Annotated in this window: 48 protein-coding genes and 2 tRNA genes (2 of these 50 running past the window's edge); 31 read left to right on the forward strand and 19 right to left on the reverse strand. The window is 59.1% G+C overall.

Translation table 11 applies throughout. From position 1 onward, the window contains the following. The 8 genes from grpE to PspCFBP13509_RS11125 all read left to right on the forward strand — a co-directional run. A protein-coding gene (gene grpE / locus PspCFBP13509_RS11090; protein WP_027605357.1) for a nucleotide exchange factor GrpE crosses the window boundary here: on the forward strand, positions 1-536 show its 3' portion. The gene continues 25 nt to the left of window position 1, outside the view; 536 of the gene's 561 nt are visible here — the last part of the coding sequence; its start codon lies off the left edge, out of view; its stop codon occupies positions 534-536. Between the two features lie 102 nt (positions 537-638). Beyond that, positions 639-2,552, forward strand: a complete 1,914-nt coding sequence (dnaK, locus tag PspCFBP13509_RS11095) for a molecular chaperone DnaK (RefSeq protein ID WP_053137821.1) — start codon at positions 639-641, stop codon at positions 2,550-2,552. A gap of 318 nt (positions 2,553-2,870) precedes the next feature. Next, positions 2,871-3,995: a molecular chaperone DnaJ gene (dnaJ, locus tag PspCFBP13509_RS11100; RefSeq protein WP_065925314.1), complete on the forward strand. Its 1,125-nt coding sequence runs from the start codon at positions 2,871-2,873 to the stop codon at positions 3,993-3,995. Between the two features lie 10 nt (positions 3,996-4,005). Continuing rightward, positions 4,006-4,812: a 4-hydroxy-tetrahydrodipicolinate reductase gene (dapB, locus tag PspCFBP13509_RS11105; protein WP_027605360.1), complete on the forward strand. Its 807-nt coding sequence runs from the start codon at positions 4,006-4,008 to the stop codon at positions 4,810-4,812. A gap of 259 nt (positions 4,813-5,071) precedes the next feature. Next, positions 5,072-6,208, forward strand: coding sequence for a glutamine-hydrolyzing carbamoyl-phosphate synthase small subunit (gene carA / locus PspCFBP13509_RS11110; protein ID WP_027605361.1), 1,137 nt, complete (start codon positions 5,072-5,074; stop codon positions 6,206-6,208). 104 nt (positions 6,209-6,312) lie between these two features. Then, positions 6,313-9,534, forward strand: coding sequence for a carbamoyl-phosphate synthase large subunit (gene carB / locus PspCFBP13509_RS11115; RefSeq protein ID WP_027605362.1), 3,222 nt, complete (start codon positions 6,313-6,315; stop codon positions 9,532-9,534). Next, a complete protein-coding gene (greA, locus tag PspCFBP13509_RS11120; protein ID WP_053137809.1) occupies positions 9,531-10,007 on the forward strand; it encodes a transcription elongation factor GreA in 477 nt (158 codons plus the stop codon). The genes carB and greA overlap by 4 nt, the downstream gene beginning before the upstream one ends. A gap of 28 nt (positions 10,008-10,035) precedes the next feature. Beyond that, positions 10,036-10,440, forward strand: a complete 405-nt coding sequence (locus PspCFBP13509_RS11125; RefSeq protein ID WP_027605364.1) for a hypothetical protein — start codon at positions 10,036-10,038, stop codon at positions 10,438-10,440. A gap of 9 nt (positions 10,441-10,449) precedes the next feature. Here the strand turns inward: PspCFBP13509_RS11125 and PspCFBP13509_RS11130 are convergent, their stop codons facing one another. Continuing rightward, positions 10,450-10,758, reverse strand: coding sequence for a YhbY family RNA-binding protein (locus tag PspCFBP13509_RS11130; protein WP_017139256.1), 309 nt, complete (start codon positions 10,756-10,758; stop codon positions 10,450-10,452). Between the two features lie 105 nt (positions 10,759-10,863). Here PspCFBP13509_RS11130 and rlmE point away from each other — a divergent pair, with 105 nt between their 5' ends. From rlmE to PspCFBP13509_RS11210, 16 genes are all read left to right on the forward strand, one after another. Then, positions 10,864-11,514 carry a 23S rRNA (uridine(2552)-2'-O)-methyltransferase RlmE gene (rlmE, locus tag PspCFBP13509_RS11135; RefSeq protein WP_015885924.1) on the forward strand — a complete coding sequence of 217 codons (651 nt, stop codon included), beginning with the start codon at positions 10,864-10,866 and terminating at the stop codon, positions 11,512-11,514. A 200-nt stretch (positions 11,515-11,714) separates the two neighbouring features. Beyond that, positions 11,715-13,625: an ATP-dependent zinc metalloprotease FtsH gene (gene ftsH / locus PspCFBP13509_RS11140; protein WP_027605365.1), complete on the forward strand. Its 1,911-nt coding sequence runs from the start codon at positions 11,715-11,717 to the stop codon at positions 13,623-13,625. A gap of 8 nt (positions 13,626-13,633) precedes the next feature. Further along, a complete protein-coding gene (folP, locus tag PspCFBP13509_RS11145) occupies positions 13,634-14,485 on the forward strand; it encodes a dihydropteroate synthase (RefSeq protein WP_137212040.1) in 852 nt (283 codons plus the stop codon). A gap of 16 nt (positions 14,486-14,501) precedes the next feature. Further along, positions 14,502-15,839: a phosphoglucosamine mutase gene (gene glmM / locus PspCFBP13509_RS11150; RefSeq protein ID WP_065925311.1), complete on the forward strand. Its 1,338-nt coding sequence runs from the start codon at positions 14,502-14,504 to the stop codon at positions 15,837-15,839. Between the two features lie 66 nt (positions 15,840-15,905). Then, positions 15,906-16,661 carry a triose-phosphate isomerase gene (gene tpiA / locus PspCFBP13509_RS11155; RefSeq protein WP_015885920.1) on the forward strand — a complete coding sequence of 252 codons (756 nt, stop codon included), beginning with the start codon at positions 15,906-15,908 and terminating at the stop codon, positions 16,659-16,661. 4 nt (positions 16,662-16,665) lie between these two features. Then, positions 16,666-17,049 (forward strand): preprotein translocase subunit SecG, encoded by a 384-nt coding sequence (gene secG / locus PspCFBP13509_RS11160; protein ID WP_010206600.1) that lies wholly within the window; start codon positions 16,666-16,668, stop codon positions 17,047-17,049. Positions 17,050-17,071: 22 nt separating this feature from the next. Next, a tRNA-Leu gene (locus tag PspCFBP13509_RS11165) sits at positions 17,072-17,157 on the forward strand. Between the two features lie 96 nt (positions 17,158-17,253). Then, a tRNA-Met gene (locus tag PspCFBP13509_RS11170) sits at positions 17,254-17,330 on the forward strand. 140 nt (positions 17,331-17,470) lie between these two features. After that, positions 17,471-17,929 (forward strand): ribosome maturation factor RimP, encoded by a 459-nt coding sequence (gene rimP / locus PspCFBP13509_RS11175; RefSeq protein ID WP_003235029.1) that lies wholly within the window; start codon positions 17,471-17,473, stop codon positions 17,927-17,929. Positions 17,930-17,976: 47 nt separating this feature from the next. Beyond that, entirely contained in the window at positions 17,977-19,458 is a 1,482-nt protein-coding gene (gene nusA / locus PspCFBP13509_RS11180) for a transcription termination factor NusA (RefSeq protein ID WP_003212187.1), read from the forward strand. Between the two features lie 27 nt (positions 19,459-19,485). After that, the gene (infB, locus tag PspCFBP13509_RS11185; protein WP_065925310.1) at positions 19,486-22,008 is read left to right on the forward strand and encodes a translation initiation factor IF-2; all 2,523 of its coding nucleotides are present in this window, start codon (positions 19,486-19,488) and stop codon (positions 22,006-22,008) included. 159 nt (positions 22,009-22,167) lie between these two features. After that, positions 22,168-22,563 carry a 30S ribosome-binding factor RbfA gene (gene rbfA / locus PspCFBP13509_RS11190; RefSeq protein WP_029298974.1) on the forward strand — a complete coding sequence of 132 codons (396 nt, stop codon included), beginning with the start codon at positions 22,168-22,170 and terminating at the stop codon, positions 22,561-22,563. Between the two features lie 3 nt (positions 22,564-22,566). Continuing rightward, a complete protein-coding gene (gene truB / locus PspCFBP13509_RS11195) occupies positions 22,567-23,484 on the forward strand; it encodes a tRNA pseudouridine(55) synthase TruB (protein ID WP_003176136.1) in 918 nt (305 codons plus the stop codon). A gap of 115 nt (positions 23,485-23,599) precedes the next feature. Then, complete coding sequence (gene rpsO, locus PspCFBP13509_RS11200; RefSeq protein WP_003176135.1) at positions 23,600-23,869, forward strand: 30S ribosomal protein S15; 270 nt, start codon at positions 23,600-23,602, stop codon at positions 23,867-23,869. Between the two features lie 195 nt (positions 23,870-24,064). Beyond that, positions 24,065-26,170 (forward strand): polyribonucleotide nucleotidyltransferase, encoded by a 2,106-nt coding sequence (gene pnp / locus PspCFBP13509_RS11205; RefSeq protein WP_027605371.1) that lies wholly within the window; start codon positions 24,065-24,067, stop codon positions 26,168-26,170. A gap of 294 nt (positions 26,171-26,464) precedes the next feature. Further along, positions 26,465-27,085, forward strand: a complete 621-nt coding sequence (locus PspCFBP13509_RS11210; RefSeq protein WP_027605372.1) for a BON domain-containing protein — start codon at positions 26,465-26,467, stop codon at positions 27,083-27,085. A gap of 180 nt (positions 27,086-27,265) precedes the next feature. Here the strand turns inward: PspCFBP13509_RS11210 and PspCFBP13509_RS11215 are convergent, their stop codons facing one another. From PspCFBP13509_RS11215 to dksA, 14 genes are all read right to left on the reverse strand, one after another. Further along, positions 27,266-30,199 (reverse strand): DUF748 domain-containing protein, encoded by a 2,934-nt coding sequence (locus PspCFBP13509_RS11215; protein WP_137212041.1) that lies wholly within the window; start codon positions 30,197-30,199, stop codon positions 27,266-27,268. A gap of 87 nt (positions 30,200-30,286) precedes the next feature. Further along, positions 30,287-31,303, reverse strand: a complete 1,017-nt coding sequence (locus tag PspCFBP13509_RS11220; protein WP_137212042.1) for a class I SAM-dependent rRNA methyltransferase — start codon at positions 31,301-31,303, stop codon at positions 30,287-30,289. Positions 31,304-31,370: 67 nt separating this feature from the next. Beyond that, positions 31,371-32,240, reverse strand: coding sequence for an oxygenase MpaB family protein (locus tag PspCFBP13509_RS11225; protein ID WP_065925307.1), 870 nt, complete (start codon positions 32,238-32,240; stop codon positions 31,371-31,373). 15 nt (positions 32,241-32,255) lie between these two features. After that, a complete protein-coding gene (gene acs, locus PspCFBP13509_RS11230) occupies positions 32,256-34,193 on the reverse strand; it encodes an acetate--CoA ligase (RefSeq protein WP_137212043.1) in 1,938 nt (645 codons plus the stop codon). A gap of 105 nt (positions 34,194-34,298) precedes the next feature. After that, the gene (pgi, locus tag PspCFBP13509_RS11235) at positions 34,299-35,963 is read right to left on the reverse strand and encodes a glucose-6-phosphate isomerase (RefSeq protein WP_027605377.1); all 1,665 of its coding nucleotides are present in this window, start codon (positions 35,961-35,963) and stop codon (positions 34,299-34,301) included. Between the two features lie 223 nt (positions 35,964-36,186). Beyond that, positions 36,187-37,038 (reverse strand): pantoate--beta-alanine ligase, encoded by an 852-nt coding sequence (gene panC / locus PspCFBP13509_RS11240; protein WP_074847624.1) that lies wholly within the window; start codon positions 37,036-37,038, stop codon positions 36,187-36,189. Then, the gene (gene panB, locus PspCFBP13509_RS11245; RefSeq protein WP_065925304.1) at positions 37,035-37,835 is read right to left on the reverse strand and encodes a 3-methyl-2-oxobutanoate hydroxymethyltransferase; all 801 of its coding nucleotides are present in this window, start codon (positions 37,833-37,835) and stop codon (positions 37,035-37,037) included. Before panB ends, panC begins: the two co-directional genes overlap by 4 nt. A gap of 214 nt (positions 37,836-38,049) precedes the next feature. Further along, positions 38,050-38,547: a 2-amino-4-hydroxy-6-hydroxymethyldihydropteridine diphosphokinase gene (folK, locus tag PspCFBP13509_RS11250; protein ID WP_137212044.1), complete on the reverse strand. Its 498-nt coding sequence runs from the start codon at positions 38,545-38,547 to the stop codon at positions 38,050-38,052. Between the two features lie 2 nt (positions 38,548-38,549). After that, the gene (locus tag PspCFBP13509_RS11255) at positions 38,550-39,953 is read right to left on the reverse strand and encodes a polynucleotide adenylyltransferase PcnB (protein WP_027605381.1); all 1,404 of its coding nucleotides are present in this window, start codon (positions 39,951-39,953) and stop codon (positions 38,550-38,552) included. Positions 39,954-40,649: 696 nt separating this feature from the next. Beyond that, positions 40,650-42,089: a sigma-54-dependent transcriptional regulator gene (locus PspCFBP13509_RS11260; protein ID WP_137212045.1), complete on the reverse strand. Its 1,440-nt coding sequence runs from the start codon at positions 42,087-42,089 to the stop codon at positions 40,650-40,652. 22 nt (positions 42,090-42,111) lie between these two features. Then, positions 42,112-45,066: a sensor histidine kinase gene (locus PspCFBP13509_RS11265; RefSeq protein ID WP_027605383.1), complete on the reverse strand. Its 2,955-nt coding sequence runs from the start codon at positions 45,064-45,066 to the stop codon at positions 42,112-42,114. Continuing rightward, positions 45,050-45,226: a hypothetical protein gene (locus tag PspCFBP13509_RS11270; RefSeq protein WP_003176118.1), complete on the reverse strand. Its 177-nt coding sequence runs from the start codon at positions 45,224-45,226 to the stop codon at positions 45,050-45,052. Before PspCFBP13509_RS11270 ends, PspCFBP13509_RS11265 begins: the two co-directional genes overlap by 17 nt. 176 nt (positions 45,227-45,402) lie before the next feature. Next, positions 45,403-46,290 (reverse strand): tRNA glutamyl-Q(34) synthetase GluQRS, encoded by an 888-nt coding sequence (gene gluQRS / locus PspCFBP13509_RS11275; RefSeq protein ID WP_137212046.1) that lies wholly within the window; start codon positions 46,288-46,290, stop codon positions 45,403-45,405. Positions 46,291-46,373: 83 nt separating this feature from the next. Next, on the reverse strand, positions 46,374-46,808 hold the full coding sequence (dksA, locus tag PspCFBP13509_RS11280; protein ID WP_005791430.1) for an RNA polymerase-binding protein DksA: 435 nt from the start codon (positions 46,806-46,808) through the stop codon (positions 46,374-46,376). Positions 46,809-47,128: 320 nt separating this feature from the next. Between dksA and PspCFBP13509_RS11285 the strand changes: the two genes are divergently transcribed. Beyond that, positions 47,129-48,301 (forward strand): pyridoxal phosphate-dependent aminotransferase, encoded by a 1,173-nt coding sequence (locus tag PspCFBP13509_RS11285; protein ID WP_137212047.1) that lies wholly within the window; start codon positions 47,129-47,131, stop codon positions 48,299-48,301. Further along, positions 48,301-49,011: a DNA/RNA nuclease SfsA gene (sfsA, locus tag PspCFBP13509_RS11290; RefSeq protein WP_065925299.1), complete on the forward strand. Its 711-nt coding sequence runs from the start codon at positions 48,301-48,303 to the stop codon at positions 49,009-49,011. Before PspCFBP13509_RS11285 ends, sfsA begins: the two co-directional genes overlap by 1 nt. Here the strand turns inward: sfsA and PspCFBP13509_RS11295 are convergent. Beyond that, entirely contained in the window at positions 49,008-49,325 is a 318-nt protein-coding gene (locus tag PspCFBP13509_RS11295) for a Rieske (2Fe-2S) protein (RefSeq protein ID WP_137212048.1), read from the reverse strand. The two genes, sfsA and PspCFBP13509_RS11295, sit on opposite strands and share 4 nt — an antisense overlap. Before the next feature lie 156 nt (positions 49,326-49,481). Between PspCFBP13509_RS11295 and PspCFBP13509_RS11300 the strand changes: the two genes are divergently transcribed. From PspCFBP13509_RS11300 to PspCFBP13509_RS11310, 3 genes are read left to right on the forward strand one after another with little or no spacing between them, the layout of a single operon-like run. Then, positions 49,482-50,360 (forward strand): heme/hemin ABC transporter substrate-binding protein, encoded by an 879-nt coding sequence (locus PspCFBP13509_RS11300; RefSeq protein ID WP_137212049.1) that lies wholly within the window; start codon positions 49,482-49,484, stop codon positions 50,358-50,360. 50 nt (positions 50,361-50,410) lie between these two features. Continuing rightward, complete coding sequence (locus PspCFBP13509_RS11305) at positions 50,411-51,394, forward strand: FecCD family ABC transporter permease (RefSeq protein ID WP_178084544.1); 984 nt, start codon at positions 50,411-50,413, stop codon at positions 51,392-51,394. Beyond that, the gene (locus tag PspCFBP13509_RS11310; RefSeq protein ID WP_065925295.1) at positions 51,394-52,161 is read left to right on the forward strand and encodes a heme ABC transporter ATP-binding protein; all 768 of its coding nucleotides are present in this window, start codon (positions 51,394-51,396) and stop codon (positions 52,159-52,161) included. The genes PspCFBP13509_RS11305 and PspCFBP13509_RS11310 overlap by 1 nt, the downstream gene beginning before the upstream one ends. A gap of 244 nt (positions 52,162-52,405) precedes the next feature. Here PspCFBP13509_RS11310 and PspCFBP13509_RS11315 read toward each other — a convergent pair whose 3' ends face one another. The 3 genes from PspCFBP13509_RS11315 to PspCFBP13509_RS11325 form a co-directional block, all read right to left on the reverse strand. Continuing rightward, a complete protein-coding gene (locus PspCFBP13509_RS11315) occupies positions 52,406-52,678 on the reverse strand; it encodes a TfoX/Sxy family protein (RefSeq protein ID WP_027605391.1) in 273 nt (90 codons plus the stop codon). A 202-nt stretch (positions 52,679-52,880) separates the two neighbouring features. After that, positions 52,881-53,225 (reverse strand): pentapeptide repeat-containing protein, encoded by a 345-nt coding sequence (locus PspCFBP13509_RS11320; protein ID WP_065925294.1) that lies wholly within the window; start codon positions 53,223-53,225, stop codon positions 52,881-52,883. A 92-nt stretch (positions 53,226-53,317) separates the two neighbouring features. Further along, the gene (locus PspCFBP13509_RS11325) at positions 53,318-54,874 is read right to left on the reverse strand and encodes a bifunctional aminoglycoside phosphotransferase/ATP-binding protein (RefSeq protein WP_065925293.1); all 1,557 of its coding nucleotides are present in this window, start codon (positions 54,872-54,874) and stop codon (positions 53,318-53,320) included. 118 nt (positions 54,875-54,992) lie between these two features. On the opposite strand from PspCFBP13509_RS11325, the gene mrcB reads away from it, so the two are divergent. Beyond that, positions 54,993-57,317 (forward strand): penicillin-binding protein 1B, encoded by a 2,325-nt coding sequence (mrcB, locus tag PspCFBP13509_RS11330; protein ID WP_065938262.1) that lies wholly within the window; start codon positions 54,993-54,995, stop codon positions 57,315-57,317. 16 nt (positions 57,318-57,333) lie between these two features. Next, a protein-coding gene (locus PspCFBP13509_RS11335; RefSeq protein ID WP_137212051.1) for a tetratricopeptide repeat protein crosses the window boundary here: on the forward strand, positions 57,334-57,671 show its start. Its footprint extends 397 nt past the window's final position; only the first 338 of its 735 coding nucleotides appear in the window; it begins with the start codon at positions 57,334-57,336; its stop codon lies off the right edge, out of view.

Here is a 57,671-nt window from a genome sequence, read left to right on the forward strand (position 1 = left end):
CGCAAACTCCGGACGCCAATTCGGCTGTCGGTGATGAACTGGCAACTCGTGTGCAAGTGCTCGAAGAGCAGTTGGCCGCTGCGCAGGATCAGTCTTTGCGTGTTGCCGCCGATCTGCAGAACGTCCGCCGCCGTGCCGAGCAGGACGTAGAAAAAGCTCACAAGTTCGGGCTGGAGAAGTTCGCGGGCGACCTGCTGCCAATTATTGACAGCCTGGAGCGTGGCCTAGAGTTGTCCAACCCGGATGACGAAAACATCCGCCCGATGCGCGAAGGGATCGAACTGACCCTGAAAATGTTTCAGGACACCCTGAAGCGTTATCAGCTGGAAGCCATTGATCCGCAAGGCGGCGAACCGTTCAGCGCTGAGCTTCACCAGGCCATGGCCATGCAAGAAAGCCACGACCTCGAACCCAACAGTGTGTTGAAAGTGTTCCAGAAGGGCTATCAGCTCAACGGTCGCCTGTTGCGCCCTGCAATGGTGGTAGTGAGCAAGGCTCCTGCACCCGTTGCACCTTCTATTGATGAGCAGGCTTGAAATCCGCCGCAAGGCCCCCATTTATAAGTCAAGCGTTTAAGTGCTACCGCAGTTAGCCACCACTGCTGCGGCAACCAAATTCAAGTTTCGGGAGAGTAAATCATGGGCAAAATTATCGGTATTGACCTGGGGACCACCAACTCCTGCGTCTCCGTGTTGGAAAACGGCGTTGCAAAAGTAATCGAAAACGCCGAAGGCGCGCGTACCACGCCGTCGATCATCGCTTACGCCAACGATGGTGAAATCCTGGTTGGCCAGTCGGCCAAGCGCCAGGCTGTGACCAACCCGCATAACACCCTGTACGCGGTGAAGCGCCTGATCGGTCGTAAGTTCGACGAAGAAGTCGTACAGAAAGACATCAAAATGGTCCCTTACAAGATCGCCAAGGCTGACAACGGTGACGCCTGGGTTGAAGTAAATGGCCAGAAAATGTCGCCACCGCAAATCTCGGCTGAAATCTTGAAGAAGATGAAGAAGACTGCCGAAGATTACCTGGGTGAGACAGTGACTGAGGCGGTGATCACCGTTCCAGCCTATTTCAACGACAGCCAGCGCCAGGCGACCAAAGACGCCGGCCGCATCGCGGGCCTGGATGTAAAACGTATCATCAACGAACCGACCGCAGCTGCTCTGGCTTACGGTATGGACAAGGCCAAGGGCGATCATACCGTGATCGTTTATGACCTGGGTGGCGGTACGTTCGACGTTTCCGTGATCGAGATCGCTGAAGTAGACGGCGAGCACCAGTTCGAAGTGTTGGCCACCAACGGCGACACCTTCCTGGGTGGTGAGGACTTTGACATTCGTCTGATCGACTACCTCGTTGACGAATTCAAGAAAGAAAGCGGCATGAACCTCAAGGGTGACCCTCTGGCGATGCAGCGCCTGAAAGAAGCTGCTGAGAAAGCCAAGATCGAGCTGTCTTCCGCTCAGTCGACCGACGTTAACCTGCCGTACATCACTGCAGACGCCACCGGTCCTAAGCACTTGAACGTGAAGATCTCTCGCGCCAAGCTGGAAGCGCTGGTCGAAGACCTGGTTCAACGCACCATCGAGCCATGCCGCATTGCGCTGAAAGACTCCGGTATTGATGTTGGTGCGATCAACGACGTGATCCTGGTAGGCGGTCAGACCCGTATGCCACTGGTTCAGAAGTTGGTTACCGAGTTCTTCGGCAAAGAAGCACGTAAAGATGTGAACCCGGACGAAGCGGTTGCCATGGGTGCTGCCATCCAGGGCGCGGTATTGGCCGGTGACGTGAAAGACGTGTTGCTGCTGGACGTTAGCCCGCTGACCCTGGGTATCGAAACCATGGGTGGCGTGATGACTGCGCTGATCGAGAAAAACACCACGATTCCTACCAAGAAATCCCAGGTGTTCTCGACGGCTGATGATAACCAGGGTGCTGTGACCATTCACGTGCTGCAAGGTGAGCGTAAGCAGGCTGCTCAGAACAAGTCCCTGGGCAAGTTCGACCTGGCTGAGATTCCACCAGCACCACGTGGCGTGCCACAAATCGAAGTGACCTTCGATATCGACGCCAACGGCATTCTGCACGTAGGTGCGAAAGACAAGGCTACCGGCAAAGAGCAGAAGATCACCATCAAGGCCAACTCCGGTCTTTCTGATGAAGAAATTCAACAGATGATCCGTGATGCTGAAACCAATGCTGAAGCTGACAAGAAGTTCGAAGAGCTGGCAGGTGCCCGCAACCAGGGCGACGCACTGGTTCACTCGACACGCAAAATGATCGCTGATGCTGGCGAGAAAGTGACCGCTGAAGAGAAGGCTGCGATCGAAGCTGCTGTAGTTGCCTTGGAAGCCGCTGTCAAAGGCGACGACAAGGCTGCCATTGAAGCCAAGGTTGAAGAATTGTCGAAAGTCTCCGCGCCAGTGGCTCAAAAAATGTACGCCGAACAGGCTCAGCCAGCTGACGGTGCTGCTCAAAAGGCAGAGCCTGAAGCTAAAGACGATGTTGTCGATGCCGAGTTCGAAGAAGTTACAGACAAGAAGTAAGTTGGTCGCCCGGTTGACCGCTATCAAGCGGTGACTGGTAGGATGTCGCCGCGCGGGAGCTTGCTCCCGCGTTGGCGTGTCTGGGGTATGTGAATTTTTACAGCATGCGACAGCGTTCGGATGTTGGCGGTGTGATCGGGGATGCTCCTGCTTTCCGAGCAATAAATACCGCGTTTTTGGCCGGGTCCCTGGCTAAAAAGTAGTAATGACCAGGATCGTTGAATTGACGTGAGTTGGGTCCGGGCCTGTATTGGGGCTCAACGAGTTTAGCCAGGCTCAGGAGGGTCTGGCTGAACGTCCTTAAGAGTGCAAAGACTTATGGCAAAGCGTGACTATTACGAAGTATTGGGCGTGGAGCGCGGCTCCAGCGAGGCGGACCTGAAAAAGGCTTACCGTCGCCTGGCAATGAAGCACCACCCGGACCGTAATCCGGATAGCAAAGAATCCGAAGATATGTTCAAAGAGGCCAACGAGGCCTACGAATGTTTGTCTGATCCCAACAAGCGTGCGGCCTACGACCAGTATGGACATGCCGGTGTCGATCCGAGCATGGGTGGCGGCGGTGCCGGTTTTGGCGGTCAGAACTTCTCCGATATTTTCGGCGATGTATTCAGTGACTTCTTCGGCGGTGGCCGTGGTGGTCAGCGTGGCGGTGCCCAGCGTGGCAGCGACTTGCGCTACACCCTGGAGTTGAATCTGGAAGAAGCCGTGCGTGGCACCAGCGTTAATATCCGCGTGCCGACGCTGGTTAACTGCAAGCCGTGTGATGGTTCGGGTGCCAAGAAAGGCTCCGCGCCGATTACTTGCCCGACGTGCGGCGGTATCGGCCAGGTGCGTATGCAGCAGGGTTTCTTCTCGGTGCAGCAGACCTGTCCGCGTTGCCATGGGCAGGGCAAGATCATTTCCGATCCGTGCGATTCCTGTCACGGCGAAGGTCGCGTCGAAGAGTACAAGACCCTGGCGGTAAAAGTGCCGGCGGGTGTGGATACCGGAGACCGTATTCGTCTGTCGGGTGAGGGTGAGGCCGGTACCCAGGGCGGTCCGACGGGCGACCTGTACGTGGTGATCAATGTGCGCGAGCACTCGATCTTCCAACGCGACGGCAAGCACCTGTTCTGTGAAGTGCCGATCAGTTTTGTCGATGCAGCCCTGGGGGGCGAATTGGAGATTCCGACCCTGGACGGTCGGGTCAAGCTCAAGATCCCTGAAGGTACGCAGACCGGCAAGCAGTTCCGTATTCGTGGCAAGGGCGTAGCGCCGGTGCGCGGTGGTGGTGCTGGCGACTTGATGTGTCGTGTGGCCGTGGAGACTCCGGTCAATCTGGGGCGCCGTCAGCGTGAATTGCTTGAGGAATTCCGCAGTTCGCTGGAGGGCGATGACACGCATTCGCCGAAAACCACTGGCTTTTTCGAAGGCGTGAAGCGCTTCTTCGGCGACCTGTAAGGAAGTGAGTATGCGACGTATAGCCGTAATGGGCGCTGCCGGGCGCATGGGCAAGACGCTGGTCGAGGCGGTGCAGCAGCGCTCCCCGGCCTCTGGGCTGACCGCGGCGATTGTTCGTCCCGGTAGCACGTTGATCGGTGCGGATGCGGGTGAGTTGGCTTCGCTGGGGCGTATCGGTGTCTCATTGTCAGGCAGCCTGGAGCAGGTGGCTGACGAATTCGATGTGCTGATCGACTTCACCCTGCCGGAGGTGATGCTGAAAAACCTCGCGTTCTGCCGCAAGGCGGGCAAGGCGATGGTGATTGGTACCACGGGTTTGACTGCGCAGCAGAAGCAGTTGTTGGAGGAGGCGGGCAAGGATATTCCCGTCGTCTTCGCTGCCAACTTCAGTGTCGGCGTGAACCTGTCGCTCAAGTTGCTGGACATGGCGGCGCGGGTGTTGGGGGATGAGGCGGATATCGAGATTATCGAGACGCATCACCGTCACAAGATCGATGCGCCGTCGGGTACCGCGCTGCGCATGGGTGAGGCTATTGCTGATGCGCTGGGGCGTGATCTGTCCAAGGTGGCGGTTTACGGTCGCGAAGGGCATACCGGTGCGCGTGCGCGTGACACCATTGGTTTTGCGACCGTCCGTGGCGGTGATGTGGTGGGCGACCACACGGTATTGTTTGCTACCGAGGGTGAGCGCCTGGAAATTACCCACAAGGCTTCGAGCCGCATGACATTCGCCAAGGGCGCGGTGCGTGCTGCGCTCTGGTTGGAAGGTCGCGAGGCTGGTCTGTACGATATGCGCGATGTGTTGGATCTGCACTAAGCAGTAGCTAAAACCGGGCCTCGGGGTTATCCTAAGGCCCCGTTTTTACCCGCTAAGCGACGTCCCGTCGCATTCTCCTGCCTTTAAGGCTCATTAGCGGTGGACCAAAAAAGCCTTTTTCTGTAAGCTACAGCTTTAGTGTGTCCACTAAAAGCGCGCAGAATAATTCAGTGAAGAAGCGGGGTGACGTGTCCATACGTCACTCCGCTTTTTTACAACCTGCGATCGCCCTTTCAGGCTTTATTTACGGGAGGTCTTCTTGACTAAGCCAGCCATACTCGCCCTTGCTGATGGCAGCATTTTTCGCGGCGAAGCCATTGGAGCCGACGGTCAAACCGTTGGAGAGGTGGTGTTTAACACCGCCATGACCGGCTATCAGGAAATCCTTACCGATCCTTCCTACGCCCAACAGATCGTTACCCTGACCTATCCGCACATCGGCAACACCGGTACTACGCCGGAAGACGTTGAGTCTGATCGTGTCTGGTCGGCGGGTCTGGTCATTCGTGATCTGCCACTGGTTGCGAGCAACTGGCGTAACACGATGTCGCTGTCCGATTACCTGAAAGCCAACAACGTTGTGGCGATCGCCGGTATCGATACGCGCCGCCTGACGCGCATCCTGCGTGAAAAGGGCTCGCAGAATGGCTGCATCATGGTCGGTGACAATATTTCCGAAGCCGCGGCGATTGCTGCAGCGCAAGGCTTCCCAGGCCTGAAAGGCATGGACCTGGCGAAAGTCGTCAGCACCAAGGAGCAGTACGAGTGGCGCTCCACTGTCTGGGACTTGAAGACCGACAGCCACGAGACTATCGAAGCGGCTGACCTGCCGTATCACGTGGTCGCATACGACTACGGCGTCAAGTACAACATCCTGCGTATGCTGGTCGAGCGTGGGTGCCGCGTGACCGTGGTGCCGGCGCAAACGCCTGCCAGCGACGTGCTGGCCCTGCAACCTGACGGCGTGTTCCTGTCCAACGGCCCGGGTGATCCGGAGCCTTGTGACTACGCCATCCAGGCCATCAAGGAAGTGCTGGAAACCGAGATTCCGGTATTTGGCATCTGCCTCGGTCACCAGCTGCTGGCGCTGGCCTCCGGTGCCAAGACCCTGAAAATGGGTCATGGTCATCACGGCGCCAACCACCCTGTGCAGGACCTGGACACCGGCGTTGTGATGATCACCAGCCAGAACCACGGTTTTGCGGTGGATGAAGCGACCTTGCCGAGCAATGTCCGCGCGATTCACAAGTCGTTGTTCGACGGTTCCCTGCAGGGTATCGAGCGTACTGACAAGAGCGCGTTCAGCTTCCAGGGCCACCCTGAAGCAAGCCCGGGCCCGAACGACGTAGCACCGCTGTTCGACCGTTTCATCAATGAGATGGCCAAGCGACGCTGACTGAGCGGCCTGCGGGCGGCCCCTACCTTGGTGGCCCCTGCAGGCTCTTCGAAGATTGTTCAAGACGGCTTGCCGACTGACCTGCGGATTTGAGTGACAAACCCATGCCAAAACGTACAGACATAAAAAGCATCCTGATTCTCGGCGCTGGCCCGATCGTTATCGGCCAGGCCTGCGAATTCGACTACTCCGGCGCCCAGGCCTGTAAAGCCCTGCGCGAAGAGGGTTACCGCGTCATCCTGGTGAACTCCAACCCGGCCACCATCATGACCGATCCGGACATGGCCGACGCTACCTACATCGAGCCGATCAAGTGGCAGACGGTTGCCAAGATCATCGAGAAAGAGCGTCCGGACGCACTGCTGCCGACCATGGGCGGCCAGACTGCATTGAACTGCGCCCTGGACCTGGAGCGCGAAGGCGTCCTGGAAAAATTCGGCGTAGAGATGATCGGCGCCAACGCCGACACCATCGACAAGGCTGAAGACCGTTCGCGCTTCGACAAGGCCATGAAGTCCATCGGCCTTGACTGTCCGCGCTCCGGTATCGCCCACAGCATGGAGGAGGCCAACGCAGTTCTCGAAAAGCTGGGCTTCCCGTGCATTATCCGTCCGTCCTTCACCATGGGCGGCACCGGTGGTGGCATTGCCTACAACCGTGAAGAGTTCGAAGAAATCTGCGCCCGTGGCCTGGACCTGTCTCCGACCAAAGAGCTGCTGATCGACGAATCCCTGATTGGCTGGAAAGAGTATGAGATGGAGGTTGTCCGCGACAAAAAGGACAATTGCATCATCGTCTGCTCCATCGAAAACTTCGACCCGATGGGTGTGCACACCGGTGACTCGATCACCGTTGCTCCGGCGCAGACCCTGACGGACAAGGAATACCAGATCATGCGTAACGCCTCTTTGGCGGTATTGCGTGAGATCGGCGTTGAAACCGGTGGTTCCAACGTTCAGTTCGGCATCTGCCCGGACACCGGCCGCATGGTCGTGATCGAGATGAACCCGCGTGTATCGCGTTCTTCGGCGCTGGCATCGAAAGCGACCGGTTTCCCAATTGCGCGTATCGCCGCCAAGCTGGCTATCGGTTACACCCTGGACGAACTGCAAAACGAAATCACGGGCGGCGCTACGCCGGCGTCCTTCGAGCCGTCCATCGACTATGTCGTGACCAAGCTGCCACGCTTTGCCTTCGAGAAGTTCGCCAAGGCCGACGCGCGCCTGACCACCCAGATGAAGTCGGTGGGTGAGGTCATGGCTATCGGCCGGACCTTCCAGGAGTCCTTGCAGAAAGCCCTGCGTGGCCTGGAAGTGGGCGTTTGCGGCCTGGACGAGAAGCTCGACCTGAGCAATCCGGAAAGCATGAGCATCCTCAAGCGTGAGCTGACCGTACCGGGCGCCGAGCGTATCTGGTATGTGGCTGATGCCTTCCGCGCCGGCATGACTGTCGAAGACATCTTTGGCATGAACATGATCGATCCGTGGTTCCTGGTGCAGATCGAAGATCTGATCAAGGAGGAGGAGAAGGTCAAGACCCTGGGTCTGGCCAGCATCGACCGCGACATGATGTTCCGCCTCAAGCGCAAAGGCTTCTCCGACCAGCGCCTGGCCAAGCTGCTGGGTGTGACCGAGAAAAACCTGCGCACGCATCGCCACAAGCTGGAGATCTTCCCGGTCTACAAGCGCGTTGACACCTGTGCCGCCGAGTTCGCCACCGACACTGCGTACCTGTACTCCACCTACGAGGAAGAGTGCGAGGCCGCGCCGTCGGGCCGCGACAAGATTATCATCCTGGGCGGTGGTCCGAACCGTATCGGCCAGGGTATCGAATTCGACTATTGCTGCGTACACGCCGCCCTCGCGCTGCGCGAAGACGGGTACGAGACCATCATGGTCAACTGCAACCCGGAAACTGTTTCCACTGACTACGACACTTCAGACCGTCTGTACTTCGAGCCGGTAACGTTGGAAGACGTGTTGGAAATCTGTCGTGTCGAGAAACCAAAAGGTGTGATCGTCCAGTACGGCGGCCAAACCCCGCTGAAACTGGCGCGTGCCCTTGAGGCTGCCGGCGTGCCAATCATCGGCACCAGCCCAGACGCCATCGACCGTGCCGAAGACCGTGAGCGCTTCCAGCAAATGGTTGAGCGCCTGAACCTGCGCCAGCCGCCAAACGCTACCGTGCGCAGCGAAGACGAGGCCATCCGTGCAGCCAGCAAGATCGGCTACCCGCTGGTGGTGCGTCCGTCCTACGTACTGGGCGGCCGAGCCATGGAAATCGTCTACGAAGAAGAAGAGCTCAAGCGTTACCTGCGTGATGCGGTAAAAGTGTCCAACGACAGCCCGGTGCTTCTGGACCACTTCCTCAACTGCGCCATCGAAATGGACGTGGATGCAGTTTGCGACGGTACCGACGTGGTCATCGGCGCGATCATGCAGCACATCGAGCAGGCGGGCGTTCACTCCGGTGACTCCGCGTGCTCGCTGCCGCCGTACTCGTTGCCTGCACATATCCAGGATGAGATGCGCGAGCAGGTCAAGAAAATGGCCTTGGAATTGGGTGTTGTCGGCCTGATGAACGTACAGTTGGCGCTGCAGGGCGAAGACATCTACGTCATTGAAGTCAACCCGCGTGCTTCGCGTACCGTGCCGTTCGTTTCCAAGTGCATCGGCGTGTCCCTGGCCATGATCGCTGCGCGTGTGATGGCTGGTAAGACCCTGAAGGAAATTGGCTTCACCAAGGAAATCATTCCGAACTTCTACAGTGTGAAAGAGGCAGTGTTCCCATTTGCCAAATTCCCTGGTGTGGACCCGATCCTGGGCCCGGAGATGAAGTCCACCGGTGAAGTGATGGGCGTGGGCGACACCTTCGGTGAAGCGTTCGCCAAGGCCCAGATGGGCGCCAGCGAAGTGCTGCCGACCGGCGGTACTGCGTTTATCAGTGTGCGTGATGATGACAAGCCGCTGGTTGCAGGCGTGGCCCGTGATCTGATCAACTTGGGTTTTGAAATCGTGGCAACTGCCGGGACCGCCAAGCTGATCGAAGCGGCCGGCTTGAAAGTGCGCCGCGTGAACAAGGTGACGGAAGGCCGTCCGCATGTGGTCGACATGATCAAGAATGATGAAGTCACGCTGATCATCAATACCACCGAAGGTCGCCAGTCGATCGCGGATTCCTACTCCATTCGCCGTAATGCCTTGCAGCACAAGATCTACTGCACCACCACTATTGCTGCTGGCGAAGCTATCTGCGAAGCGCTCAAGTTCGGTCCGGAAAAGACCGTGCGTCGCTTGCAGGATCTACACGCAGGATTGAAGGCATGATCAAATACCCAATGACCGTCCAGGGCGCCAAGGCCCTGGAAGAGGAGCACGCCCATCTGACCAAGGTCGTACGTCCAAAGCTGAGCCAGGACATCGGTACGGCCCGCGAGCTGGGTGACTTGAAGGAAAACGCCGAATACCACGCTGCTCGTGAGCAGCAGGGTATGGTCGAGGCGCGGATCCGTGACATCGAAGGCCGTATGCAGAATGCGGTGATCATCGACGTCACGACTATTCCGCACACGGGCAAGGTGATTTTCGGCACCACCGTGGAGATCGCCAACGTCGAGACTGACGAGAGCGTGGTCTACCACATCGTGGGAGAGGACGAGGCTGACTTCAAGCTCGGCAAGATCTCCGTCGGCTCACCACTGGCCCGTGCCTTGATCGCCAAGGAAGAGGGGGATGTGGTGTCTGTCAAAACGCCAGGCGGTGTGATCGAGTACGAGATTGTTGAAGTTCGTCACATCTGAAAGGCGGCGCCCGCTTCGTGCGGGCGCCATGCTTTGGCAGCTTGCCCAGATGCTTTGGGTGGGCGGCCTATGGTTGTTACATCTTGGTGTATTGCCGGTGCTGGGCGTGATTGGCCTGGCTCCGTTGCTGATCGATGAAATCGATGGATTACTGAGTGCGCTGCTGGTGGGTTTCGCGGCGGCGTGCGTAGCGCTTCAGGCGTTGGTGCTGGTCAAGGCTGAAGGCTTGGAGAGTCTGTGGCGGGATATTCGCGGCCAACTGCTGTTGATGGCGCTGTATGCGTGTGCAATGTATTGCATTGTGCATGTCTGGCTGCCGGAAGCGTTGCGCTGGCAGCTATTCAGCTATCTTGTGCTAGGGTTCTCCGGCCTGGTGCTGGTTATACAGCCTGCTCCGGGATGGAGTGGCGGGGCGCGCGAAGCACGCCCGTGACCCTTTGTATTACTTGAAGCGGTGTACGTTCGACAGTTGCTTGTTGACGCTGAAGTTCTTGCGATACAGCAGCGCCATCTTGCCGATGACCTGAACCAGGTCCGCCTTGCCAACCTTGCACAGTTCTGCAATGGCGGCCAGGCGTGCTTCGCGGTCAAGGATGTTGACCTTGATCTTGATCAGTTCGTGATCGCCCAGTGCGCGTTCAAGTTCGGCTAACACACCTTCAGTCAAACCGTTGTCTGCCACAATCAGAACTGGTTTCAGATGGTGGCCAATGGATTTGTACTGTTTCTTCTGCTCTTGAGTGAGCGGCATAATCTGACCCCTGCGTCTGATCTTGTAAAAAGCGGCGGCCAGTTTACCCGAGCGAGTCCGGGACCGCCCAGTTAATCACGACCCGTTTTATTTTCGAGGTGGCCCGTGGCCCGTTCCAAAACTAGCCTTAAGTGGCTGCAAGAGCATTTCAACGATCCTTACGTCAAAAAGGCGCAAAAGGATGGCTATCGTTCCCGGGCCAGCTACAAGCTGTTGGAGATCCAGGACAAGGACAAGTTGATTCGTCCAGGCATGAGCGTCATCGATCTTGGCGCGGCCCCCGGTGGCTGGTCCCAGGTGACCAGTCGTCTGATTGGTGGTCAAGGTCGCCTGATTGCTTCCGACATTCTGGAAATGGACAGCATCCCGGACGTGACCTTTGTTCATGGAGACTTTACCCAGGACACAGTGCTCGCCCAGATCCTTGAGGCTGTGGGAAATTCGCAGGTAGACCTTGTGATTTCCGACATGGCCCCCAATATGAGTGGGTTACCGGCCGTCGATATGCCACGAGCCATGTTCCTTTGCGAATTGGCGCTGGATTTGGCGGGTCGGGTGTTGCGTCCCGGTGGCGATTTCCTGGTGAAGGTGTTCCAGGGAGAGGGTTTCGACGAGTACCACAAGAACATCCGCAAGTTGTTCGACAAGGTGCAGACGCGTAAACCAGACTCTTCCCGGGACCGGTCCAGGGAGCAATACCTGCTGTGCCGCGGCTTCCGTGGCGTCGAAGGCGCGGCGAGTGAAGAGCGTTTTTGAGGAATTCGAGGAGGGCGATAGGTTTTTTTATATCGCTTTCGTCACGAAGCTTTACGAATATTGTGTAGTCAAAGTTTCACAAAGGGTTACAGACGGCGCCTGCCAGAGTTGTAGGTAATGTAGTAAGTTAGGCCGGTGAATATCATGCGAAGCGCGCGCCAGTAGCGGAGCTTGCTTCAGAGGGTAGTTAATTGAACGATATGGCAAAGAATCTGATCCTGTGGTTGATCATCGCGGCTGTCCTCGTGACGGTGATGAACAACTTCTCCAGCCCTAACGAGCCGCAGACCCTCAACTATTCCGACTTCATCCAGCAAGTTAAGGATGGCAAGGTCGAGCGCGTAGCGGTTGATGGCTACGTGATCACCGGCAAACGCAACGATGGCGATAGCTTCAAGACCATTCGTCCGGCAATTCAGGACAACGGTCTGATCGGCGACCTGGTGGATAACCACGTGGTTGTCGAAGGCAAGCAGCCTGAGCAGCAGAGCATCTGGACTCAACTCCTGGTGGCAAGCTTCCCGATCCTGGTGATCATTGCCGTGTTCATGTTCTTCATGCGCCAGATGCAAGGCGGTGCGGGAGGCAAGGGCGGGCCGATGAGCTTCGGCAAGAGCAAGGCGCGCCTGCTCTCTGAAGATCAGGTGAAGACCACCCTGGCTGACGTAGCGGGTTGCGACGAAGCCAAGGAAGAAGTCGGCGAGTTGGTTGAGTTCTTGCGCGATCCAGGCAAATTCCAGCGCCTGGGTGGCCGTATTCCTCGCGGCGTGCTGATGGTCGGCCCTCCAGGTACCGGTAAAACCTTGCTGGCCAAGGCCATTGCCGGCGAAGCCAAGGTACCGTTCTTCACCATTTCCGGTTCTGACTTTGTTGAAATGTTCGTCGGTGTCGGTGCGAGCCGCGTTCGCGACATGTTCGAACAGGCCAAGAAGCATGCGCCATGCATCATCTTCATCGATGAAATCGACGCCGTTGGTCGCCATCGTGGTGCTGGCATGGGCGGTGGTCATGATGAGCGTGAGCAAACCCTCAACCAGTTGCTGGTCGAGATGGATGGTTTCGAGATGAATGACGGCATCATCGTCATCGCGGCAACCAACCGTCCGGACGTGCTGGATCCTGCGCTGCTGCGTCCAGGCCGCTTTGACCGCCAGGTGGTGGTTGGCTTGCCGGATATCCGTGGGCGCGAACAAATCCTGAAAGTGCACATGCGCAAAGTGCCAATGGGCGACGACGTTGCGCCGGCTGTGATTGCCCGTGGTACCCCGGGGTTCTCGGGTGCTGACTTGGCCAACCTGGTGAACGAGGCTTCGCTGTTTGCAGCCCGTACCGGCAAGCGCATCGTTGAAATGAAAGAGTTCGAGCTGGCGAAAGACAAGATCATGATGGGCGCTGAGCGCAAATCCATGGTCATGTCCGAAAAAGAGAAGCAGAACACTGCTTATCACGAAGCGGGTCACGCCATTGTGGGGCGCGTCGTTCCTGAGCATGACCCGGTCTACAAAGTGTCGATCATTCCTCGTGGTCGTGCGTTGGGTGTCACCATGTTCCTGCCGGAAGAGGATCGTTATAGCCTCTCCAAGCGTGCGCTGATCAGCCAGATCTGTTCGCTGTACGGCGGTCGAATTGCTGAAGAAATGACCTTGGGCTTCGACGGCGTGACCACTGGGGCTTCCAACGACATCATGCGCGCCAGCCAGATTGCGCGGAACATGGTGACCAAGTGGGGTTTGTCGGAAAAACTCGGTCCTTTGATGTACGCCGAGGAAGAAGGTGAAGTATTCCTGGGCCGTGGCGGCGGTGGTCAAAACGCCAGTTTCTCCGGTGAGACAGCCAAGCTGATCGATTCTGAGGTGCGCAGTATCATTGACCAGTGCTATGGCACGGCCAAGCAGATCCTAACCGATAACCGCGACAAGCTTGATGCAATGGCTGATGCATTGATGAAGTACGAGACCATCGATGCAGACCAGATCGACGACATTATGGCCGGTCGGGCGCCTCGTGAGCCTCGTGATTGGGAAGGTGGTTCGGGTACTTCGGGCACCCCGCCTGTGGTTCAGAACGAGCGCCCTGAAACCCCAATCGGCGGCCCGGCAGCTGACCATTAAGGTTTGAAATGACTTTTGCTCCGTCCTCCCCCCGGTTGTCTTGCGGCAACCGGGTTCTTGATTTGGCCCATACGCATGTCATGGGCATTCTTAATGTAACCCCTGACTCCTTTTCCGATGGTGGCCGCTTCAGCCAGCTTGATGCTGCATTGCGCCACGCAGAAGCTATGGTGGCGGCTGGCGCGACCTTGATTGATGTGGGCGGTGAATCGACTCGGCCTGGTGCTCGCGCAGTTTCTCCTCTGGAGGAGTTGGAGCGCGTGGCGCCGATTGTCGAGCGCATCGCTCGAGAGTTGGATGTGATCATTTCGGTTGATACCTCCACCCCGGCCGTGATGCGTGAGACTGCGCGATTAGGTGCCGGCTTGATCAACGATGTGCGGTCCCTACGGCGCGACGGTGCCCTGGATGCAGCCGCAGCTACCGGTTTGCCGGTGTGTTTGATGCATATGCTGGGTGAGCCCGGCAATATGCAGGACAGCCCGCACTATGATGACCTGGTTGGTGAAGTGAGTGGTTTTCTCTCCGAGCGCGTTGCCCAGTGCGTCGCGGTAGGTATTGCGCCGGAAAGGATCATCCTTGATCCGGGGTTTGGTTTCGCCAAGACCCTGCAACACAATTTGAGTTTGTTCAAACACATGGAGTCCTTGCATGCCCTTGGTCGGCCCCTGTTGGTCGGTGTTTCGCGCAAGAGCATGATAGGGCTGGCATTGAGCCGTCCGGTGGGTGAGCGGTTGTACGGCGGTCTTGCACTGGCGGCGCTCGCGGTGACCAAGGGTGCGCGCATCTTGCGTGTGCATGACGTTGCTGAGACCGTGGATGTGGTACGCATGATTGCAGCTGTGGAATCAGCCGAATAAGAATGATGGAGCACTTATGACTAAAAAATACTTTGGCACCGACGGTATCCGTGGTCGGGTCGGCGAGTTTCCGATTACTCCTGATTTCATGCTCAAGCTTGGATGGGCGGCGGGTATGGCGTTCCGCAGCATGGGGGCGTGTCGCATCCTGGTGGGCAAGGACACCCGGATTTCGGGGTACATGTTTGAATCAGCGCTTGAGGCCGGCTTATCCGCCGCAGGCGCCGATGTGATGTTGCTGGGGCCAATGCCGACGCCCGCGATTGCATACCTGACGCGTACCTTTCACGCTGAGGCCGGTATTGTGATCAGTGCTTCGCACAATCCACACGACGACAACGGCATCAAGTTCTTCTCCGGCCAGGGCACCAAGTTGCCGGATGAGATTGAGCTGATGATCGAAGAATTGTTGGATACGCCGATGACCGTGGTCGAGTCCAGCAAGCTGGGCAAGGTGTCACGTATCAATGACGCGTCCGGTCGTTATATCGAGTTCTGCAAGAGCAGTGTGCCAACCAGCACCAATTTTGCCGGCCTGAAGATTGTTGTCGACTGCGCCCATGGTGCGACCTACAAAGTCGCGCCAAGCGTATTCAAGGAGTTGGGCGCAGACGTGACAGTGCTGTCGGCTCAGCCCAACGGATTGAACATCAACGAAAACTGCGGCTCCACCCATATGGAGCAGTTGCAAGCCGCTGTCCTGGCCGAGCATGCCGACCTCGGGATTGCCTTCGACGGTGACGGCGACCGTGTGCTGATGGTCGACCACACGGGTGCCGTGGTCGATGGCGATGATCTGTTGTTCATCATTGCCCGCGACCTGCATGAGCGTAACAAGCTGCAAGGCGGTGTCGTCGGTACGCTGATGAGCAACCTGGGGCTTGAACTGGCGTTGGCAGACCTGGGTATTCCTTTTGTTCGCGCCAACGTCGGTGACCGGTATGTGATCGCCGAGCTGCTGGAGCGTAACTGGCAGGTAGGTGGTGAGAACTCCGGGCACGTGGTGTGCTTCCAGCACACCACCACCGGTGACGCGATTATTGCGGCGTTGCAGGTGCTATTGGCTTTGCGTCGCCGCGAAGAGAGCCTGGCCCAGGCGCGTCAGGCTTTGCGCAAATGCCCGCAAGTATTGCTGAACGTGCGTTTCGCAGGTGGGGAAAACCCGATCGAGCACCCTGCTGTCAAAGAGGCTTGCGAGCGCGCGACCCTGGCAATGGCTGGTCGTGGACGGGTATTGCTACGCAAGTCCGGCACAGAGCCTTTGGTGCGCGTCATGGTCGAAGGTGACGACGAAATACAGGTTCGCGGTCATGCCGAGGACCTGGCAAAACTGGTAACTGAAGTTTGCGCCTGAATTCGGCTTGCCAGTGATGATGTGGTTGGGTAACATCTGCGCCCACTTTGACCGACGAGGTACAGCATGCGTCGCACTATGGTAGCTGGTAACTGGAAGATGCACGGTACCCGCGCCAGTGTCGCTGAGCTGATCAATGGCCTTCGTCACTTGGCCTTGCCTAGCGGTGTTGATATCGCGGTGTTCCCGCCTTGCTTGCATATCACCCAAGTGGTGGATGGCTTGAAAGGTAAGTCGATTCAGGTCGGCGCGCAGAACTCCGCGGTGGAAGCCATGCAAGGTGCGTTGACCGGTGAGATTGCACCGAGTCAGCTGGTTGATGCGGGTTGTTCCTATGTGCTTGTCGGGCACTCCGAGCGCCGTCAGATGATGGGCGAGCGTGATGGGACACTCAATCGCAAGTTCGCAGCAGCGCAGGCTTGTGGCTTGATTCCGGTGTTGTGTATTGGGGAGACCCTTGAGCAGCGTGAATCGGGCAAGACTCTTGAGGTTGTCTCGCGTCAGCTTGGCAGCATCATCGAGGAGCTGGGTGTTGGTGCGTTCGCAAAGGCGGTAATTGCTTACGAGCCGGTCTGGGCCATTGGCACCGGGCTGACTGCTACACCGCAACAGGCGCAGGATGTGCACGCAGCCATCCGTGCTCAGTTAGCGGCAGAGAATTCTGAAGTCGCACAAGGTGTGCGGCTTCTATACGGCGGCAGCGTGAAGGCGGCCAATGCGGTCGAACTGTTCGGCATGCCGGATATCGATGGGGGGCTCATTGGTGGAGCTTCCCTGAATGCAGATGAGTTCGGTGCGATTTGTCGCGCCGCGGGAAACTGAAAAAATGCTGGAAACAGTCGTAGTCGTTTTTCATCTGTTGGCTGCCTTGGGCGTAGTTGCCCTGGTTTTGTTGCAACAGGGTAAAGGTGCGGATGCTGGTGCGTCTTTCGGTGCAGGTGCTTCAAATACTGTGTTCGGAAGCCAAGGTTCCTCTACCTTTCTTAGTAAGTTTACTGCTATACTTGCCGCCGGTTTCTTCATAACCAGCTTAGGGTTAGGTTACTTTGCTAAAGAGAAAGCTCATGTGCTGACTCAAGTAGGTTTGCCAAACCCAGCAGTGTTGGAAGTGCCAAAAGCAAAACCGGCTTCTGATGATGTCCCGGTGCTTCAAGAGCAAAAGTCGGCTACTCCAGCGACTGACGTACCTCCAGCTCAAGAGCAGAAGTAAGAAGGGTTGTAAGCGCTGTATTGCCGAGGTGGTGGAATTGGTAGACACGCAACCTTGAGGTGGTTGTGCCCATAGGGTGTAGGGGTTCGAGTCCCCTTCTCGGTACCAATTATCAGGAGAGCCCGCTGTTGCGGGCTTTCTTGTAGGTGGAAGGTTACATTGACCCTGTAAGGGATCGGTCGTATACTTCCGCCCCAGCTTTGTCGCGGGGTGGAGCAGTCTGGTAGCTCGTCGGGCTCATAACCCGAAGGTCGTCGGTTCAAATCCGGCCCCCGCAACCAGTTTTAGCGGAGCCCCTTTTAAGGGGCTTTTTGTTAGCTGGACACTTTCAACGCCGCTGTTCGACGGCGTTTCAAGGATGGGCGTTTCGCCCATTTTTTTATTTTGCACAGCATGCACATACATGCACGAGGGGGTTCAGGTGTCGAGCAAGCTAGAAGAGTTGCAGGCCTTGTTGGCCCCGGTGGTCGTGGCCCTAGGCTATGAATGCTGGGGTATTGAGTTTTCGGCTCAAGGTCGCCACTCAATGTTGCGCGTTTATATCGATAAAGAGGGCGGCGTGCTGGTGGACGATTGTGCCATTGTCAGCCGTCAGATCAGCGGTGTTCTGGATGTTGAAGATCCTATCTCCGTTGAATACACCCTCGAAGTTTCCTCGCCAGGCATGGAACGCCCACTGTTCACTATTGATCAGTTTGCAAAATTTGCCGGTGAACAAGTGAAGATCAAGCTGCGATCCCCGTTCGAAGGGCGTCGCAACTTTCAGGGCCTTCTGCGCGGTGTAGAAGAACAGGATGTCGTGGTGCAGGTAGAAGACCATGAGTTCCTGTTGCCGATCGATATGATCGACAAGGCCAACATTATTCCCAGTTTTGACTGAGACGCGGATCCCGCGGATCCAATGGCTTGCGAAAGGCGAGGCGTACGATGAGCAAAGAAGTACTGCTGGTTGTTGAGTCGGTATCCAATGAAAAGGGCGTACCGGCAAACGTGATTTTTGAAGCGCTGGAGCTGGCCCTGGCCACTGCTACCAAAAAGCGTTTTGAAGACGAAGTTGATCTGCGTGTGGAAATCAACCGCCACACCGGTGCCTATGAGACTTTCCGTCGCTGGACGGTCGTCGAAGAAGCCGATCTTGATGATCCGGCCATCGAAACCTGGCCAAGCAAGGTTGCTGAAACGCACCCAGGCGCCCAGGTCGGTGATGTCGTTGAAGAAAAGATCGAGTCCATCGAGTTCGGCCGCATTGCTGCACAGACCGCCAAGCAGGTCATTGTGCAGAAGGTTCGCGAAGCCGAGCGCGCTCAAGTCGTTGATGCCTATCGCGAGCGCCTGGGTGAAATCATCTCCGGCACCGTGAAAAAAGTTACCCGCGACAATGTGATCGTCGACCTGGGCAACAACGCTGAAGCGTTGCTGGCCCGCGAAGACATCATCTCCCGCGAAACCTTCCGTGTTGGCGTGCGTTTGCGTGCGCTGCTCAAGGAAATCCGCACCGAGAACCGTGGCCCTCAGTTGATCCTGTCGCGCACTGCGCCGGAAATGCTGATTGAGCTGTTCCGTATCGAGGTGCCGGAAATTGCCGAAGGCCTGATCGAAGTCATGGCTGCGTCCCGCGACCCGGGTTCGCGTGCCAAGATCGCGGTCCGCTCCAAGGACAAACGCATCGACCCGCAAGGCGCTTGCATTGGTATGCGCGGTTCGCGCGTCCAGGCAGTGTCGGGCGAATTGGGTGGTGAGCGTGTGGACATCGTCCTCTGGGACGACAACCCGGCGCAGTTCGTGATCAACGCCATGTCGCCGGCTGAAGTGGCGGCAATTATCGTTGACGAGGATGCCCATGCAATGGACATCGCCGTTGGCGCAGACAATCTGGCCCAGGCCATTGGTCGTGGTGGTCAGAACGTGCGTCTGGCCAGCCAGTTGACCGGCTGGACCCTGAACGTGATGACCGAATCGGACATCCAGGCTAAGCAGCAAGCTGAAACCGGTGACATCCTGCGCAACTTCATCGACGAGTTGGAAGTCGACGAAGACCTGGCGCAGGTGCTGGTAGATGAAGGCTTCACCAGCCTGGAAGAGATTGCCTACGTACCGTTGGAAGAAATGCTCAACATCGACGGCTTTGACGAAGACACCGTCAACGAGCTTCGCGCTCGGGCCAAGGATCGTTTGTTGACTAAAGCCATCGCTACTGAGGAAAAGCTGGCAGACGCCCATCCGGCCGAAGACCTGCTCTCGCTTGAGGGTATGGACAAGGATTTGGCGATGGAACTGGCGGTGCGCGGCGTAATTACCCGCGAAGACCTGGCCGAGCAGTCTATTGACGATCTGCTCGACATCGACGGCATTGACGATGATCGTGCCGGCAAGTTGATCATGGCCGCCCGAGCCCATTGGTTCGAGTAATTAGGCGCGGCCTGAGGAGAGAAGTGCATGACGCAAGTCACGGTGAAACAACTGGCCGATGAGGTCAAAACACCGGTAGAGCGCCTGTTGCAGCAGATGCGTGAGGCAGGTCTGCCGCACACCGCCGCCGAGGAACATGTGAGCGACAGTGAGAAGCAATCGTTGCTGACTCACTTGAAAAGCAGCCACAAGGCGAAAGTGGAAGAACCGCGCAAGATTACATTGCAGCGCAAAACAACCAGCACCCTGCGGGTGGCTGGTAGCAAGAGCATCAGCGTTGAAGTGCGTAAGAAGAAAGTCTTCGTACAGCGCAGCCCGGAAGAAATCGAAGCCGAGCGCAAACGCGAGATGGACGAACGTCGCGCAGTAGAAAATGCTGCACGCCAGAAGGCTGAAGAAGAAGCCAAGCGTCGCGCCGAAGAAGAAGCGCGTAGCCAGCCTGCTGCTGCGCAATCCGCTACTGATGCAGTCGCTGCACCTAGCGCGCCTGTTGAAACTGTGCGTGAGGCCGCTCCGGTTGCCGCTGCTCCAGCACCTGCTGCTGACGCTCGCAAGCGCGACGAACCTCGTCGTCCGGACAAACCACGTGCCGACGATAACAATCGTCGCAGTGGTGGTGGCGATGGCGAGCGTAAAAACGCTCCGCATCGTGCCTCGGTCAAAGAGAAAGCGCCTGCTCCGCGCGTTGCGCCACGCACTACCGACGAAGAAAGCGATGGCTTCCGTCGTGGTGGTCGCGGCAAGGCCAAGCTGAAGAAACGCAACGCCCACGGTTTCCAGAGCCCAACCGGCCCTGTCGTGCGTGATGTGCAGATCGGCGAGACCATCACGGTTGGCGATCTGGCCAATCAGATGTCGGTCAAGGCTGCTGAAATCATCAAGTTCATGTTCAAACTGGGTACTCCAGCGACCATCAACCAGGTGCTTGATCAGGAAACTGCTCAACTGGTAGCCGAAGAACTGGGCCACAAAGTGACCCTGGTCAGCGACACCGCCCTGGAAGACTCCCTGGCCGAGTCCCTGAAGTTTGAAGGCGAGACCTTCTCCCGTGCACCAGTCGTGACCGTAATGGGCCACGTTGACCACGGTAAGACCTCGCTGCTCGACTACATCCGTCGTGCCAAGGTAGCTGCCGGCGAAGCCGGTGGTATCACCCAGCACATCGGTGCATACCACGTTGAAACCGAGCGCGGCATGGTCACCTTCCTTGACACCCCAGGTCACGCCGCGTTTACCGCAATGCGTGCCCGTGGTGCCAAGGCGACCGACATCGTGATCCTGGTAGTTGCAGCGGACGACGGCGTAATGCCGCAGACCATTGAAGCTGTCCAGCACGCCAAGGCCGCTGGTGTTCCACTGGTTGTTGCCGTGAACAAAATCGACAAGCCGGGCGCCGATCTCGATCGCATCCGTAGCGAACTGTCGGTTCACGGTGTGACTTCCGAGGAGTGGGGCGGTGATACGCCGTTCGTTTCGGTTTCGGCGAAAGTCGGTACTGGCGTAGACGAACTGCTCGAAGCGGTCCTGCTGCAAGCCGAAGTCCTGGAACTCAAAGCAACGCCATCGGCCCCGGGTCGTGGTGTTGTGGTTGAATCGCGTCTCGACAAGGGTCGTGGCCCGGTTGCTACCGTTCTGGTTCAAGACGGTACCCTGCGCCAAGGCGACATGGTGCTGGTCGGTTCGAACTATGGCCGTGTACGTGCCATGCTCGACGAGAACGGCAAGCCCATCAAGGAAGCGGGTCCATCCATCCCTGTCGAGATCCTCGGCCTGGACGGTACCCCGGACGCTGGCGACGAGATGAGCGTGCTGTCGGACGAGAAGAAAGCCCGTGAAGTGGCTCTGTTCCGTCAAGGCAAGTTCCGCGAAGTCAAGCTGGCCCGTGCTCACGCCGGCAAGCTGGAAAACATCTTCGAGAACATGGGCCAGGCAGAGAAGAAGACGCTTAATATCGTCCTCAAATCTGACGTCCGTGGTTCCCTCGAAGCGTTGAACGGCGCCTTGAACGGCCTGGGTAACGACGAAGTGCAAGTGCGTGTTGTGGGTGGCGGTGTCGGTGGTATTACCGAGTCCGACGCCAACCTGGCACTGGCTTCCAACGCTGTACTGTTCGGCTTCAACGTGCGTGCCGATGCTGGCGCTCGCAAGATCGTCGAGCAGGAAGGCCTGGACATGCGTTACTACAACGTCATCTACGACATCATCGAAGACGTCAAGAAGGCCCTCACCGGCATGCTTGGCAGTGACGTCCGGGAGAACATCCTGGGTGTCGCCGAGGTTCGTGACGTGTTCCGCTCGCCGAAATTCGGTGCGATCGCCGGTTGCATGGTTATCGAAGGTACCGTGTACCGTAACCGTCCAATTCGTGTACTGCGTGAAGACATCGTTATCTTCGAAGGCGAGCTGGAATCCCTGCGCCGCTTCAAGGATGACGCTTCCGAAGTGCGTGCCGGCATGGAATGCGGTATTGGCGTCAAGAGCTACAACGACGTCAAGGCTGGCGACAAGATCGAAGTCTACGAGAAGGTTCAGGTTGCTCGCAGCCTCTAACTCGCGCACTTCAGGAGCCACGCCGCGTGTGGGCATGCAAATGCCCCGCGCAGCGTGCGGACTCTAAACGCAACGCCCGGTCTGGCTTTTGTCAGGCCGGGCGTTTGCCGCTTTCAGACCCCATGGGTTTCACCGTGTGGCAGTAACAGGTAACAAGACATGGCAAAAGAATACAGCCGTACCCAGCGTATCGGCGATCAGATGCAGCGTGAGCTGGCCCAACTGATCCGTCGCGAAGTCAAAGACCCGCGTGTTGGCCTGGTCACCATCACCGCTGTTGAAGTGAGCCGTGACGTGGGTCACGCTAAGATCTTCATCACCGTGATGGGGCAGGACAACAGCGAAGAAATCGCGCAAAGCATCAAGGTGCTCAACTCGGCGGCAGGTTTCCTGCGCATGCAGTTGGCCCGTGAAATGAAGCTGCGCAGCGTGCCCCAGTTGCACTTCCACTACGACGAAAGCGTCGTGCGTGGTGCGCACCTGTCGGCCCTGATCGAGCGCGCCGTGGCTGAAGACAATCAGCATCCGTCCACACCTGAAGACGCCAAGGAGTAAGCGGTGGCTCAGGTCAAACGTATCCGTCGCAACGTCAGCGGCATCATCCTGCTCGACAAACCCATTGGCTTTACCTCCAATGCCGCGTTGCAGAAGGTCCGCTGGTTGCTCAATGCCGAGAAGGCCGGACACACCGGCAGCCTTGATCCCTTGGCTACTGGCGTACTGCCGTTGTGCTTTGGCGAGGCCACCAAGTTCTCGCAATACCTGCTCGACTCGGACAAGGGTTACGAAACCCTGATGCAACTGGGCAAGACCACCACCACGGCAGATGCCGAAGGTGATGTTTTGCAGGTTCGCGACGTGACCGTTGGTCGTGCTGATATCGAAGCTGCTTTACCTGCTTTTCGTGGGCAAATCAGTCAGATACCGCCGATGTACTCGGCTCTCAAGCGTGACGGGCAGCCTCTTTACAAGCTGGCACGTGCGGGCGAAGTAGTGGAGCGCGAACCGCGTTCTGTTACTATTGCGCGCTTGGAATTGCTCGCCTGTGAAGGTGACACCGCACGCTTGGCCGTAGACTGCAGCAAAGGCACTTATATCCGTACCCTGGTGGAAGATATTGGTGAACAGCTCGGTTGCGGCGCGTATGTAGCTGAACTGCGACGCACCCAGGCTGGCCCTTTCACCCTGGCCCAGACGGTCACGCTGGAAGAGTTGGAAGCCGTGCATGCCGAGGGCGGCAACGAAGCAGTTGATCGCTTCCTGATGCCATCGGACAGCGGTTTGCTGGATTGGCCATTGCTGCACTTTTCGGAACACAGCGCGTTCTACTGGCTTAACGGCCAGCCGGTACGCGCCCCGGATGCCCCGAAGTTCGGCATGGTGCGGGTACAGGATCATAACGGTCGCTTTATCGGTATCGGTGAAGTGAGCGAAGACGGGCGCATCGCGCCACGTCGACTGATTCGGTCAGAATGACCGAACGAGTGTGGCTGTTAACAGGCACGGTCAACACTCATTTTTAGATACAGGGATTTGTCCCTGGCCTGTTGAAACTGCCCTTTGGGTGGTTTCCTGAAAAAAGGATTGCCTCATGGCTCTCGACGTTCAAGAAAAAGCACAAATCGTAGCTGACTACCAGCAAGCTGTTGGTGACACTGGTTCGCCAGAAGTGCAAGTTGCACTGCTGACCCACAACATCAACAAGCTGCAAGGTCACTTCAAGGCCAACGGTAAAGATCACCACTCCCGTCGTGGTCTGATCCGCATGGTAAACCAGCGCCGTAAGCTGCTGGACTACCTGAAAGGCAAGGATCTGGGTCGTTATCAGGCTCTGATCGGTCGCCTGGGTCTGCGTCGCTAATCAGCGATTGCGCTAGAGGTTGGTTGTCTGCCGTGTGTCAGTGGGATTCCCGCTGGCCCATGGTAGGCTCCCAGCCTCAAGTTTTATCTGGATACACGTTTTACCCCTGGACAAGGGTTGGGCCGATTCCCGACATTGCCCAAGAATTTCGCAAGAAGACAAGTTCCCCAAGAGCCACAAAGAAGGTAGGACACCGTGAACCCGGTTATCAAAAAATTCCAGTTCGGTCAGTCGACCGTTACCCTCGAGACAGGCCGTATCGCCCGTCAAGCCTCCGGCGCAGTGCTGGTTACCGTTGATGACGACGTTACCGTATTGGTGACCGTTGTTGGCGCCAAGCACGCCGACCCAAGCAAAGGCTTCTTCCCTCTTTCCGTTCACTACCAGGAAAAGACTTACGCTGCCGGTAAGATCCCTGGCGGTTTCTTCAAGCGCGAAGGCCGTCCTTCCGAGAAAGAAACCCTGACTTCCCGACTGATCGACCGTCCGATCCGTCCGCTGTTCCCAGAAGGCTTCATGAACGAAGTGCAGGTTGTCTGCACCGTCGTTTCCACCAGCAAGAAAACCGATCCTGACGTCGCTGCGATGATCGGTACTTCGGCTGCCCTGGCCATCTCCGGTATTCCTTTCGATGGCCCGATCGGCGCAGCCCGCGTTGCTTTCCACGAAAGCACCGGTTACCTGCTGAACCCGACTTACGAGCAACTGAAAGCATCGAGCCTGGACATGGTCGTTGCCGGTACGTCGGAAGCCGTATTGATGGTTGAATCGGAAGCCAAAGAGCTGACCGAAGACCAGATGCTGGGTGCAGTACTGTTTGCTCACGACGAGTTCCAGGTTGTGATCAACGCTGTTAAAGAACTGGCTGCCGAAGCTGCCAAGCCGACCTGGGCCTGGGCTCCGCAAGCCGAAGCCACCGAACTGCTGGGCGCTATCCGCTCCGAGTTCGGCACTGCGATCTCCGATGCCTACACCATCACCGTCAAGGCCGACCGTTACGCTCGCCTGGGTGAGCTGAAGGACCAGGTTGTTGCCAAGCTGTCCGGCGAAGAAGGCCAGCCTTCTTCCAGCGAAGTCAAAGCAGCCTTCGGTGAAATCGAATACCGCACCGTTCGCGAAAACATCGTTAACGGCAAGCCTCGTATCGATGGCCGCGACACACGCACCGTTCGTCCGCTGAACATCGAAGTCGGTGTTCTGCCGAAGACTCACGGTTCTGCACTGTTCACCCGTGGTGAAACCCAGGCACTGGTCGTTGCGACCCTGGGTACTGCCCGTGACGCACAGCTGCTGGACACCCTGGAAGGCGAGAAAAAAGACCCGTTCATGCTGCACTACAACTTCCCGCCGTTCTCGGTGGGCGAGTGTGGTCGCATGGGCGGTGCTGGTCGTCGCGAAATCGGTCACGGCCGTCTGGCCCGTCGTTCGGTCCAGGCCATGCTGCCTGCTGCTGACGTGTTCCCGTACACCATCCGTGTGGTGTCGGAAATCACCGAGTCCAACGGCTCCAGCTCCATGGCTTCGGTCTGCGGTGCTTCCCTGGCGCTGATGGACGCGGGTGTGCCGATGAAGGCGCCGGTTGCCGGTATCGCCATGGGCCTGGTTAAGGAAGGCGAGAAGTTCGCCATCCTGACCGACATCCTGGGCGACGAAGACCACTTGGGCGACATGGACTTCAAAGTAGCCGGTACCGCCAAAGGTGTTACCGCGCTGCAGATGGACATCAAGATCAAGGGCATCACCGAAGAGATCATGGAAATCGCCCTGGGCCAAGCCCTGGAAGCGCGCCTGAACATCCTCGGTCAGATGAACCAGATCATTGGTCAGTCCCGTACCGAACTGTCGGAAAATGCTCCGACCATGATCGCGATGAAAATCGACACCGACAAAATCCGTGATGTTATCGGTAAAGGCGGCGCGACCATTCGTGCGATCTGTGAAGAGACCAAGGCTTCGATCGACATCGAAGACGACGGCTCGATCAAGATCTTCGGCGAAACCAAGGAAGCTGCAGAAGCTGCGCGTCAACGCGTCCTGGGCATCACCGCTGAAGCCGAGATCGGCAAGATCTACGTCGGTAAAGTTGAGCGCATCGTCGACTTCGGCGCATTCGTCAACATCCTGCCAGGCAAAGACGGTCTGGTTCACATCTCCATGCTGAGCGACGCTCGCGTTGAGAAAGTCACCGACATTCTGAAAGAAGGCCAGGAAGTGGAAGTGCTGGTACTGGACGTGGACAACCGCGGCCGTATCAAGCTGTCCATCAAGGACGTAGCAGCAGCCAAGGCTTCGGGCGTTTAATTACCCCAGGCTCCCGCTGAAAAAAAGGACTCTTCGGAGTCCTTTTTTTACGCCTGAAGGAAAATGCCGAAAAATCAGACGCTTAGTAAATCGCAAAAGCCGCAACTTGCACGCAGGCACGATCAGGTTCATGCAAGTTGCACGATTCCGAAATTCGGCTATTTTGATAACTATATGATTTTTAAGGATTTAATCTGCGCTAGAGACTTGGCACACTGCCTGCAATAACCCTGTTAACGCTGCAGCATCAAGGTTCACACACTGCAGACTTTTAATAAAACAGGAGTTACTCGTATGAAGAAGTTCGCTCTCGCTACTGCTACCGCTCTGACCCTGGCCATGGGTGCTAACGTGGCCTTTGCCCAGACTTCCCAAGCTCCAATGACCCTGGCGGCCGGTGAAGCCACCAAGGCAAAAGAAAGCGTTTCGGATACTTGGATCACCACCAAAGTTAAATCCGATCTGCTGACCGAAAAAGGCATTCCTGGTTCGGACATCAAGGTTGAGACCAACAAAGGTGTGGTTTCCCTGTCTTCGACCGTAGCCATTTCGGACGCGCAGAAAGAAACTGCCGTAGCGATCACCAAGAAAATCAAAGGTGTTACCGCAGTTTCGGCTGACGGCCTGTTGGCTGGCGGCGCTACCAAGGCAGACAACATCGACAAAACCAAAGGTGCAGCGGCTGACGCCAAAGGCGCAACCTCCGATACTTGGATCACCACCAAAGTCAAAGCTGACCTGGTCACCGAGAAAGGCATTCCTGGCACCGACATTAAAGTCGAAACCAACAAGGGTGTAGTTTCCCTGTCCTCTTCGGTCGCTGTGACCGAGGCACAGAAAACGACCGCGGTGAACATCACTAAGAAAATCAAAGGCGTTAAAGCTGTATCGGCCGATGGCCTGAAAGCAGAGTAACGCTCAAGCACTCGTCTGAACTAGCGGCGGCGGCGCGTGAGTTAGATATCCACTCAATGCACCTCTAAGTTTCATGCGACCGACCACACGGATGTGGTCATTACAGGCCTCGGCACTTCTGTGTCGGGGCCTGTTCTATTGGGGCGGGAAAGTAATGCGGTAGCGGCTTGCCGTGGACGCCTACTCGGCATCCAGGTGCATCGGCGTTATCACTCGACCGTCTTTCTCTGCCTGGCCCAGTTGCGCGTCAATGAAGTAGACCCGGTCGTCCTCCAGCTGGGCTTTATCCACCAGGTAGTCCTTGATCGTGCTTGCACGGTCCTGGCCCAACTGGCGCAGCAGCACGTCACTGCCACTCCAGAACTTGATCACGCCCTCTTTCAACTTGGCGGTGCGGTCACTGCTGCTCAGGTCCTTCCATTCTGCCGGAGGCTGCTGTTTCAAGCGGGTGCGGTAAATACCTTCGAGCAAGGGGGCTTTTTCGCCCTCAGGGACTTCCAGCAAGGACGCCTGGGCCGGGACTTTCTCGCCACGGCGCTGCAGCATTTTGTAGTAGTTGTATTGGTATTCCCGCTCCAGCCGCTGGGCCGCCAGGAATGGGCCGTCGCTGCTGGCTGCGGCCGTGCCTTCGATTTCCAGGCGTAGGGCAGGGCGTTCTTTCAAGGCTTTGGCCAAGGTGTTGAGAGCGCCTTCGGCGTCTTTGTTCAACTCGCTGGAGCCTGCCGCGAACGACACGCTACCCAAGTCCTCCGCTCCGCCTCCGGTGACCAATCCGCCAATAAACTTGAACGGCGCAGTGGCCGCTCGCACCACCAGATTGCGCAGGGTTTGCCACACAATGGGCATCACGCTGAATTGCGGGTTATTCAGGTCACCGGATACGGGCAGTTCGATGGAGATCTTGCCGTCGCTGTCCTTGAGCAAGGCGATTGCCAGACGAATCGGCAAGTCCACGGCATCGGCGCTGTCGACTTTTTCGCCCAGCTGCAATTGCTCGACCACCACTTTGTTCTCAGCCTTCAACTGGCCCTTGGTGATCACGTAATGCAGGTCAAGGTTGAGGCGGCCCTTGCGGATGCGGAAACCGGCGAACTTGCCCGAGTAAGGCGTCAGGGTGGTCAGCTCGACACGTTTGAAGCTGGTGGCGATGTCCAGCGCCGCCATCGGGTCAAACGGGTTCACGCTGCCTTTGATGGTCACCGGTGCATAACGGTCGACCTTGCCCTTGATGTCAACGCTCGCCGGCTTGGCCTGGCGACTGTCGATGGTGCCGATCTGCCCATTGAGCTGTTGGATCGCAGTGGCGAAATTGGGGGTGAGGCTGAAGTCGGCGAAGTTGGCCGAACCGTCGTTGATCGCAATCTGCCCGATATGGATACCCAGCGGCTTGTCTTTGCTCGCGGCAGGTTTGGCTGACGATTTGGCGCCACTGTCGGCCGGCTGCGGGATCAGCAAGTCGTCGACGTTGGTGGTGCGGTCATCGTTGATCATGAACCGCGCATAGGGCTGCAGCAGGTTGACCTTGTCGATCGACAGGCTGTCGCCGTGTTGGTAGTTCACGCCTTCGAGCACCAGGCGCTGCCACTTGAGGAAGTCGCGGGTCTTGAGGGTGTCGAGGGTATGCAACTGGTCAACCTGCGCTCGGCCGGTGATCTGCAGCGCCAGGGGATCGGTGCTTTTCAGGTTCACGTCGAGGTCGCTGCCAAGCATGCCACTGCGCAGTTCCAGGCGGATAAACGGGCTGATATAGGACTGGGCGACCCGCAGGTCGATGTCCTTGGTATTGACCTTCAACTTGGCGCTGACCGGGTTGAGGTTAACCGTGCCGGTTGCCTGGATCTTGCCCTGCTTGCCCAGGCCGGTGTCGACCTTCAGGGTAAAGGGGCTCTGGTTGAGGCTGTCGAAGTTCTGCACGTCGACGTTCAACGGGCCGAGCTCCAGTGCCACCGCAGGTTTGGCCTGACGGTCGGCCAAGTGCACTTGGTAGTTGCGCAGCTGTACATCCTTGAGCAGCACTTGCCAGGGCTTGCTTGGGGCGACGGGCGCAGGCTTTGGCGAGTCGGCCGTGGCGGGTGCAGTCGCAGGCTCCGGCGCCTTGGCCGGTTTGTTCGGCTGGCCGGCGAACAGTTTTTGCCAGTCCAGTTGCCCATCCGCTTCACGAGCCGCCCAGGTCTCGAGTTTATTGCTGCGAATCTTGCCCACCACCACCTGCTGTTTGGCCAGGTCCACCGTGGTCTCGCTGACGTCCAAACGCTCCAGGCGCACCAACGGCCGGCCATCCGGGGCCTTGATCGCGAACGGCGCGATGCTGGCGGCGGTGTTGGTCAGGTTCAGCTCGGTCTCTTTGGCCAGGCTGAACCTGTATTCGGTACTGAAGTTGAGCACGCCGTCTTCAAGTACCAGGGGTAAGGCGTCACGCACATAAGGCCACCAGGCTTTCATCTTGCCGCCGGTGACTTTGAGCGTACCTTCGGACGTGATCGGCACCAGGCTGAAGTTGCCTTTCCAGTCGATCTGCCCGCCTTCAGGGCCGGCGGCGACCAAGGTCATGTCCGCATTGTCTTCCGGCAGGGTGCTGAGATTCTTCAGTTCGAAGTCGAGGGTGTCGTAGAGGAATTCGATGGGTTCGCTGGGACGCAGGTCTTGGAAATGCAAATAACCGCCAGCCAGCTTGATGCTGTCGACACGCAGCGGGAACGGCTTGGCGTCAGGGTCTGCCGGGGTCGGCTCGCTCGGTGGCAGCTTGAACAACTGCGCCAGATTCAGCTGGCCTGACTTGTCGAACAACAACTCGGTCCTGGGCTTGTCCAGTTGCACATCCGCCAGGTGCAGGGCGCGGGTCCACAGGCTATCGGTCTGCAGGTTGGCGTAAAGCCGTTCGAAACCTACCTGTTCCTTACCGGGCTCGCCGATCTTCAAGCCCCATACCGTTACTTCCAGGCTGAACGGGTTAAGTTCGATCCGTTCGATGCGTGCCGGCACTGTGGCGTAATTGGCCAACTGTTGGTTGGCAATGCGAAGGGCGATGCCAGGCAAAATCAGAAAGCCCAGCAAGCTGTACAACGCGAGGGCAGTCAACAAGGCGCCAGCGGCGCGAATCAATCCTTTGGGCATGGGGCGGCGCCATCTATGTCAAACAGGAGTGCCTTGGAGTATGGCACGGGTTTTCGGTTCCGAAGAACCGGGCCTTTAGGATGCTGCTTACAGTTGAAGTATCAGAGTCTTCAGCGGTGGCTGTTGATCTTGTGAGGGAAAGTCCCCGCCGGGCGTCATGATTTTCCAGTCCCGCACCGGACGCCCAGCCTTTTGCGCACAACGCAGCACCTGTTCACGCCAATCCTCCATGCTGACTTTTGCCAGGTTGTTACAGCAGATCAGCACGCCATTGTCGGCTGTAGCGAGCAGTGCCGGCTTGAGCAGGCTCTGGTAGTCACGCAACAGGTCAACGGTACCGAAGGCACTCTTGGCCCAGGCCGGCGGGTCGAGCAACACCAGGTCATATTGACGCTGCTCCAGGCGCGGATAGCTCGGCAGTTTTTGCCCGCGACGCTGGGTGATCGGCAGCCCGGCCAGTTGGCGAATCGCCGGGAAGTAGTCCGATTGCACGAACTCCATGGTAGGAAGCTGTGGATTGAGCTGGCCGTTTTCACGCCCCACCGCCAGGTTGCCCTCGGCGAAGTCCAGGTTGCATACCTCGCGCGCACCCCCGGCAGCGGCGCTCAGGCCCACCCCACAGGTGTAGGCAAACAGGTTCAGTACGCTTTTGCCGGCGCTGTGGCCCTTGACCCAGCCGCGGGTATTGCGCAGGTCGAGGAACAGCAGTGGGTCCTGGCCGGCGTGGCGCCCACGGACACGGTAATTGAGGCCCCATTCGTGGCCGACCAGGTCTTCCAGCGCGGCAGGTTCGGCGCGGTATACCGAATCTTCGCGATCGACCCGCGAGTTGCCGCGGGAGCGGTCGTTGTAGACCAGCAGCAACTCCAGGCCCATGTGCTGGTTGACCAGTTGGTGCAGCTCCAGCAGGTCGGTGGTTTCCAGCGACTGATGGAAGCTTTGCACCAGTAACTGCGGGCCGTAGCGGTCGATGGTCAGGCCGCCGGCGCCTTCCTGGCTGCCATGGAACAGCCGATAGCAATCGGTGCCCTGGGCGTGCAGTTCGCTGATCAGATCCTGGCGATGATCGAGGGCGGCGCGCAGCGCCTGATTCAAGGGAGACATGGAGCGCGCCTTGCTTAGGTAAATGGGGGTAATGAGGGCGCGGAGTTTAGCAGCTATGGCGCGTTGCCTACATCAACCCCATCCGCCGGTGTGCACGCTGCACCGAACCATTGCGCATCGCCCAGCGCAACAACGGCGCGCTGCGCTTGACCCCGGCGCGGATCATCCGGCGTTGCAGCGGGCCCTGGTGCTGATCGAGCAGGGTGCTGGCCCAGTCCGGCAGCAGGTCGATCCCGGCTTGCATCATCAAGGCACCAAAAGGCTTGGCCAACAGGCTGGGGGAGGGCGCGTTCAGCAACAGGCGCAGCACTTCGCGGCTGCGCTCGTCGCACAGCAATTGCGGACGGATATTCTCAAGGTAATCGGAAATTTCCTGGCGTGAATGCGGCACATCCTGCGCGCCCAGCCGTTCTGCGACGACGGCGATCTCGCTGTAGTAACGGTCCTGATCACGGCCGCAGAGGTGCGGGTTGCGATAGCGCAAGTGGGCAGCAAGAAAGTTGCTCACCTCCGCCACATGCACCCAGGTCAGCAGCGCTGGATCGCTGGCCGCGTAAGGCCTCCCGTCCGGGGCATGACCCACCACCTGCAGGTGAATGGTGCGCACTTTTTCGATCAGCCAGTCGGCGTCTTTGCGCGCGCCGAACGTGGTACCGGAAATAAACTGCGAGGTACGGCGCAGGCGCCCAAGCATGTCCTGGCGAAAATTCGAATGGTCCCACACGCCGGCCAGGGCCAATGGGTGCAAGGCTTGCAGCATCAAGGCGCTGATGCCGCCGATGAGCATGCTGCTGAAGTCACCATGGACTTGCCAACTGACCGAGTCCGGCCCGAACAGGCCCGGATCGCCCTTGGGGTTTTCCAGGTCCAGTTGGCCCAGTGACAAGCCAGTGAGGCTCATCAACTGGGTTTCGATACGGCTGCGGATAAATTCCATGGCGACTCGGGTTTCCTAGCGGTTCAGGCGTTTGTCGATCAGGCCGTCGACGACGCTGGGGTCGGCCAGGGTCGAGGTATCACCCAGGCTGTCCAGTTCGTTGCAGGCGATCTTGCGCAAAATCCGGCGCATGATCTTGCCGGATCGGGTTTTCGGCAAGGCCGGTGCCCATTGGATCAGTTCCGGCTTGGCAAAGCTGCCGATTTCCTTGCTGACCAGTTCCAGCAGGTGTTTTTTCAGCGCCTCGCTGGATTCGACGCCATTCATGGGGGTGACAAAGGCGTAGATGCCCTGGCCCTTGACGTCGTGGGGGTAGCCCACCACGGCAGCCTCGGCCACCTGGTCATGCAGTACCAACGCACTTTCTACCTCGGCGGTGCCGATACGGTGGCCGGACACGTTGATCACATCGTCGATACGCCCGGTGATCCAGTAGTCGCCGTCCTCATCGCGGCGCGCGCCGTCACCGGTGAAATAGTAACCGGGGTAGGGTTTGAAATAGGTGTCGACCATGCGCTGCGGGTCGCCGTAGACGCTGCGAATCTGCCCCGGCCAACTGGCCTTGATCGCCAGTACGCCGCTGCCGGCACCGCTGATGACCTTGCCTTGTTCATCCAGCAGCACGGGCTGCACGCCAAACATCGGCTGGGTGGCGCAACCTGGTTTGATGCGCTGGGCGCTGACCAGCGGGCTGAGCATGATGCCGCCGGTCTCGGTCTGCCACCAGGTATCGACAATAGGGCAACGCTGTTCGCCCACCGCGTTGAAGTACCAGTCCCAGGCTTCCGGGTTGATCGGTTCGCCCACGCTGCCCAGCAGACGCAGGCTGGCGCGGGAGGTCGTCTCCAGCGGGGCGTGACCCTCGCGCATCAACGCGCGCAAGGCGGTGGGAGCGGTGTAGAAGATATTCACCTGGTGTTTATCGATGACCTGCCAGAAGCGCGAACTGTCCGGGTAGCTCGGCACACCTTCGAACATCAGCGAGGTCGCGCCATTGGCCAGCGGCCCGTACACGATGTAACTATGGCCGGTGACCCAACCCACGTCGGCGGTGCACCAGAACACCTCACCGTCGCGGTAATCGAGTACGTACTTGAAGGTCATTGCCGCCTGGAGCAGGTAGCCGCCCGTGGTGTGCAGCACACCCTTGGGCTTGCCGGTGCTGCCGGAGGTGTAGAGGATAAACAGCGGGGCTTCGGCGTCCATCGGTTCGGGAGGGCAATCGTCGCTCGCTGCATCCAGGGCCTGTTGATACTTGAGGTCGCGGCCTTCGCTCCAGCTCACCGGTGCGCCGGTGCGTTGTACCACCAGCACCGTGCTGACGTCGGGGCAGCTGGCCAGGGCCTTGTCGACGTTCTGTTTCAACGCCACCGGCTTACCACCGCGCACGCCTTCATCGGCTGTGATCACGGTGCGGCAGTCGGCGTCCAGAATGCGGTCGCGCAGGGCGTCCGGTGAGAACCCGCCAAATACCACCGAGTGCACCGCGCCAATCCGCGTGCAGGCCAGCATGGCGTAGGCCGCTTCCGGGATCATCGGCATGTAGATACACACCCGGTCGCCCTTTTTCACGCCACGGCTTTTCAGCACATTGGCCAGGCGGCAGACGTTTTGGTGCAGTTGGCGGTAGGTGATTTTGGAAGATTTTGCAGGATCGTCACCTTCCCAGATGAAGGCCGGCTGATCGGCGCGTTGCGCCAGGTGACGGTCGATGCAGTTGTAGCTGACGTTCAACTGGCCACCGGCAAACCATTGGGCGGCACCGGTCTGGATGTCTGACTGCTGGACGGTGTGCCACGGTGTTATCCAGTCGAGAAAGCCCTTGGCCTGCTCGGCCCAGAACGTGTCCGGCTGTTCGATGGATTGGCGATAGAGGCGCTGGTAGTCCTCTTGACTGAGTTGCGCAGCCCGGCGGACGGCATCGGCGGTGGGAAACGTGCTGATATCGAACATGAGCGATCCTTATTCTTGTTTTTGCGACAAGTTATAAAGATGCACCCTGTATGGAGAGGGTTCAAGGCCAACGTCCAAACGGACGTTGGCCTTGCGGTGCCTGCATCAGCCGCGGTGACGGCCGCGGAAGTAGTTGATAAGCCCCTGGGTCGAAGCGTCTTCGGCCAAGGTTTCTTCGGCGCCGGTGAGGCGATTGTATACGCCCTTGCCCAGCTCCTTGCCCAGCTCCACGCCCCATTGGTCGAAGGCGTTGATGCCCCAGATCACGCTTTGCACGAACACTTTATGTTCATACATCGCAACCAGGGCGCCCAGGCGACGCGGGCTGATGCGTTCAACCACGAGCGTGTTGCTCGGACGGTTGCCCGGGATCACCTTGTGCGGTGCCAGCTTCTGCACGTCGTCTTCCGGGATGCCCTTGTCGCGCAGCTCGGCTTCGGCTTCGCTGCGGGTCTTGCCGAGCATCAGTGCCTGGCTTTGGGACAGGCAGTTGGCGTACAGCCACTGATGGTGGTCGGACACCGGGTTGAAGCTGACGATCGGCACGATGAAGTCGGCCGGGATCAGTTGGGTGCCTTGGTGCAGCAACTGGTGATAAGCATGTTGGCCGTTGCAGCCGACGCCACCCCAGATCACCGGGCCGGTGTCGGTGGACACCGGTTTGCCGTCCTGGCGCACGCTCTTGCCGTTGGATTCCATGTCCAGCTGTTGCAAGTGCTTGGTGATGTTACGCAGGTAGTGGTCGTACGGCAGGATCGCATGGCTCTGCGCACCCCAGAAGTTGCCGTACCAAACGCCCAGCAGGCCCAGCAGCACCGGCATGTTCTGTTCGAACGGCGCGTTCTGGAAATGCTGGTCCATGGTGTAGGCACCGGACAGCAGTTCCTTGAAGTTGGACATGCCGATGGCCAGGGCGATTGGCAGGCCGATGGCCGACCACAACGAATAACGGCCGCCCACCCAGTCCCACATCGGGAAGATGTTTTCTTCGCGGATACCGAAGGCCACGGCGGCCGCGTTGTTGCTCGACACGGCGATAAAGTGGCGGTACAGCTCGGCTTCCGAGCCACCCTGGGCCAGGTACCAGGCGCGGGCAGCCTGGGCGTTTTTCAGGGTTTCCAGGGTGTTGAAGGATTTCGACGAGACGATAAACAGCGTGGTCTCGGCGCGCAGCTTCATGGTCAGCTCATGGAATTCGCTGCCATCGATGTTCGCCAGGTAGTGGCAGCGCACGCCTTTGTGGGCGTAGGACAACAGCGCTTCAGAGACCAGCTCCGGGCCGAGGAACGAGCCGCCGATGCCGATATTCACCACATCGGTGATCGGCTTCTCGGTGTAGCCACGCCACAGGCCGTCGTGGATGCGGCCGACCAGGTCGGTGATCTGGTTCAGCACCTTGTGCACGTCCGGCATGATGTTCACGCCATTGACCGACAGCTTGTCGCCCACCGGGCGACGCAGGGCGGTGTGCAGGGCAGGCCGGCCTTCGGAGGAGTTGACCGGCTCGCCCGCATACAGCGAGTTGATTGCGTCTTTAAGACCCACTTCGTTGGCAAGGCCCACCAGCAGGTCGCGGGTCTCGCCGGTGATCAGGTTTTTCGAGTAATCGAGGAAAAGTCCGCAGCTGCTCAAGGTGAACTGGGAAAAGCGCTGGGGATCGGCATTGAACGCTTCGCGCATGCTGAAATCCTGCATGGCTTGGCGATGTTGGTTGAGCGCTTGCCAGGCGGGCAGAGCGGTAACGTCATGAGGGGTGCGGTAGTACGCCATCGCTGCGGGTTTCCTTTTATTACGGGGACTGCCTTTAGGACACTTCAAAGCCCGGAACATCCAGTCTTATCTCAAGGATTGGGTTCCAGACAGCGCTAACCATAGCGCAGGGCGATTACATTAAACCTAGCGTGTCGATATGTCTTGGCTTTGTCTGCGCTGTGGCCGGTACTTTTTTATACCGGCACAGCGATCAGGGCAATCGGCGGGGTGTTCAGAGGGGTCAGTCGAGGGTCAGATGCAGGTTGTCGATAAGGCGGGTCGTGCCTAGGAAGGCCGCCACCAGAATCACAATATCCCGATCCTCCGCCGTAGCGGCCCGCAGGTGCAGGCCCTGGCGCACTTCGAGGTAATCCAGGCGCAACCCGGCAGCCTCGATCTGCTGCACCTGTTCGGCACGCAGCCTGGCGAAGTCGTGATCACCGCTTTTGATGGCTGCGGCAATCTGGCTGAGGCTGCGGTACAGCACCGGCGCGATCGCACGTTGTTCTTCGCTGAGAAAACCGTTGCGCGAGGACAGCGCCAGGCCATCATCGGCGCGTACGGTGGGCTCGCCGATAATCTGGATCGGCATGTTCAGGTCATGGACCATGGCACGAATCACGGCCAGTTGCTGGTAGTCCTTCTGGCCAAATACAGCCATGTCCGGCTGGACCATGTTGAACAATTTGCTGACCACGGTCGCCACGCCTTCGAAATGCCCGGGACGGCTGGCGCCGCACAAGCCTTCGGACAATTGCGGGACGCTGACGCGGGTCTGGCCGGTCATGCCGCCGGGGTACATCTCCTCGACGGTTGGCGCGAACAGCAGGTTGCAGCCGGCCTGCAGGAGCTTTTCCTGATCGGCGGCCAGGGTGCGAGGGTACTTGTCCAGGTCTTCGCCGGCGCCAAATTGCAGTGGGTTGACGAAAATACTCGCCACGACAAAGTCCGCCTGCTGCACAGCCTTGCTGACCAGGCTGGCATGTCCGCTGTGCAGGTTACCCATGGTGGGCACGAAGCCGATGCGTTTGCCGGCCTTGCGGGCGTGGGCGACGGCGGCTCTGAGTTCGCGTACGGTTTTTACGGTGTTCATGCAGAGAATCCGTGTTCGGCGCCTGGGAAGGTCACGCCTTTGACTTCGGCGACGTAGGCACTCAATGCCGCGTGGATGCTGTCCTGGCCAGTCATGAAGTTCTTCACGAACTTTGGCACGCGGCCGGTAATCGACAGGCCGAGCATGTCGTGCAGCACCAGCACCTGGCCGTCGGTGGCCGAGCCCGCGCCAATACCGATCACCGGCACCTTAACGGCCTGGGTGATTTCTGCCGCGAGTTCGCTGGGCACGCATTCGAGCAGGATCATCGCGACGCCCGCCTGCTCCAGGGCGATGGCATCGGCGCGCATCTGGCGCGCCTGGGCTTCGTTGCGGCCTTGCACCTTGTAGCCGCCGAGGATGTTCACGGACTGTGGTGTCAGGCCCATATGTGCACAGACCGGCACGCCGCGTTCAGCCAGCAGGCGAATCGACTCGGCGAGCCATACGGCGCCCTCTACCTTGATCATGTGTGCACCGGCACGCATCAGTTTGCCGGCGTTCAGGAAGGTCTGCTCGACGGTGGCGTAATCCATGAACGGCAGGTCGGCGATGATGAATGCGCCGTCGTTCCCGCGCTTGACGCTGGCGGTGTGGTAGGCCAGTTCATCGGTGGTGACGGGCAGGGTGCTGTCATTCCCTTGAAGGACCATGCCCAGGGAGTCGCCTACCAACAACACTTCAACCCCGGCCTGGCAACTGGCGTGGGCGAAGGTGGCGTCATAGCAGGTGAGCATGGTGATTTTTTCACCTTTGAGCTTGAGGCTCTGCAAGGTGGTCAGGGTAATGTCTGGCATGAAAAGGGTCCTCGTTCAGGCGCTTGGAAACAGCGAGTAACGCGCGTGAGTCTTCGTTTATACAGGCGCACTGTCTTGAGAGCAGTGCTTATAAGGCCTGGATTGCGCCCTTCATTGCCGGGTTGGCGGCAGCGGGACGCCTATAGTCGTGAGGAGGACACGGGAAGTCAATTGGATGTGTTACCGCATTGTTACGATGGCGGTGTTACCGCTGTTACTGACGCGATTCAGCAACCGGGAGCCGTTCCAGGCCGACAAACGGGCAGGCTTCAAGCAGGGCGCTGAGGCGCTTGCCATCCGGCAATTGCAATGCGGCAGGTGCCAGTTCGGCCAGCGGATACAACACAAATGCACGCAGGTGCATCTGATAGTGGGGCACCTTCAGGCGCGGTTCGTCGATCAGGCGATCGCCAAACAGCAGAATGTCCAGGTCAAGGGTGCGAGGGCCCCAACGCTCCAGGCGCTCGCGGCCGTGGTCGTTTTCGATGGCTTGCAGCGCGTCCAGCAGGTCAAGTGGCGCAAGGCGGCTGTCCAGGGCGGCAACTGCGTTGGTGTAGCGCGGCTGGCCCGGGAGCAGGGAGTCACTTTGGTAAAAGGCGGACACACCCGCGACGCAAGTGTCTGGCAATTGCGCCAGCGCTTGGATAGCGCTGCGCAATTGCTGGTCCGGGGCTGCCAGGTTGCTGCCCATGCCGATGTAGATGCGTTCCACGTTTATTCGCCCGCAGCGCCCGAGGCATCGGCAGCACTGCGTTTGCGCTTGGTGCCGCTGCGACGACGCTTCTTCGGCCCTGCGCCTTCGCCATCACCCTTGCTGCCGAGGTCGCGAATCATGTCGCGGCGTTGGCTGTCATTGGCATCCTGATAGTCGGTCCACCATTCGCCCAGGCCGTCGGTCTGCTCACCGGCGCTTTCACGCAGCAGCAGGAAGTCGTAGCCGGCACGGAAGCGCGGGTTGTCCAGCAGCAGGTCGGCGCGCTTGCCGCTGCGGCGCGGCAGACGTTCCTGCATGTCCCAGATCTCGCGGATCGGCATCGTGAAACGTTTCGGGATAGCAATGCGCTGGCACTGTTCGGCGATCAGCTCGTGAGCGGCTTCCTGCATGGCCGGGATCGGCGGCATGCCACGTTCCTGCAGACGCAGTACGCGCTTGGGCAGGGCCGGCCACAACAGGGCGGCAAACAGGAACGCCGGCGTGACCGGTTTGTTCTGCTTGATGCGCAGGTCGGTATTGATCAAGGCTTCGCTGATCAGCGTGTGGGTATAAGTCGGGTTGTACTCCAGTGCTTCGGCGCTGGCCGGGAACAGTGGGTCGAACAACTGCAAGTCGACCAGCATTTCGAAGGTGTCGGCGGCGTAGCCGGAGAGGAACAGCTTGAGCACTTCTTCGAACAGACGCGCGGACGGGATTTCCCGCAGCATCGGTGCCAGCTCGCGTATCGGTGCGGCGGTGTGTTTCTCGATACCGAAGTTGAGCTTGGCGGCGAAGCGCACGGCCCGCAGCATGCGCACCGGGTCTTCCTGATAGCGCTGCGTCGGGTCGCCGATCAGGCGGATCAGGTTATTGCGGATGTCGTGTACGCCATTGGCGTAATCGAGGATGCGTTCGCTGACCGGGTCGTAATAGAGGGCATTGATGGTGAAGTCGCGGCGCTGTGCGTCTTCTTCCAGGGTGCCATAGACGTTGTCGCGCAGGATGCGCCCGCTCTCGTTGCGGGAGGACTGATTGGTGTCTTCCTCTTCATCGTTTTGCGGGTGGCCGGCACGGAAGGTCGCGACCTCGATGATTTCGCGACCAAAGTGGATGTGCACCAGCTTGAAGCGGCGACCGATGATTCGCGCATTGCGAAACTCGGCACGCACTTGCTCAGGCGTGGCACTGGTGGCGACGTCGAAATCCTTAGGCGTGATATTGAGCAGCATGTCGCGTACGCAACCGCCCACCAGGTAGGCCTGGTAACCGGCGTTCTGCAACCGTTCGACGATATTCACCGCATAACGGCTGAATTGAGCGCGCTGCAACGAATGCTGGCTGCTGTTGAGCACTTCAGGCGTGCTGCGTTTGTGTTGCGTACGACGCAAGGGAGAACGGAATGACTGGAACAACTTCTTCAGCATGGGATGCACTGTTTGAAGGAATGTTCGGCCATAACGAAGAATGACCGCATGATGGGCGGGGATTCTAGCATTTAGTCAGGGGATGGTGTAGGAACAAGCTTCGGCGTTGCGCCATAAGCCTTAAATCGTCAAATCCCGGAAACTACAAGGGGAGCCGAAGCTCCCCCAGAAGTAGTTGCGTGCTCTATTTTTATTATTGATTTCGGGCTTCTTGTTTTTGTTGATCGCCCTCGCCATGAAGCTTCACCTTCATGACCCTCCCAATCGGGAGTCAAGAGCAAACGGATTGCTTTGGTCGCTGTGTTGCTGATCTACGATCCAACCAGTTCAGGCTCTGCCTTAGGGCAGTTTTTGTTGTTCTCGGCCTGGTTGCGGGGCAAGCCCCAAATGCAACGCCTCTCCAAAAGAATCAGTTAGCTGCGCCTCCGCCGTGTTGTTTTTGTTATGCGTGAGTCGATTCGTCTTATTTTTATTGTCTTGTACAAAGCTTGTTATTGTTTTTGTACTAAGCATATAGCAGGGTGCGTGCCAACTTTTGCGACGCCCAGCAAAACCGGGGGGTTGAGGTGTTTTTTGGTTTTTGACGGGCGAAAAAAAGCCGGGGCTTCGTTACCGTAAGCCCCGGCTTTTGTTACGCGAAATATCCGCGGTAACAGTTTTTTCACATCTGAGGGTGTTACCTGTGGAGGCGCACCCTCAGCTTTCGCTGGCCACCCCGGTCTTGCGCCGTGGAATGCCCAGGCGCTGGCGGCGTTCCCACAGGCACTTGCGGCTCACGCCCAGCTTGCGTGCCAGCTCGGTCTCGGTCATGTGGTCCTGATGCTCAAGGACGAAATGCTGGAAGTAGTCTTCCAGTGACAAATCTTCCGTCGGCTCATGGCTGGTATTGCTGGCGCCGCCCTGTGTCGGGGCCAGGCCAATGAAATCGTCATCCTCCAAGTCACTGAGCTCAATGTCGATACCCAGCAGCTCGGCGGAAATTTCCGGGCTTTCCGACAGGATCACTGCACGCTCGACCGCATTCTCCAGTTCCCGCACGTTACCCGGCCACGAGTAATGCCGAATCGCCTGCTCGGCGTCCGGCGCGAACGTCAGGTCGGTACGGTTGATGCGTGCACTCTGGCGCAGCAGGAATGCGTTGGCGATCTCATTCACGTCGGCACCGCGCTCACGCAGGGCCGGCAATTTGAGCGCGATCACGTGCAGGCGGTAATACAAGTCTTCACGGAATTGACCGATCTTGGCCAGGCTCTTGAGGTCGCGGTGGGTGGCCGCGATCAGGCGTACGTCAACCTTCTGCGATTGCACCGAGCCTACACGTCGAATCTCACCTTCCTGCAGCACACGCAGCAGTCGCGCCTGGGCCTCCAGCGGCAACTCACCGATTTCATCAAGAAACAGCGTCCCGCCGTCCGCCGCTTCCACCAGGCCCGCACGCCCAGCGCTGGCGCCGGTAAACGCGCCTTTCTCGTGGCCGAACAGTTCGGACTCGATCAGGGATTCGGGGATCGCCGCACAGTTCACCGAAATCATCGGCGCCTTGGCGCGTTTGGACAGGTTGTGCAGGGCGCGGGCCACCAGTTCTTTACCGGTGCCTGACTCGCCCTGGATCAATACATTGGAGTCGGTGGGCGCGACCTTACGGATCTTGCCGTACAGGTCCTGCATCGGCGGGCAGGAGCCAATGATGCCGATTTCGCCGTTGCTGTTGTCGACTCCCGGTTTGTCGGCGCCGTTGGTGGCCTTGCCGGCTGGGCGCTGTTCGGCAGGCGCGCTGTTGGCAGACTGGCGGTCGCGCAGGATGCGGGCCACGGCCTGGAGCATTTCATCGTGGTCAAACGGCTTGGCAATGTAGTCCACCGCGCCCATTTTCATGGAATCAACCGCCGAGCGCAGGCTGGCATAGCTGGTCATGATCAGCACCGGGGTGCCCTGGCCAAGCTTGATCAGCTCGGTGCCCGGTGCGCCGGGCAGGCGCAGGTCACTGACAATCAGGTCGAACGTGGGGATGCTGAAACGCTCTTGTGCTTCCTGCACCGAGCCGGCTTCGCTGACCTGGTATTGATTACGTTCAAGCAGGCGACGCAAGGCAGAGCGGATAATGGTTTCGTCTTCGACGATCAAAATGTGCGGCATTGATTCAATTCTCTCGACGGTCTCAGTTCACAGCGGACGTCGCTTCGACATGACGCGGCAAGGTCACCCGAATACGGGTGCCGCGTTGGCTTTCGGTGTCAGCCGGGCTGTCGATGGTGATTTGTCCATAATGCTCTTCAACGATGGAATAGACCAGTGCAAGGCCCAGACCGGTACCTTCACCCGGGTCCTTGGTGGTGAAGAAGGGTTCGAACAATCGGTCCATGATGTTCTGTGGAATACCGCTGCCTTCATCTTCGACGATCAGATCGACGGTATGTTCGAAAGCCTCGGTCTTGACGCGTACCGCACCACCGGCCGGGGTTGCGTCACGGGCGTTGGACAGCAGGTTGATCAGCACTTGGGCCAGGCGTTGTGAGTCGCCGTCGACCCAATGGTCGGGGTCGCACAAGTTGAAGAACTGTACTTCGAAATTGCGCCGGTTCAAGGCGAGCAGCCCAATGGCATCCTGGGCCACTTCGGCCAGGCATACGGCCTCATCCAGATTCTGATGGCCGCCGGCATGGGCAAAGCTCATCAGCGACTGCACGATGCGCGAGACGCGCTTGGTCTGTTCGAGGATTTGCCCGCTGATTTCGATGATTTCGCCGTCTTCTTCACGCTCTTCCCGCAGGTTTTGCGCGAGGCAGGCGATACCGGTGATCGGGTTGCCGATTTCGTGGGCCACACCCGCCGCCAAGCGACCAATGCTGGCCAGGCGCTCGGAGTGCACCAGCTTGTCCTCGAGCATCTGGGTTTCAGTCAGGTCTTCGACCAGCAGAACCAGGCCGCTGTTACCGGGGGCCAACGGTTCATCGATCGCGGCTTTGTGCAGGTTGAGCCAGCGGGTCTGGCCGTCGAGGGCCAGGTGCTGTTTGTGCAAATGCTCGTCGGGCAGGTTGATAAAGCCCTGGAGCAGTTCTTTCCACGGATCGCCCAGGGTATTCAGGCGCGAGCCCACCACCCGTTGCGCGGCGATGCCGGTGAGTTCTTCCATGGCCTTGTTCCACATCAGGATCTCTTGATCCTTGGCTAGGGAACACACGCCCATCGGCAGTTCCTGCAGGGTCTGGCGATGGTAACGGCGCAAGGCGTCGAGTTCGGCCGCCAGGCCGGTGAGGCGTGAGTGGTAATCCTCCAGCCGGCTTTCGATGAAATGGATGTCTTCGGTGACGTAGTTTTCGCCGCCGGCCTTGTAGGGCAGGAAGGTTTCCACCATGTCCTGGGACACGCTGGGGCCCATCAGGCCGGACAGGTTGGCTTCGATGCGGTCGCGCAGGCGACGCAGCGCATACGGGCGGCGCTCGTCAAAGGGCAGGTACAGATCGCGCAGCGCCTGCTCGACTTCCTTCTGAGCCGCCTTGGCACCGAGGGGCTTGGCCAGTTGCGTGGCGAATTCCTGGGGCGAGGCCGCGTGCAGTTCGCGGCGCTGCGGGCGACGCACGTTATCCACCGCGCACGCCTCGGCGGCGCTGGTCTCTTCCGGGCTGGCATTGGTGAACAGCGAGATCAGGGTGAACATCAGTACGTTGGCGGCCAGCGAGGCAATCGCCGCCATATGCCAACTGGTGTCGTCCAGCACGTAGATCATGTTCAGCAGCGGAATGTAGAAACCCTGCAGGTTGCCGACCAACGGCAGCAGCATGGTGACGATCCATACCAGGATCCCGGCCAGCAGCCCGGCGATAAACCCACGGCGATTGGCGGTCGGCCAGTACAGCACCGACAGCACTCCCGGCAGGAACTGCAAGGTGGCGACAAACGCGACAATACCCAGGTTGGCCAGGTCCTGCCCGGCGCCGAGCAACAGGTAGAACCCGTAGCCGGCCATGATGATCGCGACGATGAGTGCGCGGCGCGTCCATTTCAGCCAGCGGTAGATATTGCCTTCGGCGGGCGGCTGGTACAGCGGCAGCACCAGGTGATTGAGGGCCATGCCCGATAGAGCCAGCGTCGTGACGATAATCAGCCCGCTGGCAGCAGACAAACCGCCGACATACGCCAGCAGCGCCAACGCCGGGCTATTGGCGGCGATACCGATACCCAGGGTGAAATACTCGGGGTTGGTGGTGGCCCCCAGTTTCAGGCCGGCCCAGAGGATCAGCGGCACCGCAAGGCTCATCAACAGCAGGAACAGCGGCAAGCCCCAGCTGGCGCTGACCAGCGAGCGCGGGTTGAGGTTCTCGGTGAAGGTCATGTGGTACATGTGCGGCATTACGATCGCCGAGGCGAAGAACACCAGCAACAGCGTGCGCCATGGGCCTTCCTGCAGCGGCGTGTGCAGGGCGGCGAGGGCGGTCTGGTTTTGCAGCAGCCACAGCTCCAGCTGTTGCGGGCCGTCGAACACGCCATAGAGCGCGTAGAGGCCGACGCCGCCGATGGCGATCAGCTTGATCACCGATTCGAACGCAATCGCAAATACCAGCCCTTCGTGTTTCTCGCGGGTGGCGATGTGGCGTGAGCCGAAGAAAATCGTAAACAGGCTGATCAGCGCACAGAACGCCAGGGCGACCCGGTGTTGCACCGGCTCGCGGGTCAGGATGCTGATGGAGTCGGCCACCGCCTGGATCTGCAGGGCCAGCAAGGGCAGCACGCCGATCAGCATGAATACCGTGGTCAATGCCCCGGCCCACGTGCTGCGGAAGCGGAAGGCGAACAGGTCGGCCAGTGACGACAACTGATAGGTGCGAGTAATTTTCAGGATCGGGTACAGCAGCACCGGTGCCAGTAGGAATGCACCTGACACCCCCAGGTAGCTGGAGAGAAAGCCGTAGCCGTATTGATAGGCCAGGCCGACGGTGCCATAGAACGCCCAGGCGCTGGCGTACACGCCGAGGGACAAGGTGTAGGTCAACGGATGGCGAATGATCGCCCGCGGAATCATTCCGCGCTCACTGATCCAGGCGACGCCGAACAACGCGGCCAGGTAGGCGGCGCTGATCAGCAGCATCTGAGTGAGGCTAAAGCTCATCGGCATCTTTTTGGCTCTGCAGGATGAAGGTCACGACGATCAGGATCAGCCACAGCAGATAGGGGCGATACCAGGCGCCCGTGGCGTCGATCCACCAATCCATGATGGCGGGGGAAAACAGGTAGATCCCGACGACCAGCAGCAGGACCAATCGATAGATGTACATGTTGGCCTTTGATTGAGAGTGCGGTAATGCAACGGTTTTCTGTAGGAGCGAGCTTGCTCGCGAAGGGCGCTAACCTAAACGCGTACATCCTGGATAAACGTGTTGCCTGGGAGTTTTTCGCGAGCAAGCTCGCTCCTACGCGATGGTAACGGATGGCTGGCAGGCTGCAAGCGCCTTCAGCGTAATTGCGCTTCGGCCAGGGTCAGTGTGCGTGGGATCCTGCTGGCATCCCAGTGCACAATGCCCCAATCCAGCAACTCCCGTGGGCTGGCATGAAGCAGTTCGTCGCCAGGCTGCTGGCCAAGGGCGCGCAGGGCTCTCAATAGCAGCGGCGTGGCCTGGTCGGGATTCAGCGGCGGGGAACGATAGGATTTGCCCAGCTTGTTACCGTCCGGCTGGACGATCAACGGTACGTGCAGATAGCGCGGCTGGCGCAGGCCCAGCAACTCCTGCAGGTACAGTTGGCGTGGCGTGGAGTCGAGCAGATCGGCGCCGCGCACGATATCGGTAACCCCTTGCCAGGCATCGTCGAGCACCACGGCCAGTTGATAGGCGTAGAGGCCATCGCGGCGACGGATGACGAAGTCGCCGACGTCACGGCCCAGGTGTTGTCGGAATTCTCCTTGTACGCGGTCAGTAAAGTGGTACTCCAACTCGGGAACACGCAGGCGGATGGCGGCGTCCTGCTGGTCGTGACCGGCATTTCGGCACAGGCCTGGGTAAATCCCGTCGTAGGGCTCCAATTGTTTACGTGAACAGGTACAGGCGTAGGCCAGGCCGTGGTTGAACATATCGTTCAGTACCTTGGCGTAGGCGTCATGCCGCTCGCTTTGTCGGACCAGTTCGCCATCCCACTCAAAACCGTAGCTCTCCAGGGCATGCAGGATTGCCGCCTGGGCGCCGGGCTCTTCGCGGGGAGGGTCGAGGTCTTCCATGCGCATCAGCCAGCGGCCGTGATTGGCGCGGGCATCGAGGTAGGAGGCGAGGGCGGCGACCAGGGAACCGAAGTGCAAATGGCCGCTGGGCGTGGGGGCGAAACGCCCGATATAGGTAGAGGCAGTCATGGGTCGGATACTACTGGAAAATCGGTAAATCCCAGAAACAAAAATGGGGCGTTCGCACGCCCCATTCGTTCAGCTCGGCTGGATCACTTGCCGACCTGTTTTTCCTTGATTTCAGCCAAGGTCTTGCAATCTACGCAGAGGTCCGCAGTAGGACGGGCTTCCAGGCGACGGATACCGATCTCGACACCGCAGGATTCGCACCAGCCGTATTCTTCGTCTTCGATCAGTTGCAACGTCTTGTCGATTTTCTTGATCAGCTTGCGCTCGCGATCACGGGCGCGCAGTTCTAGGGCGAACTCTTCTTCCTGGCTGGCACGGTCTGCCGGGTCCGGGAAGTTGGCCGCTTCATCCTTCATATGGTCAACCGTGCGGTCGACTTCCTGCATCAAGTCCTGCTTCCACTGCTTCAGGATTTTGGAGAAGTGCTCGCGCATGGGCTTGCCCATGTATTCCTCACCCTTCGATTCAACGTAGGGTTGGAAGCCGCTGATGCTCTGTTGCTTTGCTTGGGTGGACATGAATAGACCGCCTCTCACTCTTCTAATCCATTGCGCAGGATTGCAACGTCACCGACACCTGCCGGCCCTGCGGCTGCAAGCGGGCGAACTTACCAGATAGATTCAGGGTGCGCCACTCCCGGTTGTCGACGCCCGTCACGCAGGGGTTGCCAACTGCAGCAGCCCGCTGTGGCTGGGTATACATCGTCTCGAATGTTGATTTTAGTCGTTTTGCAAGCGCTTGCCGGGTTCATCTTGGACGGCCAGGCAGGCAATAGAGCATGTTTTACCGCGAGGGTTCGGTAGAATCCTGATTTTGTCCTCACCGTTAAGGAAGGCTAATGGCTCAGCCCTACAGTGCGCGCAGTCGCGCCATCGAACCTTTTCATGTCATGGCGTTGCTGGCGCGAGCCAATGAGTTGCAAGCGGCAGGCCATGATGTGATCCACTTGGAGATCGGCGAGCCGGATTTCACCACGGCTGAGCCGATCATCAAGGCGGGTCAGGCGGCGTTGGCCAATGGCAAGACCCGCTATACCGCGGCCCGTGGCCTGCCGGAATTGCGTGAAGCCATCAGCGGTTTCTACCAGCAGCGCTACGGATTGAACGTCGATCCCGAGCGCATCCTGATCACCCCAGGGGGCTCCGGCGCACTGTTGCTGGCCAGCAGTCTGTTGGTGGACCCCGGCAAGCATTGGCTGCTGGCAGACCCGGGTTACCCGTGTAACCGGCACTTCCTGCGCCTGGTGGAAGGTGCCGCGCAACTGGTGCCGGTAGGCCCTGACGTGCGTTATCAACTGACCGCTGACCTGGTGGCCAAACACTGGGATCAGGACAGCGTGGGCGCGTTGGTTGCCTCCCCGGCGAATCCCACCGGCACGATCCTCACGCGTGATGAATTAGCCGGGCTTTCCGACGCAATCAGGGCGCGTAACGGCCATCTGGTGGTGGATGAGATCTATCACGGCCTGACCTACGGCACTGACGCCGCCAGTGTGCTGGAGGTCGACGATGAGGCCTTCGTCCTGAATAGTTTTTCGAAGTATTTCGGCATGACCGGTTGGCGCCTCGGCTGGCTGGTGGCGCCGCCAGCTGCGGTCGGCGACCTGGAAAAACTGGCGCAAAATCTGTATATCAGCGCGCCCAGCATGGCCCAGTATGCCGCGCTCGCCTGCTTTACCCCGCAGACCCTGAGCATTCTGGAGGAGCGCCGTGCCGAATTTGGCCGGCGTCGCGATTTCCTGCTGCCCGCCTTGCGCGAGTTGGGCTTCGGGATTGCCGTAGAGCCGGAAGGTGCGTTCTATTTGTATGCCGATATCAGTGCGTTCGGCACAGATGCCTTCGCATTTTGTCGTCATTTCCTAGAAACCGAGCATGTCGCCTTTACCCCCGGTCTGGATTTTGGCCGCTATCAAGCGGGCCATCATGTGCGCTTTGCCTACACCCAAAACCTTGATCGACTACAGGAGGCGGTGGAACGAATCCAGCGTGGCCTGCGGAGCTGGCAAGGCTGATGCGTTTTTATCCTCCCCTCGAAGAAGGCCGGCTGATTCGCCGCTATAAGCGCTTTCTCACCGATATCGAAACCGTTACCGGCGAGTTGTTGACTATTCACTGCCCAAATACCGGTTCGATGCTCAATTGCATGGTGGAAGGCGGGCAGGTCTGGTTCAGTCGCTCCAATGACCCCAAGCGCAAGTTGCCCGGCACCTGGGAAATTGCCGAAACGCCCCAGGGCCGCTTGGCGTGCGTTAACACGGCACGCGCCAATCCGTTGGTCGAGGAGGCGTTGCGCGCTGGCGTGATCACTGAACTCAACGGTTTCACCGCGTTGAAGCGGGAAGTGCCTTACGGCCAGGAGAAAAGCCGCATCGACTTTCGTCTCGAATATCCCGACGGCGCGGCGTATGTGGAAGTCAAAAGTGTCACGCTGGGGTTTGATGGCACCCGGGTTGCCGCTTTCCCCGATGCGGTGACCCAGCGTGGCGCCAAGCACCTGCGGGAACTGGCGCATCTGGCGCGTGAAGGTGTGCGGGCGGTGCAGTTGTATTGCGTCAACCTCTCGGGGATTGACGCGGTGCGCCCGGCGCTGGAAATCGATGCCGCGTATGGTGCGGCCTTGCGCGAAGCTAAAGCTGCTGGGGTGGAAGTGTTGGCGTATGGGGTGCGCGTTACATCCGAGGAGATTTGCGTGGATCGTCGGTTAGACGTGCTGCTCGACTAGAGGTCCACCCACAGGCCCTGCTCGTCTTCGCGACCTTGCAGGGCCTTGAGGCTTTTACCTGCGCATGGGCCGGCAATGCACTCGCCGCTTTCGATCAGGAACAGCGCGCCATGGGTGGCGCACTGGATCAGGCTGGCGCTGTCGTCTAGGAACCGGTCGGGTTGCCACTCCAGTGGAATGCCGCGATGTGGGCAGCGGTTGATATAGAAGTAGGCGATGCCGTCCCGGCGTACCGCCAGCAGCGGGGTGCCATCCATCGTAAAACCGAGGCTGCTGTTGGGCGCGAGCATGTCCGAGGGGCAGAGAAACTTCATTTCAATCCTTAAGTGCCTTGACGTTCAAATGCAAACAATTATCAAATGCCGGCTTCGCCCGTTAGCTGACTGGGTGCTCAGTTCGATGCCCGGCAGGGGTTATCTGTCACATCGATGGGTGCTCGAAAGGCCCTGCCCTTGGAAGGAAACCCTGTTATGCGCCTGAGTGCCAGCGCTATTGCGCTTGTTGTCGGACTGCTGGTCAACCATGGGGCGCAAGCCTCTGAACTGCCACAACGCTGGGTGAGTGCCGGTGGGGCGCTGTCGGAATGGGTCTCGGCGTTGGGCGGTGAGCCGAAGTTGGTGGGTGTGGATACCACCAGCCAGCATCCTGAATCGCTCAAGGCGTTGCCAAGTATCGGCTATCAACGGCAATTGTCGGCCGAAGGCATTCTCAGCCTTCGCCCACAGGTGCTGGTGGGGACTGAAGAGATGGGGCCGCCGCCGGTGCTGGCGCAGATTCGCAGTGCAGGTGTCCAGGTCGAGATGTTTTCGGCGCAGCCGGATTTGCCGACCTTGAAGGGTAATCTTCAGCACTTGGGTAAGTTGCTGGGAGATGAGGCTAAGGCCAGTGCATTGTTTACCGGATATGAACGGGCCCTTGATCAGCAGAAAAGCTGGGTCGCCAAGGCTCAGGCCGCGCAGAAGGCACCGGGCGTGTTGCTGCTGATCGGTCATGCTGGCGGCAAGCCGTTGATTGCCGGTAAGGACACGGCGGGCGATTGGGTGGTGCAGCAGGCCGGCGGGCATAACCTGGCTACCCACAGCGGTTACAAGCCGTTTTCGGCTGAGTCGTTGGCAGGGTTGAGCCCGGATGTGCTGGTGTTTGCCGACCGCGCTCTTACGGGGGACGCGGCGCGCGCGGCGTTGTTCAAGGAGAATCCCATCCTGGCTTCGACGCCGGCGGCCAAGCGTGGCCGCGTGTTCGAGCTGGACCCGACCTTGCTGGTGGGTGGGCTTGGACCGCGCCTGCCGCAAAGTCTGGTGAAACTCTCGGCCGGTTTTTACCCATCACAGGCTAAACCTGCCCCATGACCACGCTGGTTAAGCCGAAAACGCTGTTCATCGGCCTGGCGCTGTTATGCCTGTTGGCGACCTGGCTCTCGTTGGCGTTGGGCCCGGTAAGCTTACCGTTGCTGGATACGCTCAAGGCGGCATTGCGCTTGATGGGCGTGCCGATAGAGGCGCAAGGCCTGGAACAGGCTGAGTTGATCCTGGGGCAGATTCGTTTGCCGCGTACGTTGCTCGGTTTGGCGGTTGGCGGCGTATTGGCGTTGTCGGGCGTGGCCATGCAAGGGTTGTTTCGTAACCCGTTGGCCGATCCGGGGTTGGTCGGGGTTTCCAGCGGGGCGGCACTGGGGGCGGCAATCGCCATTGTCGGCGGTGCATTTTTTGGTGGGTTACCGGAGGCATTCGGGCCTTATGTGCTGTCGCTGTGCGCGTTTCTAGGCGGGCTGGGCGTGACCGCGCTGGTTTATCGACTGGGGCGTCGTAACGGTCAGACCAATGTGGCGACGATGCTGCTTGCCGGCATTGCCCTCACTGCACTGGCAAGCTCGGCGGTGGGCCTGTTCACCTACCTGGCGGACGACGCCACCCTGCGTACCCTGACGTTCTGGAACCTTGGCAGCCTCAACGGCGCGAGCTATTCGCGGTTATGGCCCTTATTGCTGGTCAGTGCCGGTGTGGCGCTCTGGTTGCCGCGCCGGGCCAAGGCATTGAATACGCTGTTGCTCGGTGAATCCGAAGCCAATCACCTGGGTATTGATGTTGAAGGGCTCAAGCGCGAGTTGGTGTTCTGTACCGCATTAGGTGTAGGTGCTGCGGTGGCTGCGGCGGGCATGATTGGTTTTGTCGGGCTGGTGGTGCCGCATCTGGTCAGGTTGCTGGCCGGGCCTGATCACCGCGTGCTGCTGCCGGCGTCGATATTGGCGGGCGCGAGTTTGTTGCTGTTTGCCGACTTGGTTGCGCGACTGGCCTTGGCACCGGCTGAATTGCCGATTGGTATCGTGACTGCGTTTATTGGCGCGCCGTTTTTTCTTTACCTGTTGTTACGGGGGCGTGCCTGATGCTGCGTGTTGAAGACCTGCAGATCCGGCGTGGCCACAAGGTCGTGCTGGCGGACGTCACTCTGGAGTTGCTGCCGGGTGAAGTGATCGGTGTGCTGGGTCCCAATGGCGCGGGTAAGAGTACGTTGCTGGGGGCGTTGTGCGGTGAGTTGCATCCGGATCAGGGCGAGGTGTGGTTGGGGCAGCAGGCGTTGAAAGACTGGAGCGGACCGCAGCGCGCGCAGCGGCTGGCGGTGTTGCCACAAACCTCGACCCTGGACTTCGCGTTCCGTGTCGAAGAGGTGGTCGGCATGGGCCGTTTGCCCCACCAGGCGGGGCGTGTGCGCGATGATGAAATTATCCACGCAGCCTTGCTGGCGGCAGACGTCGCACACTTGAAAGGTCGCAGTTACTTGGCGCTGTCTGGCGGCGAGCGTCAACGTGTGCACTTCGCGCGGGTGCTGGCGCAACTATGGCCAGGTGAGTCGGGGCAGACATTGCTGCTGGATGAGCCGACATCGATGCTGGACCCCCTGCATCAGCACACGACCCTGCAAGCGATCCGCCGCTTTGCCGATCGTGGTGCAGCGGTGCTGGTGATCCTCCATGACCTGAACCTGGCTGCGCGCTACTGTGATCGCATTTTGCTGCTGGAGCAGGGCCGTCCCCACGCCTTGGATACACCGGCGCAGGTGCTGCGGCCCGAGCCGCTTAAGGCCGTGTTTGGTTTGGAAGTATTGGTTCAGCCGCACCCGGAGCGTGGGCATCCGTTAATCATTGCTCGCTGAGGCGTGCTTTTTCACAGGCAAAAAAAGACCCGGCAAAAGCCGGGTCAAATAACCGTGATTAGCCTGATGAGGAGATAATCTGAGAGTCCGAACCAATGGTCTTTCAGTTATCGGCTGATCTCGCGACCAGTTGTGATAATCATAACGATTCTCATTTGAGAGTCAACAGTTGTTTTTGAAGGATCTGCGGTTTTCCTCAAACGTCCGTTCGAAGTGCGCGTAAACATTGGGCCTTGCCGACGACCTAGCTCTTCTGACGCGCTGAAATGGCATCCAGCTGGCGGTTCAACGCCTCCTTACGCTCGACCGGAATGTCATTCCAGTGCACGTCCATCAGGGCCCCTTCGATCGCATAGAGCAACACTTTTGATGCGCGAAACCCGCGAGTCCTGACGGCTCGATACGCATCGACCGCTCCCAGGCGACGCAAGTCGGATGCACTGTGGATGCCCACCGCATGCAGCCACTGCGCTGACGTCTTGCCAAGGTTTTTCAGGTGTTGCAGCTCATCGTTCATCAAGCCTCCTTGCGACGGCCGAATGGTGCGGTGGGTATCGTGACCAGGCAGGCCTGAACAGCAGTGTAGCGCTCAGTAGGAAAAGCGTAGTTCTTTGGTCCGAAACGGCCAAAAAGCTTATAAGAATGGCGCGGGGATTTTGACGCTGGGCAGGCGTGAAGCACCCGCTACGCGTTGCGCGTAGTCGGGCTTGGATCGAATGTTACTTGGTGCGGTAGCGCAGGCGAGTGCCGAAATTGACCGACATGAGGATCTCATCGGCAGTCAATTCAGGCGGGAAGTAGGTGCCCGAAATCTGCGCATGGGCCAGGCTAGCGCCTTCCATTGAGCAGTCGCGCAAATCCAGGCCGCGCAAGTCGGCGGAGCGGAAATACGCGTCGGTGAAGTCCACGCCGGTGGCGTTCAGGTCGCGCAAGTCCAGCCCACGGAAGTCGCCGCCGCGCATGTCGATAATGCCGCCTGCCGGGCGTGCCTGATTGAAGCCACGAATATCGTCTTTATGCAGGAGTGCGTAGAGCGGTGTATCTAGAAGCTTGGGCTGACTCATGAAAACGACTCCTGTTGGATTTATGACGCCATTATAGTGCCACTATTTCTTGGGCGTGCGTCCAAGTAGGCGACACGCCCAAGAAATTTTTCTTACAGGCCTGGCAGGCGCTGGCGAATTTGTGCGACCAACGCATCGAGGGTTCCACTTTGGTTGGTCTCGACGCGTTTACTCAGCAACAGTTCTTCGGCGGTCAGTGGGTCACGGTTGGCCTGTTGTTCTTCGATAACGCTCAGGGTCGCGTCGGATGGATCGTTTTTGTCGGCCTGACGTTGCGCCAACCAACTGGTGATAACCGCCTGTGGCGCGTTGCAGTCCAGGATCAGGAACGGCGCCCCCGTGGCTTCGGCCACCTTGGCTGCGGCGTCGCGTTGTTCGCGTTTGAGGAAGGTGGCATCCACTACTACCGGGAAGCCGGCGCGCAGCACGGTATCCGCGATGTCATTCAAGCGAGCGTAGGTCCTGGCGCTGGCGTCGGATGCATAGATGCCGGCCTGGGGCGTGTTTTCCACCTGCTGCTCGCCGAACATGCGCTTGCGCTCCACGTCCGAGCGCAGGCGTACAGCGCCCAATGCTTCCACCAGGCGCATGGCCACGTGGCTTTTGCCCACTGCCGAGACGCCATGGGTAATTGCCAGGAAGCGCGATGGAATGGTGCTGTAGCTTTCTGCCAGGTTGGCGTAGTTGCGGTATTGGCGCAGGGTCGTGGCGCGCTGCACAGGGCTTGCCTCGCTCGGCATGCTGAACAGCGCCACCTTGGCACGTACCAGGGCGCGGTAGGCTTTGTAGAAGTTCAGCACTTCAAGGCCCTGATAGTCACCGGTCAGTTCCAGGTACTGGCTGATAAAGCGCCGCGCCAGGGACTTGAGGCCGCGGTCTTCCAGGTCCATGGCCAGGAAAGCGGTGTCGGCGTACACATCGGTGAAGCGAAACGGCTCGTTGAACTCGATGCAGTCGAAGATCACCACGTTGCCGTCAATCAAGGTGGCGTTGCCGAGGTGGATGTCACCGTGGCACTCGCGGGTGAAACCGTCGAGCTTGCGCTGTGCCAGCAGCGGTTTCAGGCGCTCGAAGCTGCTTTCGGCCCAGGCTTGCAGGGCTTCCAGTTGAATCAGGTCGGCCTTGTCGCTGAGGAATGGGCGGATCTGGTCGAAGTTCTGCCGTACCGGCGCCATCACTTCATCGGGGGTGCCGGCCGCGTGGTCCTGCGGCACTTTTGGTGCGGCGAGGTGAAAGCGTGCGATCTGCCTGGCCATTTCATCGATGTGCGTGGCGGTCAATTCGCCATTGGCTTGCAGGGTGCTGAGCAGTTGGCTTTGCGGGAACTGACGCATCTTCAGGGCATATTCGATCACCGGGCCTTCGCCACCCAATTGTGGGGCTTCGGCAGTGCCGGTAATCGGCAACACTTCCAGATACAGATCCGTTGTCAGGCGTTGGTTGAGGCGCAGCTCTTCGTTGCAGAAGTGCCCGCGTTTCTCCAGGTCGGTGAAGTCCAGGAACCCGAAGTTCATCGGTTTTTTCAATTTATAAGCGTAGGGGCCGGTCAAGATGACCCATGAAATATGCGTTTCGATGACTTGGAACGCTTCAACCGGATGAGGGTACAAAGCCGGGTTTTGCAGGGCTGCGATCAGTGACTGGCTCACGGGCGATCCTTCAGAGTCGGGGGGAAATCATGGCGCGCATTATGGCTGCTACGGGCGGTCGTGCAAACCGCTGTCCGGCTCATGTTGATCATCAATAAAGTGCGTATAATCCGCCGCCATGACTCGAACCCGATCTCCCCGTTCCCGTAAAAAACCTCCTTCCCGCGGCCTGCGCCCGTGGCTTGGCTGGGCGCTCAAGCTCGGCCTGGTAGGCCTTGTGGTGCTCGCTGGCTTTGCGGTCTACCTCGACGCTGTGGTCCAGGAGAAGTTCTCCGGCAAGCGCTGGACTATCCCGGCCAAGGTGTACGCACGCCCGCTGGAACTGTTCACCGGCCAGAAGCTGAGCAAGGATGACTTCCTCACCGAACTCGACGCCCTGGGCTATCGACGCGAACCCGTGAGCAATGGTCCGGGGGCGGCTGCGGTCAGCGGCAACACCGTCGACCTCAATACCCGCGGCTTTCAGTTCTATGAAGGCCTGGAGAAAGCCCAGCCTGTGCGCGTGCGCTTCTCCGGCGACTACGTGGCCGAACTGTCCTCCCTTAACGGTTCGAAGTTGCCGGTGGTACGCCTGGAACCGCTGATGATCGGCGGGATTTACCCGAAGAACCTTGAAGATCGCATCCTGATCAAGCTTGATCAGGTGCCGCCGTATCTACTGGAAACGTTGGTGGCTGTAGAGGACCGCGACTTTTATAGTCACTGGGGCGTTTCGCCGAAGTCGATTGCCCGTGCTGTCTGGGTGAATACATCCGGAGGCAGGATGACCCAGGGCGGCAGTACGCTGACCCAGCAGTTGGTGAAAAACTTCTACCTGACCAACGAGCGCAGCCTGACCCGTAAGCTCACCGAAGCCATGATGGCGATGCTGCTCGAGCTGCACTACAGCAAGCAGGAGATCCTTGAGGCGTACCTCAACGAGGTATTCGTCGGCCAGGATGGTCAGCGCGCGGTGCACGGCTTCGGTTTGGCCAGCCAGTTCTTTTTCGGTCAGCCGCTGTCGGAGTTGAAGCTGCATCAAGTGGCCTTGTTGGTGGGCATGGTCAAGGGGCCTTCCTACTACAACCCGCGTCGCAATCCGGAGCGTGCGCTTGAGCGCCGTAACCTGGTGCTCGATGTGCTTGAACAGCAAGGCGTTGCCACGGCGGAACAAGTGGCCGCGGCGAAGAAAATGCCACTGGGTGTGACAACCCGCGGGAAGTTGGCGGACAGTTCATTCCCAGGCTTTATCGATCTGGTAAAGCGCCAGTTGCGTGAAGACTACCGCGACGAAGACTTGACCGAAGAAGGCCTGCGGATCTTCACCAGTTTCGACCCGATCCTGCAGATGAAGGCAGAAGCGTCGGTCAACGACACCTTCAAGCGCCTGACGGGCCGTAAGGGCGCCGACGAAGTAGAAGCCGCCATGGTGGTGACCAACCCGGAAACCGGTGAAGTCCAGGCCATGATCGGCAGTCGTCAGGCCAGCTTTGCCGGTTTCAACCGCGCACTGGATGCCGTGCGGCCGATCGGCTCGCTGGTCAAGCCGGCGGTCTACCTGACGGCGCTGGAAAAGCCGAGCAAATACACCCTCACCAGCTGGCTGTCGGATGATCCACTGTCGGTCAAAGGAGGGGACGGCCAGGTCTGGACGCCGCAGAACTTTGATCGCCGCTCCCACGGCACGGTGTTCCTGTACCAGGGCTTGGCCCATTCCTATAACATTTCCACGTCCCGGCTCGGCTTGGAGGTTGGCGTGCCGAATGTCCTCAAGACACTCGCGCGCCTGGGCATCACCCGCGAATTCCCGGCTTTCCCGTCGATTCTGCTGGGTGCCGGTGCCATGACGCCGATTGAAGTGGCGACCATGTACCAGACCCTCGCCAACGGTGGCTTCAACACCCCGATGCGCGGGATCCGCAGTGTACTGACGGCGGAGGGGGAGCCGCTCAAGCGCTATCCTTTCCAGATTCAGCAGCGTTTCGATGCGGGCTCCATCTATCTGATCCAGAACGCCATGCAGCGTGTGATGCGTGAAGGTACCGGCAGCTCGGTCTATAAAGTCTTGCCTTCCAACCTGACACTGGCGGGCAAGACCGGTACCAGTAACGACTCCCGTGACAGCTGGTTCGCCGGTTTCGGCCAGGATGTGCTCGCCGTGGTGTGGCTGGGCCGTGACGACAATGGCAAGACACCATTCACCGGCGCCACTGGCGCATTGCAGGTCTGGACCAGTTTCATGCGCAAGGCCGACCCGCTGCCGCTGAACATGCCGCAGCCGGATAACATCGTGCAGGCCTGGATTGATCCGCATACCGGCCAGGGCTCCGATGCCAACTGTCCGGGCGCGGTGCAGATGCCGTATATTCGCGGCAGCGAACCACCAGCCGGTGCTGCGTGCGGTGGCGGAGCCCCTGCAGATGCGGAATCGGTGATGGATTGGGTCAAGGGCTGGATGAATTAAGCAAAGAGGGTTTCAAGTGAACAAGTGGTGGATTCCAGCTATTACAGCTCTGGCTTTGCTCGGCGGTTGCTCCAGCGTGCAGCGCGGCTCTATTCCTGTGGTGGATTCGAGTACAGCTGTCTCCAATAATGACCGGATATCGGCCAATGGCGGTTTCCGCCAAACCGTGACCAACCGTCCGGCCCAGGCCAGGCCTCAGGCCGTGCCGCAGGATTCGGGTGTGGTCGTGATGGTGCCGGGCGGCGGTGCAGCTACCTCGGCGCCAATCAGTGCCGAGCCTTGGACGCCTGGGCCAAGCACCTCCGGGCCGGTCGATTCCGCGCCGATGCAGACCGCGCCGATCAACCAGGGTAC

Source organism: Pseudomonas sp. CFBP13509 (assembly GCF_005233485.1).
GTDB lineage: Bacteria > Pseudomonadota > Gammaproteobacteria > Pseudomonadales > Pseudomonadaceae > Aquipseudomonas > Aquipseudomonas marginalis.

What these genes read in the sequence shown, in the direction of transcription:
- dnaK (WP_053137821.1), top strand. Translation starts at nt 639, where the DNA reads ATGGGCAAAATTATCGGTATTGACCTGGGGACCACCAACTCCTGCGTC.
- dnaJ (WP_065925314.1), top strand. Translation starts at nt 2,871, where the DNA reads ATGGCAAAGCGTGACTATTACGAAGTATTGGGCGTGGAGCGCGGCTCC.
- dapB (WP_027605360.1), top strand. Translation starts at nt 4,006, where the DNA reads ATGCGACGTATAGCCGTAATGGGCGCTGCCGGGCGCATGGGCAAGACG.
- carB (WP_027605362.1), top strand. Translation starts at nt 6,313, where the DNA reads ATGCCAAAACGTACAGACATAAAAAGCATCCTGATTCTCGGCGCTGGC.
- greA (WP_053137809.1), top strand. Translation starts at nt 9,531, where the DNA reads ATGATCAAATACCCAATGACCGTCCAGGGCGCCAAGGCCCTGGAAGAG.
- PspCFBP13509_RS11125 (WP_027605364.1), top strand. Translation starts at nt 10,036, where the DNA reads ATGCTTTGGCAGCTTGCCCAGATGCTTTGGGTGGGCGGCCTATGGTTG.
- PspCFBP13509_RS11130 (WP_017139256.1), bottom strand. Translation starts at nt 10,758, where the DNA reads ATGCCGCTCACTCAAGAGCAGAAGAAACAGTACAAATCCATTGGCCAC.
- ftsH (WP_027605365.1), top strand. Translation starts at nt 11,715, where the DNA reads ATGGCAAAGAATCTGATCCTGTGGTTGATCATCGCGGCTGTCCTCGTG.
- folP (WP_137212040.1), top strand. Translation starts at nt 13,634, where the DNA reads ATGACTTTTGCTCCGTCCTCCCCCCGGTTGTCTTGCGGCAACCGGGTT.
- glmM (WP_065925311.1), top strand. Translation starts at nt 14,502, where the DNA reads ATGACTAAAAAATACTTTGGCACCGACGGTATCCGTGGTCGGGTCGGC.
- tpiA (WP_015885920.1), top strand. Translation starts at nt 15,906, where the DNA reads ATGCGTCGCACTATGGTAGCTGGTAACTGGAAGATGCACGGTACCCGC.
- secG (WP_010206600.1), top strand. Translation starts at nt 16,666, where the DNA reads ATGCTGGAAACAGTCGTAGTCGTTTTTCATCTGTTGGCTGCCTTGGGC.
- nusA (WP_003212187.1), top strand. Translation starts at nt 17,977, where the DNA reads ATGAGCAAAGAAGTACTGCTGGTTGTTGAGTCGGTATCCAATGAAAAG.
- infB (WP_065925310.1), top strand. Translation starts at nt 19,486, where the DNA reads ATGACGCAAGTCACGGTGAAACAACTGGCCGATGAGGTCAAAACACCG.
- rbfA (WP_029298974.1), top strand. Translation starts at nt 22,168, where the DNA reads ATGGCAAAAGAATACAGCCGTACCCAGCGTATCGGCGATCAGATGCAG.
- rpsO (WP_003176135.1), top strand. Translation starts at nt 23,600, where the DNA reads ATGGCTCTCGACGTTCAAGAAAAAGCACAAATCGTAGCTGACTACCAG.
- PspCFBP13509_RS11210 (WP_027605372.1), top strand. Translation starts at nt 26,465, where the DNA reads ATGAAGAAGTTCGCTCTCGCTACTGCTACCGCTCTGACCCTGGCCATG.
- PspCFBP13509_RS11215 (WP_137212041.1), bottom strand. Translation starts at nt 30,199, where the DNA reads ATGCCCAAAGGATTGATTCGCGCCGCTGGCGCCTTGTTGACTGCCCTC.
- PspCFBP13509_RS11220 (WP_137212042.1), bottom strand. Translation starts at nt 31,303, where the DNA reads ATGTCTCCCTTGAATCAGGCGCTGCGCGCCGCCCTCGATCATCGCCAG.
- PspCFBP13509_RS11225 (WP_065925307.1), bottom strand. Translation starts at nt 32,240, where the DNA reads ATGGAATTTATCCGCAGCCGTATCGAAACCCAGTTGATGAGCCTCACT.
- acs (WP_137212043.1), bottom strand. Translation starts at nt 34,193, where the DNA reads ATGTTCGATATCAGCACGTTTCCCACCGCCGATGCCGTCCGCCGGGCT.
- pgi (WP_027605377.1), bottom strand. Translation starts at nt 35,963, where the DNA reads ATGGCGTACTACCGCACCCCTCATGACGTTACCGCTCTGCCCGCCTGG.
- panC (WP_074847624.1), bottom strand. Translation starts at nt 37,038, where the DNA reads ATGAACACCGTAAAAACCGTACGCGAACTCAGAGCCGCCGTCGCCCAC.
- panB (WP_065925304.1), bottom strand. Translation starts at nt 37,835, where the DNA reads ATGCCAGACATTACCCTGACCACCTTGCAGAGCCTCAAGCTCAAAGGT.
- PspCFBP13509_RS11255 (WP_027605381.1), bottom strand. Translation starts at nt 39,953, where the DNA reads ATGCTGAAGAAGTTGTTCCAGTCATTCCGTTCTCCCTTGCGTCGTACG.
- PspCFBP13509_RS11260 (WP_137212045.1), bottom strand. Translation starts at nt 42,089, where the DNA reads ATGCCGCACATTTTGATCGTCGAAGACGAAACCATTATCCGCTCTGCC.
- PspCFBP13509_RS11265 (WP_027605383.1), bottom strand. Translation starts at nt 45,066, where the DNA reads ATGCCGATGAGCTTTAGCCTCACTCAGATGCTGCTGATCAGCGCCGCC.
- PspCFBP13509_RS11270 (WP_003176118.1), bottom strand. Translation starts at nt 45,226, where the DNA reads ATGTACATCTATCGATTGGTCCTGCTGCTGGTCGTCGGGATCTACCTG.
- gluQRS (WP_137212046.1), bottom strand. Translation starts at nt 46,290, where the DNA reads ATGACTGCCTCTACCTATATCGGGCGTTTCGCCCCCACGCCCAGCGGC.
- dksA (WP_005791430.1), bottom strand. Translation starts at nt 46,808, where the DNA reads ATGTCCACCCAAGCAAAGCAACAGAGCATCAGCGGCTTCCAACCCTAC.
- PspCFBP13509_RS11285 (WP_137212047.1), top strand. Translation starts at nt 47,129, where the DNA reads ATGGCTCAGCCCTACAGTGCGCGCAGTCGCGCCATCGAACCTTTTCAT.
- sfsA (WP_065925299.1), top strand. Translation starts at nt 48,301, where the DNA reads ATGCGTTTTTATCCTCCCCTCGAAGAAGGCCGGCTGATTCGCCGCTAT.
- PspCFBP13509_RS11295 (WP_137212048.1), bottom strand. Translation starts at nt 49,325, where the DNA reads ATGAAGTTTCTCTGCCCCTCGGACATGCTCGCGCCCAACAGCAGCCTC.
- PspCFBP13509_RS11300 (WP_137212049.1), top strand. Translation starts at nt 49,482, where the DNA reads ATGCGCCTGAGTGCCAGCGCTATTGCGCTTGTTGTCGGACTGCTGGTC.
- PspCFBP13509_RS11310 (WP_065925295.1), top strand. Translation starts at nt 51,394, where the DNA reads ATGCTGCGTGTTGAAGACCTGCAGATCCGGCGTGGCCACAAGGTCGTG.
- PspCFBP13509_RS11315 (WP_027605391.1), bottom strand. Translation starts at nt 52,678, where the DNA reads ATGAACGATGAGCTGCAACACCTGAAAAACCTTGGCAAGACGTCAGCG.
- PspCFBP13509_RS11320 (WP_065925294.1), bottom strand. Translation starts at nt 53,225, where the DNA reads ATGAGTCAGCCCAAGCTTCTAGATACACCGCTCTACGCACTCCTGCAT.
- mrcB (WP_065938262.1), top strand. Translation starts at nt 54,993, where the DNA reads ATGACTCGAACCCGATCTCCCCGTTCCCGTAAAAAACCTCCTTCCCGC.